We start from the raw sequence: 57,671 nt of genomic DNA, 5'->3' as shown, positions 1-57,671 counted from the left end.
CGGGTCCTACCCACGTGTTCATGTCGAGGGCGGCGGCCGTGGAGTCGTCAGCCAGGCGGGCGGCGTACTGCTGGTGGAGACCGTCCGGAAAGCCGGACTGGATGGGGCGATATCGGCGGCGCTCTCGCCGTGGCGGCGTCCGCGGCGGTGCACGATCCGGGCAAGATCCTGCTGGATGTGGCGCTCGCCGTCGCGCTGGGCGGGGACTGCCTGGCCGATGTGGCCCTGTTGCGGGCCGAGCCGGCCGTGTTCGGGCCTGTGGCCTCGGACCCCACGGTCTCTCGTCTGGTCGGCAGGCTGGCGTCAGGCTGCAAGCGGGTCTTGGCCGCGCTCCGCATCGCCCGCGCCGAAGTGCGCGAACACGTCTGGCGATTGGCCGGGGATGCGGCGCCGGACGCGTGCGGGCAACTGATCGTGGACATCGACGGCGTCCTGGTCTTGGCGCACTCGGAGAAGCAGGACGCTCGATGCCGTGCTTGTCGGGCGCGTCGACCTGCGACCGGAGTTCCTGGGTGAGCGTCGAGCAGCGGGCGTACCCGATGCGGATGTCCGCGCTCGGCAGGTCCGGGTCGATCGGCGCCGGCGGCGGAGTGCCCGGGCGCCATGGCCGACCCGGCCCCCGGTCCGCCGGGTCGGGATGCGCAGCGCCTTCTTCAGGCGGAGCACCCGGTTTCCCCCGGCCCTCTTGCCGGTGAGTCAGTCCTGGGCGAGGCGGTCGAGGAACTGGCCGACCAGTTCCAGGCCGGTGCACAGGGTCTCGGTGTCGTCGGCGAAGCCGATGCGGACGGTGTGCTCGATGCCGAAGGCGGCGCCGGGGGTGAACATGACGCCGGTCTCCCCGAGGAGGCGGGTGCAGAACTCGTAGGAACCGATCGGGGCGTTGTAGCGCAGGAGCGCGGTGGTGCCCGAGGCCGGTTTGACGTAGGTGATGTCGTCACGGCCGGTGACCCACTCGTCGAGGATGGCGAGGTTGGTGCGGGTGATCTGGTGGGAGCGGGCGAGGACGGCGTCCTTGTTCTCCAGGGCGACGCAGGCCAGGAGGTCGTCGATGCGTCCGACGCTGATGGTGGTGTAGTCCCGGTGGGTGGCTACCTCGGCGAGGAGGCGGGTGGGGCCGACGATCCAGCCCAGGCGCAGTCCGGCCAGGGAGTAGGGCTTGGACATGCTGCCGGTGGAGATGCCGAGCTCGTACAGGTCGGCGATCGAGGCGGTGAAGCCGTCGCCGTATTGGTCGACGCCCCGGTAGACCTCGTCGCACAACACCCATGCCCCGACCCGTTCGGCAATCTTGACGATGCGGGCCAGTCCGGCTTCGTCGATGAGGGCGCCGGTGGGGTTGTTGGGATTGTTGACGGCGATGAGCTTGGTGTCGGCCGAGACCAGGCGGTCGAGTTCGTCGAGGTCGGGCAGCCAGCCGTTCTCCTCGCGCAGCGGCAGTTGGGTGACGCGGGCGCCGTAGCTGTCGGGGATGGAGTAGTGCTGCTGGTAGGTGGGGACGACGGCCACGATGTGGTCGGCGGGTTCAACGAGGGTGGCGTGCACGAGGGCGTTCGCGCCGATCGCGCCGTGGGTGATCAGGACGTTGTCCGGGCCCCGGCTCTCGTAGAGGCCGGCGACGAGGCCACGCAGGCGGGGGCTGCCGGCGATGGGGCCGTAGGTGAGCGGGGTGTCGTCGAGTTCGGCAAGAATCTCCTCCCGCCGTCCGGACATCTGAAGCAATTCGCCGGTGGTCAGGGAGCGGACGCAGGTCTCGGCGAGGTTGTGGCGGCAGGTCTCCTCGTAGTCGTTCATCCACTGCTCGACGGCGAACGGGCGGATCTTCACCGGGACTGTCCCTTCGTCATGGCATTGTCGTTGTACAGGGCGGCCCAGGCGACGGCCGCGTCCTCGATGCCCAGTCCCACGGACCGGAAGTACACCGGCCGCTCGCCGCTCGGGCCCTGGGCGCGGCCGGCCACGAGGCCGGCCAGGTCGCCGCGCACGGCGGCGGGGTCCCAGCCGTCAGCGGCGGCGCGGGTCAGGTCGGCGGCGACCTGCAGGGTGGTGAGCGCGTCGACGTAGACGTCGAGGGCCTCGACGGCGGCGGGCGGGATCTCGCGGGCGCCGGGGGCGTTGGTCGAGATCGAGGTGACGACCGTGCCTGCGGGCAGGGCACGGGGGTCGATCACATCGTCGGCGGCCGAGGTGCACAGCATCACCAGGTCCGCACCCGTCACCGCGTCCTCAAGGTTCGCCGCGGCCTGGACGCCGTCGTCGGCCTCGTCGACGCCCTTCGGTGAGAACGCGCGGACGGTCATGCCGGGGCGCAGGTGGCGCAGGTAGCGGGCGTGCGCACGGCCGACGCGCCCGTAACCGATGACGGCCGCGGTGCGGGCGCCGGGCGGCAGGAGCAGGTCGGTGGCGAGCACGGTGGTGGCCGCGGTGCGCTCGACAGTCAGCTTGGAGGCGTCCAGCAGCGCGAGCGGCTGACCGGTGGACAGGCTCACGAGCATCGTCCACGCCGTGACCACGGCGGGACCGGCAGGGTCGGGCAGGTACGGGGAGACCTTGACCGAGTAGACGCCGGCATGGGGCAGGACGGCCGGGTAGTGGATGACGTCACCGCCACCGGGCAGGTCGACGACGAACTGGCCCGGAGTCGGTGCCGTACGGAGGGAAGGGGCCCCGAAGGCGTCGCGGAGAGCGGCGAGGACGGCCTGCTCGGAGACGCGGGGAGAGCTGATCACACGCATAATGAGCAATATATTGCCCACTCGATCGGGTGGCAACTTTTTTGCGCACTATAGTGCTCACCATGAGCAGCGAGAGCGCCCCCGACAGTCAGGCAACGCAGGAGTTCGTCACCCGTATCGGCAGGCGCATCCGCACGCTGCGCAAACAGCGAGGCTGGGGCGTCCAGCAGCTCGCCGACGCCGCCAAGCTCAGCCGGCGCATGCTCACCGACATCGAACTCGGCCAGGCCAACCCCAGCCTCGCCACCGTCGACCGCGTCGCCCTCGCCCTCGACACCGACTTCGCCGCCCTCGCCCTGCCTGAGAACGACGCGCCCGGCGCGGAAGCCGAAGGCACGCTCGTATGGGAGGCCCGGGACGGCAGCACCGCCCTCCTGCTGGGCGCCACCGAGAACCCGCGCGCCGAACTATGGCGCTGGACCCTCACCCCAGGCGGCCGTTACGACGCCGAACCCGACCGGCCCGGAGCACAGGAGATCCACCACGTCCTCACCGGCCGTCTCACCCTCGCCCTGGAAACCGGACCGCAGATGGTGGGGCCGGGGCAGAGCGCCACCATCCCCAGCGACCAGCAGTATGCCTACCTCAACGAGCACACTGGACCGACGGTCTTCATGCGGGTTGTCAGCGGTGCCTGACGCCGCCAGCAGGCCCCGACCCGCCCGGCCCCCGACGCGACGGATCCAGGACGGCCAGGCGGCACTCGGAAGTCACCTGGCCTCCGGTCCAGACAGAGTGTTGCCGCACCGGCAAGGCACCTGCCGTCGGCCTTGGGTCCGGGTCAGCCCTGCCCACCGTCGTCCTCGTCAAGCTCCGGCGCGATGGGGCCGCGCAGCGGGCGCAGGCCGCCGTCGGCCGGGACCGAAGCGCGGATGCTGTAGCGGCCCAGCACGTTGAGGTTGGCGTGCTTGAGCGGGGAGAGCCGGGCCACGTCCTCGTCCAGAACGTCGTGCTCACGCTCCTCGGGCGGCAGCGACCGCAGCTGGGCGAGGCGGCGTCCGGTAGTGGTCGTCCACAGCACGGTCGCGTTCAGGACCAGGCCGAGCGCGCCGAGCTGGTCCTCCTGGCCCTCGCGGTACGCCTCCATGATCTGCCCACGCTTGCCGTGGCAGATGTCCCGGGCCAGCTTGTGGCGGGACTCCTGCACGGCGAGCTGCCGGTTCATCTGCCTGCGGTAGGTGTCGTCCACTGGGTCGACCACCCGCCAGCCAGTCCGGCTGACGGCGTCCCCCGACAACGAGTTCCTGATCCCGCCCAGCCGACTGCAGCGGTATCCGGGATGCGGCGGAACGGCGAGGGCCGGCGGCCCACAGGACCCGCGCTGGGGCGGTACACAGAGAACCTGCCCGCACTCCAGTGAGCACTCCTGGGTCCATGGATCTCTTGACGGCCCGAGCAGTCACCGAGGCTTTCTCCTGGCACTCCTTGCTGCGGCGTCAGGATGCGCGAGAGCCTTCGGGGGCTGCGCCATGAACAGCAGCAAGAATCCCACCCGCATCACCTCCTCTTCCGGCGGCTCGCGGCGCCATCCGCGCAGCCGGACGACGGACATGCCTGCTCAGCGCCGATGCGGTGACAGTCCGGCGCCCTCGAACTCACCGCTTCCCTCGAAAGTGGGGTCACAGTCACGTCCAGACTGGGTTGCATTTTTAAAGTCAGACTCTCTAGCATCGCCCCCATGAGCAATCACTCGCAATTTCAGGTACATGCGGTGTCGCCGTCCTACTGGAAGGTGACCTTCGAGAACGGCCCGATCAACCTCATCGATCCGGACACCATCGAGCAGCTTGCCGATCTGGTGACCCGTATGGAGGAGGACCCCGATCTGACCGTCGTGGTGTTCCAGAGTGCCAACCCCGACTTCTTCATGGCACACTTCGACCTCTTGTCCGAGATCGAGCGCGTGTACACCACGGCCCCGGGCCCCACCGGACTCCTCCCCTACCCGGACAGCCTTCTGCGCCTCAGCAAGGTCCCGGCTGTCACGATCTCGGCCATCAAGGGCCGTGTCCGAGGAGCGGGAAGTGAGTTCGTCCTGAACACGGACATCCGCTTCGCCGGTACCAACGCCATCCTGGGACAGCCCGAGGTGGGCTTCGGCGCCGTACCCGGTGGCAACCCGATGGGGCGACTGGCCGAGTTGGTGGGCCGGGGCCGCGCGATGGAGATCGTGGTGGGAGGAGACGACTTCCCGGCCCATCTCGCCGCCGAATACGGCTACGTCAACCGCGTTCTTCCCGAGGACGAGCTGGACGACTTCGTCGACACCTTCGCCCGCCGCATCGCCGGCTTCAGCAAGGCCGGGGTCTCCGGCGCGAAGGAGTTCGTCGACGCGGCCACCGCAATCCCAGCGGGGGACTACGCAGCCGCTATGGCCGCCTTCAGGCGCACGTCGATGCGTCCGGAGAACGCGGATCACCTGCGCAGCCTCTTCGAACGCGGCTTGCAGCAGCCTCAGGGAATCGAACTCGATCTCGGCAAGCACGTCGCCGAGAAGTTCTGAGCCTGTGCCGCTCGAAAAGTCATCGCCGCAGGTGAGCTGGATGCGGTCAGCCCGCTGGGATCATGTCCTCCGTGATCGTGTCCTTGCTGTACAAGGTGACCCGGAAGCTGCTGACTGTTCCATCGGTGCTCCTGTGCCGCTCGAAAAGTCATCGCCGCAGGTGAGCCGGGTGCGAGCAGTCCGCTGGGATCACGTCCTCCGTGATCGTGTCCTTGCTGTACAACGTGACCCGGAAACTGCTGAGCGTTCCATCAGTTCTCCTCCGTCGCGGGACGGCGAAGGACGCGGAACTGCTGGTGCTGCGGCACGAGAACGCGGTCCTGCGTCGCCAGCTGACCGGGCCGGTCCGCTACGAGCCCGCCGACCGGTTCTGGTTCGCCGCCCTGTCCGGACTCATACCCCGACGCCACTGGCGCGAGGTCTTCCCTGTCGCCCCCGGCACTCTGCTGGCCTGGCATCGCAGGTTCATCGCCGCGAAGTGGGATTACACCGCGCGCCGACGCACCGGACGCCCACCCACCCGGACAGAGATCAAGAAGCTCGTCCTACGGCTGGCCAGGGAGAACCCGAGATGGGGACACCGGCGGATCCAAGGGGAGTTGACCCGACTCGGGCATCGCATCGCCGCCTCGACGGTCTGGGAGATCCTCAACGCGGCCGGCATCGGCCCCGCGCCGCGTCGCTCGGGTCCCACCTGGCGCGAGTTCCTGACCGCGCAAGCCGAGGGGATCATCGCGGCAGACTTCTTCCACATCGACACCGCCCTCGGCAGGCGATTGTACGCGCTGGTGTTCCTCGAGCACGGCACCCGGCGGCTGCACATCACCGGGGTCACCGCCCGCCCGACCCGGGACTGGGCGGTGCAGCAGGCCAGAAACCTCACCGCCGACCTGGGCATACGCATCGAGACCCTGCGCTTCTTGTTACGCGACCGCGATGGCAAGTACGGGGAGGCGTTCGACTCTGTCTTCCAGGCGGAGGAGATGGAGATCCTCAAAAGTGCGCCACAGGCTCCCCGTATGAACGCGCACTGCGAACGCATCATCGGCAGCATCCGACGCGAAGCCCTCGACCACGTCCTCATCATGAACGAGACCCACGCCCACCACGTCCTCGCTGCCTACGAGCGGCACTACAACGAACACCGACCCCACCAGGCCCGCCATCAGCTACCACCCTGCGTCCACGAACAACCCGCCGCGGCGCCTGGCCTCAGCACCGGCAAAGTCCTGCGCACCCGGATCCTCGGCGGCCTCATCAACGAGTACAGATATGCAGCATGACATGCAGCGATGACTTTTCGAGCGGCACAGGACCCTGGCGGAGGTCGTCGACCATCTTGGTACCGGCGGGAAGACCGGGATCGTCGATGGCACCGAGATCCGGGTCCGTCGCCCGGCCGTCGGACGCAAGGACCGGGACAAGTTCATCTCCGGCAAGAGCAAGCAGAACGCCGTCAAGGCCATGGTCGTCACCGACGCGGACGGCCGCGTCCTGTTCTGCAGCCCGACCCGCCCCGGAAGCTGCGCGGACATCACCCACGCCCGCCAGTCGGGGCTGGTCAAGCTCCTGGCCGACGGGCCCGCGGTCGAAGTCCTCGCGGATGCCGGCTACCAGGGCCTGGGCGCACAGACCGCAGGGCGCGTGGTGACGCCACCGCACCGCAAGTTCAAGAAGAACGCCCCCACCTGGTATGAGGAGATGCACGAGCGACAGCGCAAGACGCACTCCTCCCGACGCATCCGGGTCGAGCACGGCATCGCCCACCTGAAGAACTGGCGGGCCCTCGCCCGTCACTTCGGCCGCCGCGAGCACACGAGTGACACCGTCCAGGCGGTCGCCGCCTTGCTGTCCCACCAGCAGACCGCAGACCTGATCCCGGCACGGCGGAAGTGAACACCGAGCCCCGCCGAAGCCCTCGACGCCTCACCGCCAACCGTGCACGAGCTCGTTAGTGACACCCAACAACGACCCCACAGAAGAAGAGAAGTAGCCGTGCCGACACGGGATAGGTCGTTAGCGCTCGTAGCGGCTAGGGAAGGGGAAGTAGTTCTCCAGGAAGGTGTGGAGTTCGGCGGTGACGCGGTCCTGTTCAGCCTCGGGCGTGTTGACATCGTTCAGGCAGAAGAAGTCGTAGCTGCGGGAACGGGCGAGTTCGGCGAGGGCGTCGGTGACGTTCGGCCCAGCCACGTCGATGTAGCGCAGCCTGTACTTGGCGGGCACGGCCCGGCCGGTGAGGTAGGCGTAGTGGTGGTGCAGGGAAGTGGTCATGGCGATGTCGGTGATCGACCGGAAGCGTGAGCGACTGGTGCGGGCGATGTCGTCGGCGAAGCGTTCCTCCAGCTCTTCCATGACCGTGCGCCGCTGGGGATGTGGGGTGTGCATGAACTTGTTGATGGTGAACCGTGCGTGGGTGTTCCGCAGCAGTGCGCGGACGTTCTTGCCCGCAGAGTTCGGCGCGGGGTCGTCGCCGTGTGGCGCTCCCAGCCCGAGTTGGAAAGGCGAGAAGGGGAGCTTGGCAATGCCGTTGCCGTGGAAGAAGTGTCCCGCAGTCACAGGGCGGCCGAGAAAGACATCGTCATTGAGGTAGAGGTAGTGCTCCGACAGACCGGATATGTGGTGGAGCTGTGTCTCGATGGCGTGGGAGTTGAAGACCGGCAGCACGGCGGGGTCGGAGAAGATGTCTTTGTGATCCACGACCTGGATGCCGGGAGCGTCGGTGTTCAGCCAGGCGGGGGCCTGGCCGTCGGTGACGATGTGGATGTTCCGTATGAACGGGGCGTACATCTCCAGCGAGCGCAGGGAATACTTCAGCTCGTCGTGGCTGGTGTAGCGGGAGACACCGGTCTCGCGGGGATGGATGCTCGACGCCCCGCTGCCCCTGCCTCGGTGTGCCTCACGCCTGGCTCCGAGTTCGAGGTCCGCGCCGTCGACCCAGGTGTATACGACGTCGATGGGGAAGTCGACGGTGTCGATACGGGGCTGGAAGAGATCCGTGTAGGTGGGGTAGGCGCGGCCCTCGATGGTGCGGGAAGCCGGGATGCGCGCCTCCGTCGGCAGGGCGTCGGTGACGGCGTTGGGACGAGGTGCGACCAGGGCGTCTGCGGCGAGCACGGCTGTGGGTGCCTGGCTCCGCAGAGCGGCGATACGTTCGGCGCCCCGCTCGCCGTCGTCGAGCAACTTCTGTCCGTCGCGCCAGAATTCGACGTCGCAGCCGTAGGAGAGGTCCGCGAGTATCTGGTCCGCGGGTCCGACCAGGATCTCGCCGAATCGTATGGCGTCCCGGCGTTTGAGCGAGGTGGGCAGCGCTCCGTCCGCGTACAGGACGGCGTCGGCCGGCATCGGATCGCTGCCCGGTTCCATGGCGTACAGCGCGGTGGAGCCGTAGAGCTCGCGCAGTGTCTCCAGCAGACGCTTGCGGTCGGTGAGGCGCATGCCGATGACGTGGCGGGTGCGGGAGCGGCCGGGGACCAGGAAGTACGGGATGGCGGAGTGTTCGAGGGCATCGCCGATCAGGGCGAGGTTGTGGGCCGATGCCTCGTCGGCACGGAAGTGGTTCACGCGCCGGCCGTAGTACGCCCGCCCCTCGACGGTGACCGCCCGCAGCTCGGCGTCGGACTCGACAAGGGCCCGGCGACGCGCCTCGATGCGCTCCCGGCGTATTCGTCGCTCCGCTTCGACTTCGGCCGCTCTGCGCTGCTCGGCGCGCTCTTCACGTAATCGCGCGGGCAGCATGCGTTCCCGCAGTACCTCGATGCGTGACGGCATGTGCAGTCCTCTCTCAGTTGTGGGCCGCGATCCAGGTGAGGATCTTCTGCGGCATGCCGTCGACGTCGAGGAGGGCGCCACCGTGTGCACCGCTGTTCGCCACGTTCTCCACGGTGACCCCGTCCGCCGGCATGTCGTGAGCTGCCTCCTCGGCCTCTTCGAGGTCGAGGGAGTGCTGGACGGGGATGAAGTCTCCCTCGGAGTGGATCAGGTACATGGGGGCGTCGTTGGCACCGGACGCACGGTTCCTGACGACCATGTCCTTCCACGTGTCCCAGCAACTCGCGTGCAGGGACGTATCGGTGTCCGCGGAGTCGGGGAAGCAGCGGGCCAGAATCGTCGCGTTGTCACGAACCTTGCGTTCCTTGGCCGTGCTGTCGTCGTGGTTACCGTCGTTCCAGGCGCGGTAGGGCGACGCGACAGGGGAAAGCGCCACGACTCCGTTGACCCGTTCGGCGCCCGAGCCGTAAGTGGCGAGCGCAGTGGCGATCTGACCGCCCGCGGAAGAACCGAGGACCACAACACGGTCGGGATCGAGGTCGAATTTCGACGCATTCGACTTGATCCAGTCAATGGCCGAAATGGCGTCGTCGCGCTGGGCGGGCCATGCCGCGTCGAAATTCAGCCGATAGTCGACTGAAAAGGCAGCGTATCCCTTATCCGCGAAGAACCGGGACCAGGTGGCCCATCCGGAATCCTCGTACCAGTAGCCGCCGTGCAGGATGACGACGCCGGGTTGCGGGGTGCGTGAGGCGTTCCAGTAGGCGTCGATCTTCTGCCGAGCGTGTGCCCCGTAGGAGTAGCTGGATTCACTGCGCCCGACAGCCACGCTCTCGTGGCTGCCCCACGTCAGAAGGCTCGCGATCAGGACAGCGCAGACCGCAAGGCATGCCCAAAGGCGATTCACAGGTTTCCGTCCTCGTTTCCTGCCAAGCGCAGGCCTGTGGCGCCGAAGCGACCCAACTCGTCCCGTTTCGAGACGCATCCCCGGGTCGTCGGCGCAACGAAAAGACGAACAGCCTGCGAGTGCGAAGGAAAGAAACTATGGAGGATTTGCTGAGGCTTCGTCAACTACTCACCATCACACTGGTCCGACTTGACCGATATCACACGAAAAGAAGGGGATGCAGTATTTTATCTGCTTTGCCAATATTTCTCTTGGCTAAAGAGAACATGGTGTTGACATGTGAGCCACTACTCCCAGTAGGTTTGCCGCCGTTTGGCTCTGCCGCGACTCGGACGTCGCAGCCTCGCGCTGCGCCCAGCCGGCTGGGCTCTCCAGAGAACGCGACGGGTGGCTTGGGTGGGGGCTACGTGCGCCATGGCATGAGGACGTTCGGGCTGGCGGCGGTTGTCGCCGCGGTTTTCGCGGCGATCGGAGGGTTAGGGTCGCCGGTGCAGTCAGTGGCGGTGGCCACCACGTGCACCGGCGGAACCAGCGCAGATTTCAACGGGGACGGCACGACCGACACGGTCATCGCCGACCCCTTGGCCACCGTGAACGGTGCGGAACGCGCCGGCCTGGTCCGTGTCGTGCTGGGTGGCGGCAAGGGCACCTTCGAGATTTCCCAGGCCACCGCAGGCATGAATGCCACTCCTGAACGCGCGGACCAGTTCGGGTTCTCCCGCGCCTCCTACGACGTCGACGGCGACGGCTGTACCGACCTGGTGGTGAGTGCCCCGTATGAGGACGTGCCCAAGGGCGGCAGCGACCTCGTCGACGCGGGCGGCATCTGGGTCATTCATGGGACGCCCAACGGCATCGGCTCCGTAAGCACGATTGACAGCTACACCCAGGCACAGCTCGACGACTCGACGACGACCGAGGAGTACGACCGGTTCGGTTTCGCGCTGAAGGCGGGCGACACGTCAAACGACCAGCCGTATCTGCTCGTGGGTGTGCCAGGCGAGAACGTCACAGTGGGCGGCAAGGAGTACGCGGACGCGGGTTGCGTCCACTACGTCCGGGGCTCCACGAAGACCACAGTGAACCACGACGATCCAGGGGTTCCTGGAGTCGTCGAAGCTCACGACCGCTTCGGCTACTCTCTCGCGGCTACGACTCGGTACTTCGCCGTCGGCGCCCCGGGCGAGGGGATCGGCGACGAGGACTTCGCCGGCGCGGTGACGGTCTTCAACCACACCATCACCGACGGCGTTCCCACCCCTCTGGCCGGACTCGACCAGGGCCCGGCGGGCGAAGGGCTGGCAGGTGTGGCGGAGGCAGGCGACGGCTTCGGCACATCGATCTCCATGACGGGCTACCGCCCCGGCGACCAGACGTACAACTCGGACGCGCTGCTGGCGATCGGCACTCCGGGCGAGGACATCGGTAGCGCACCGGACGCGGGAAGCGCCACCGTGGTCCGGATCAAGCCGGACGGCACCTATACGGAGATTGCCACGATGGACGCGTCGGTCACGGATGTCGAGGGAGATCCGGCCCCCGGAGATTTCCTCGGGCAGCGGGTGACGATCGCCAACACCGACGCAGGCGTGGTCAGCAGTACCGGCACCATCCGGTTGGCCGTGGGTATTCCGGGCCGGGATGTCGGCTCGGCGCAGGACGCGGGAGCGGTACAGATCTTCCGCCCGTTGGACGCCGCCATCGGGGCGAAGGACAGGATCTTGACCCGCGCTTCGAGTGGCAGCGTGCTGCCCGGTACGGCCACGGCTCGAGACTACGCAGGCATCGCGCTGACATCGGGTTCGGCGAATCTGTATCTCGGCGTCCCTTACAGCAAGGCTCCCGACAGCCCTCGTGGGGTCCTCTATGTCGTCCCTTGGACGGATGTCGACGGCGGCACCAGCTCTGGCACCACCACATACAAGCCTGGCGCGGACGGTCTCCCTGACACGGGGACCTCGTTTGGAGTCGTGGGATGACCGGGAGTCGGCAACGGAACATGTGGGGGCGGGCCATCACCGTATTGACGGTGGTGCTGGTGGCCGCCGGGCTCAGCGTGCCGTCTCCCGTCGGCACCTCACCGCAGGCCGCCGCTGCGAGCAGGGCACAGGCAGCCGCGAACGGCACCGCGAACGCCCAGGCAAAGGCGGCCAAGACCGGGGAGAAGGTCGAGGTCCTGGCGCTGCGAGGCGAGCGCAGCACCACCGTCGCCAACCCCGACGGCACTTTCACCACCACTGAGTACGTCCAGCCCGTCCGCACCCGCAAGAGCGGGATGTGGACGGACATCGACACGACGCTCGTCAGGCGGGACAACGCCACCTACGCTCCCAAGGCGGCGCTGGCCTCGATGTCCTTCTCCGGTGGCGGCGGCACGACGCTCGCCGAGATCGAGAGGGACGGCCAATCCTTCTCACTCGACTGGCCCGGCACGTTGCCGAAGCCCCTCATCGACGGCCCCACCGCCACGTACCCGGATGTTCTGCCCGGCGTCGACCTGAAGGTCACCGCCAGCGCCGAAGGCTTCTCGCATGTCCTGGTCGTGAAGAACGCCGAGGCTGCGGAGAACCCGGACCTCGCCGGGCTAGAACTCCCTGTGGACACCGGCTCCCTCACGCTGAGGAAGACCAAGGACGGCGGGCTGGAAGCGCGGGACGGCAGCAGTGGCGCCACCATCTTCGAGGCGCCCGCACCGATGATGTGGGATTCCCGTCCCAGCGCTCAAAGTTCCGCGGCCCCTTCAGCGTCCCCGGCCCCGTCGCCGTCCGGCTTGGGACCCGGCGACGCGGTGGCGCCGCCCGACGGAAGTCAGGTCGCCGACGTCACGGTGGAAGTGTCCGAGGACACGATGACCCTGAGACCGGATGCCGGGCTGCTCACAGGCGAGGACACGGTCTACCCCGTGTACATCGACCCCGTCGTGAGAACCTCGAACCGCACTGGCTGGACGATGGTCTCGTCCTACTACGCGTCGACGAAGTTCTGGAAGTTCGACGATGACGAAGGCGTGGGCCGCTGCCCGGCGGACGTCTCGTACCGCTGCACCAGCAACAGTGACGTCAAGCGCCAGTTCTTCGCCCTTCCGACGGGAACGTTCGAGGACAAGGACATCGTTTCGGCCGAGTTCGCGGTCACCATGGTGCACACCTACTCCGAGTCCGGCCGGGAAGTGCAGCTCGGCCGGGTCAACTCGACCGGCGCCAGCGCGATCAGCTCCTCCACGAGCTGGAACAACCAGCCCTCGCTGAAGGACGCCATCACCGCGCAGTCGCCGACCAATCCCGCGGGCTCGTGCACATCCACGAACCAGAATGTCCGCTTCAATGTGAAAGGCACGATACAGAAGGCCGCGGACAGCGGCTGGGACACCACGACCTTCCGGCTCAAGGCAGGCGACGAAGGGAACTACTCGTACTGGAAGCGTTTCTGTGGCAACGCACACCTCGAGGTGACCTACAACCGGCCACCGTTGCAGCCGGACCTCGACGACCTGAAGATGACACCGGGCGGTGCCTGCGAGTACGGCAATGCCGCTGAACACTACGTATCCGAGCCACCCAAACTGATCGCTGCTCTCAAGGACCTGGATCACGGGGACACAGGCAGTAACTCGGAGACCCTGAAGGCACAGTTCCACATCTTCTGGAGGGTCGGCAGCACGACGTACGACCGCTACGCCACGACAGCCCCCAAGAGCACCGTCGACATGTCGAGGAGCGGGCAAACGGGTGTGGCCTCGTTCTCGTACGTCGCGGGGACGGACCTCAGCGGCGACGGGGAGGCAGGGTTCACCGTTCCGCAGAACGTCACCATCGGCTGGGCCGTCCGTGGTTACGACGGCACCTCCTGGGGCCCGTGGAGCCTGGCCGGTGCCGGGACGCGCTGCGAGTTCATCTACGACGCCACAGCCCCCAAAGCGCCCGCAATCAGGTCGGCCCAGTATCCGAACGACGACGCGTGGCACGCCGGCGTCGGCGACTACGGCTCGTTCACCTTCGATTCGGCGTCGGCCGACGCGGTCCAGTACAAGTACCGCTTCAAGGGCAGCACATGGGTGACGGTGAAGCCGAATACCGCCGGCGGCCCGGCCACGGTCCGGTGGATGCCACCGGACGAAGGCCCCATGTACGTGGAGGCCAAAGCGGTGGACAACGCGGGCAACGCGCAGAAAACCCCCACGTCGTACGTCTTCCTCGTCAGTGACGGACGGGCCCCGGCAGCGGGCTGGACACTCGGCGACGCCAAGGGATCGACGTCCGCAGCCGGTATGAGTGGGGCGCCGGAGGCGATTCCAGGCTCCGGTGTGGCCTTCGGTGACGAGGGCCCCCTCGGGCCCACGGACACCGCGGTCAGCCTCGACGGCTCGGACAACGCCTACCTCGACGCCGGGAGGCCGGCTGTCGACACCAGCCGGACCTTTTCGGTGAGCGCCTGGGTGAACCTGCCCGAACGCCCCACCGACGACGTCACCATCGTCAGCCAGGACGGCACCGCCGAACCCGGCTTCGACTTGGGGTACGACGTGGACACCCAGTCCTGGACCTTCCGCACACCCGTCAGCGACCTGGAAACGATGGGCACGTGGAAGGTGTCCGGCGCAACCGCCGTTCCGGGCAGCTGGACCCACCTCATCGGGGTGTACAACAGCGAGCTCGGCACCCTCAGCCTGTTCGTCAATGGCGACCTGGTCGAGAAGGATGTCGAGAAGCGCCGTACCACCTGGAACGCCACGGGCGGTCTCCAGATCGGCCGCAAGCTGTCGTTGGATGGCTACACCGGCCACTTCAAGGGCAGGGTCGCTGATGTCAAGGTCCACGACCGCGTAGTGCCGGAGGCCGAGGGAGCGGAACTCGGCGGTGTCTCCGCAAGCCAGCTCGCGTACTGGCAGGTTGACAGCGCCACCGATGGCCTCACCCCGGAGACTGCTGGTGGCACGGGTCTGGCGCTCGGCGGCGGTGCGTCGGTCTTCCAGCCGGATGACTCCTGCGATCCGGAGGCGGACCCGGACTGCGTTCCCCCCGCCGAACCGCTGTGGGGCGACGGTCACCTGGCCCTCAACGGCACCGACGCCTACGCCGCTCGCGCAGCCGGTCTCCTGGCCAAGGAGGACAGCTTCACACTCACCGCCCGCGCCCGCCTCGCCGGCGCCGGAGCGTCCAAGGACCAGACCGTCCTGTCGCTGGCGGGCACGAGCGGTAGCGCCGTCACCGTGAAGTACTCCGCCGCCGCCGACCGCTGGCAACTGGCCGTCACCAACAAGGACGCCGCGACCGCGACCACCACAGCGGCCACAGCAGGTGGCGTGCTGCCGAGCGGCGAAGGCGACGGTGACCACCTCGCAGTCGTCTACTCAGCGGTCTTCGGCGATGTCCTGCTGTACGTCAACGGCACCCGCGCCGCCCAGGCCCGGTGGGACAACGCGTGGGACTTCACCACTGTCTCGCTCCAGGTCGGCCGTAGCCTGACCGCCCGTGCCGCCTCGGCCTACTTCGCCGGCGCAGTCGATGAACTCCGGATATACCGCGGTGCGCTGGACGCGAGCACGGTGCCCACCGTGGCCGTACTGCCCGCCGGTTCGAGCATCGACGAGACCGTCACGTGACGGGCCTGCTGTTCCCCTCCCCTCTGACCACCTCTATGACGGAGTTGCCTTGCGCTCGCCTTTCCGGTCACGGCCGCGAAGACCCTTACGGCACACCGTGCTCGCGGTGGGCCTGACTCTGGCCGTCGGTCTTCTGCCGCAGGACGCCCCCATGACCGAAGCCGATGGCGTGTCCAGACCCGGCACGCAGAACGACCTGGACGCCCCGGTCGAGGGAAAGAACGCCAAAGCGCGCGCATATACCGCCTCGGATGCGGCGGGCAAGGCGGCGGTGAAATCCGCCGCCCCGAGCCACTGGCCGAAGGCCGCGGCGGACGAGGTGACACTGGCCAAGCGGCCGTCCAGGGCCGAGGGCCTCCCCATCACGGTCGCCGCAACCGGCCGGACCAGCCCCGACTCGGTGCGCGTGGCCGTCCTCGGCCACAAGGCAGCCCAAGCCGCGGGAGTCGACGGGCTGCTGCTCACCGTGGCCCGCACCGATGGCGCTGGGAAGGGAGGACCGGTCGAGGTCGGTCTCGACTACGCCGCCTTCGCCCACGCCTACGGCGGAAGCTACGGCTCCCGGCTGCGCCTCGTCCAATATCCCGCATGTGTCCTGACCACTCCGCAGGAGAAGTCCTGCCTCAGTCCCAGACTGCTGAAAAGCGCCAACGACACAGGTGAACAGACCCTGACCACGACGGTCTCCGCGGCCGCCGATACCCCGCAATCGCGTGCCGAAGGCGGCCGGGGTTACGGCGCTCCGGTCACTGTTCTCGCCGCCACCGCCACCGCCTCCGGCGACCAGGGAGACTTCGGCGCCACTTCCCTGCAGCCCTCGTCCCAGTGGAGCGTGTCCAACTCCTCCGGAGCCTTCAACTGGTCCTATCCGCTCACCGCTCCCCCGGTTCCGGGTGGGCTCGCGCCCGAGGTCTCCCTCGGCTACAGCTCCCAGTCCATCGACGGGCAGACCTCGACGACGAACAACCAGGGCTCCTGGGTGGGCCAGGGTTTCTCCTACGAGCCGGGTTACATCGAGCGTCGCTACAAGCCATGCGCGGATGACGGCCACGATGACAGCTACGGGGACCAGTGCTGGGGCGGTGACAACGCCACCATCTCGCTGGCAGGCGGCGCCTCGGGGGAACTCGTCAAGGATGACGCGACGGGCGAATGGCATATCAGCTCGGACGACTTCAGCAAGGTCGAAAGACTCACCGGTGCCACGAACGGCGATGGTGACGGCGAATACTGGAAAGTCACCTCGGACAACGGCACCCAGTACTTCTTCGGCCTGAACCGGCTTCCCGGGTATGCCACGGGCGACGAAACGACCGACTCCACCTGGACCGTCCCGGCGTACGGCGACGACTCCGGTGAGCCCTGCTACGACGCCACGTTCGCCAAGGCCTATTGCGCCCAGGCATGGCGGTGGAACCTGGACTACGTCGTCGACCCGCACGGCAGCGCCATGTCGTACTTCTACGGCAAGGAGACCAACCACTACACCCAGGGCCTGAAGACCGATGAGAACGGCAAGCCGTACGTCCGCGGCGGCTACCTCAGACGCATCGACTACGGACAGCGCGACAAAGAGGTATACGACACCAAGCCCTCCGCCCGGGTCGTCTTCAGCACCGCTGAGCGTTGCATCGGGGACCTGACGGACTGCTCCGCGGACGCGCTCACCGATGCCACGGCCGCCGACTGGCCGGACGTTCCCTGGGACCGCAACTGCAAGGCCAGCACCAAATGCAAGGGCCAGAACTCACCCACCTTCTGGACCCGCAAGCAGCTCAACAAGATCACCACCCAGATCCGCGACGGCAACAGCTCGTACGAAGACGTCGACGCCTGGACGCTCGGTCATGTGCTGACCGACAACGGCGACGGCTCCAAGTCGCTGTGGCTCAAGTCCATCGACCACACGGGCCTCGTCGGCGCGGATGTCTCCGTGCCCTCGGTGAAGCTGTACGGCAAGCAACTGGCCAACCGCGTCGACGTCCCCGGGGACAACATCCAGCGTTTCATGCGCTTCCGGATGTCGGCCGTCGAGAGCGAATCCGGCAGCGTCCTGTCCGTCAACTACGCCGAACCCCAGTGCACCTCGTCGAGCCTGCCCAGCCCGGGCAAGTCCACCCTGCGCTGCTACCCGGTGAAGTGGAACCCGCCCGGTGTCGAGGACCCCATCACCGACTGGTTCCACAAGTACGTGGTGGCCTCCGTCGTCGAGACCGATCTGGTCGGAAACAGCCCCGACCAGATCACGTCGTACACCTACCTCGGTGACGCTGGTTGGCGTAAGTCGAAGCCGGACGGCCTGACCAAGTCCGAGTACCTCACCTGGGGCGACTGGCGCGGCTACGGAAAGGTCCGCGTCCGGACCTCGGACGGCACCAACAGCGCCTCCAACACCAATACCGAACACGTCTTCTTCCAGGGCCTGGACGGCGACAGCAACCCCGGCGGTGGGACCCGCACGTCGTCGGTGACCGACTCCACCGGCACCACCTATGCCGACTCCGACTGGAAGTCGGGCTTCGAGCTGGAGACGACGACGTACGACGGTGACAAGGTCGTCTCGAAGTCGGTCAACACCCCTTGGACCAAGGTCACGGCAACCCATGCCGCGAGCTGGGCGACGACGAATGCCCGCTACGTCCGTCCGCTCAGGACGGACACCTACACCGCACTCGCCGCGGGCGGCTGGCGACAGACCGCCTCCACCAACACCTACGACGACACCACCGGCCGCATCATCCAGGTAGCCGACCTGGGCGAGACAGGTGTCGCCGACAACCAGTGCACCCGCACCGAGTACGCCGACAACGCGAACAAGCACTTGTACGCGTACGTCTCCCGCGTGGAGACGCTGAGTGTGGACTGCACAACCGCGCCCGACCGTTCCCAGGACGTCATATCCGACGACCTGACGCTCTACGACGGCACCACGGCACCGGGCACCGCTCCCACCCAGGGCAACCCGACCACCGTCAAGCGGCTCGCGTCGCACAACGGGAAGACGGCCACCTACCAGACCGTCTCCACGACGACGTACGACGGCTACGGACGCCCGCTGACCGTCAAGGACGCGGCCGGCACTCCGAAGACCATCGCGTACACGGACACCTACGGCCTCGCCACCGCCAAGACCGAGACGAACACACTGGGCTGGGTCACGAAGACGGAGTACGCCCCCCAATGGGGTCAGCCGACCGCCCAGGCCGACGTCAACGACAAGCGCACGGAACTCTCCTATGACGGCCTGGGCCGACTGACCTCGGTGTGGCTCCCGGACCGCCCCAAAGCCTCCGACTTCTCCCCCTCGATCAAGTACACCTACGGCATCCGCACCAACGCCCCCAACTACATCCGCACCGAAAAGATCGAGAAGGGCGGCACCACGTACAGCACCGAGTACACGCTGTACGACGGCCTGCTCCGCCCCCGCCAGGTGCAGACGGACGGCGAGAAAGGGGGCCGTCTCATCGCGGACACGTATTACGACGGCTCCGGCCGTGTCGTGAAGACCAACGACACGTACTACACCACCGGCGCCCCCGCCTCGGCACTCTTCGAGCCGAAGGGCGCCGACATCGACGGGCAGACGGTCACCGAATACGACGGCGACGGGCGCACCACGGCCACCATCTTCAAGGTCGCAGGCGCCGAGAAGTACCGCACCACCTACGCCTACGGCGGCGACCGCGTGCACATGGACCCGCCGAGCGGCCAGACCGCGACCACGACCATCACCGACGCCCGGGACCGTACGGTCGAACTGCGCCAGTACAAGGGCACAGCCCCGCAGCCGTCCGGCCCGGGCACGGAGTACATCTCCACAACCTATGGCTACACCCCCTCGGGCGAACTGGCCAAGGTCAAGGACAGCGAGGGCAACACCTGGTCGTACGAGTACGACCAGCGACACCGCAAGACCGGTGCGGTCGATCCCGACACCGGCAGGACCGTCTTCTCCTACGACAGCCTGGACCGCCAGACCTCGGTCACCGACGCCCGGGGAAACACCACGACCACGGTCCACGACCCGCTGGGCCGGGCGGTGTCCACGTGGCAGGGCGCCGCCGACACTGGCACCAAATTGTCGGTGACCAAGTACGACACCGTGGCCAAGGGCGAGCCGTACGGCGTCTACACCTACAAGGACGGTGCGGTGCACTCGTCGGTCACCTATCCGGTGCTCGACGCGAACAACGACTACAAACCGACCTCGACAAAGTACTTCCTGTCCAAGACGGCCGAGCCGCAACTGGGCGGAACCTATGAGTTCAACACCCAGTACAACGACGACGGCACCGTTCAGGGCCAGAACTTTCCCGCGGCGGGCGGCCTCCCCGCCGAGGCCGTCTCCTACCAGTACGACACGCTCCAGCGCCCCACAGCCCTCAACACCTCCCTGGGCGGCGGCACATACGTCTCGGCCGCCCAGTACTCCCCCACCAACCAGCTCGAGCAACTGGAGCTGAACACGGGCGGGTCCGCGGCCAAGAAGACGTGGCTGACCTACGGCTACGAGCAGGGAACCAAGCGCCTGACCAACGCGCGGGTCGATGTCGAAGGCGCCTCATCCATCGCCTACGACGCCGACTACACCTATGACGCGGCGGGCAACGTCCTCTCCATCGCCGACACCCCGACCGGCGGCACCCGCGATGTGCAGTGCTTCGCCTACGACAATCTGCGCCGAATGACCGAGGACTGGACCTCCTCGGTCACGTCCGACGGCGCGAGCGGCACCGGCTCCCCGGACGCGGCCTGCGCACCCTCACCGTCGTCGAGCACGGTCGGCGGTGTAGCCCCCTACTGGCACAGCTACAGCTACGACGCCCTCGGCAATCGCACCGCGGAAACCCTCCACGGCGTCAGCGGCACCGCATCCTCCACGAAGAGATACTCCTACGGGGAGAACGGCGCGGGCCCGCACCAGTTGACCAAGGTCGTCACCGAGAAGGCCGCCACCTCCACATCGCCCGCAGTCACCGCACAGGACACCTATGCCTACGACGCGACGGGCAACACCGAAGCCCGTGTCCTGAACGGCGACGCCCAGTCGCTGACCTGGGACAAGCAAAACGACCTGACCCAGGTGACGAACGCGGACGGCACACAGTCGTCCTATGCGTACGACGCCACCGGCAACCGGCTGCTGCGCAGTTCCCCGTCGGAGACGACGTTCTACCTGCCCGGAATGGAACTGCATCAGAACAAGTCCTCCGGCACGGTCACCGCCACGCGTTACTACTCCCTAGGCGACCAGACGGTAGCGGTCCGCGACACCGGCGGCGTCACCTTCCTGTCCGGCGACCACCACGGCACCGCCCAGCTCGCGGTGGACGCCGCCACCGGACAAACCCAACGCCGCCGCCTGGGCCCCTTCGGCCAGGTGCGCGACGACGACTCCTCGCCCGCCTCACCCTGGGTGGACGACAAGGGCTTCGTCGGCGGCACCAACGACGACACATCCGGCCTTGTGCATCTGGGAGCGCGCGAATACGACGCCTCCGCCGGCCGTTTCATCTCCGCCGACCCACTCATCGACTACACCGAACCACAGCAGATCAACGGCTACGCCTACAGCTACAACAACCCTGTCAGCTTCTCCGACCCCGACGGACTGATGCCGGCCGACTGCCTGTACGCCGGTGTGCAGTGCAGCCTCAAGAACAACGGCGGCTGGGACGTCAAGGCCACCAAGACCTACTACACCTACTACAACGTGCGCGCCCCCAAGGAGACCCCGGCCCACTACACGGCCCGCAAGGCACGCGCCAAAGCCGATGTGGCCAAGCAGCGCGCCGTCGCCGTGGCCAAGGAACTCAGCAAGATCGTCGCCGATGAACTCGGCATCACCGACGCCCTGGACTGCTTCACCACCGGAAGCCTGGGCTCATGCGGCGCCACCGCGGCCAACCTCGTCACCTCACTTATCGGAGGCGGCCCGCTCGCCAAACTGATCTCCAAATACGGCGTCCGCCTCGACAAGGCATACGCTCTCGGAAAACGGATCGTCGGCCTCGGCAGAAGACTCTGGGCGGCCTTCAAGGACTGGCGCAAGAGCAACAAGGCAGCCGAGACAGCCGCGTCCTGCGCGGCCAACAGCTTCACTCCCCGTACCAGAGTCCTGATGGCCGACGGCACGACCAAGGCCATCGAGGACGTCGACATCGGCGACAAGGTCCTAGCCACCGACCCCAAGACCGGCAAGACGAAACCCGAAACGGTCACCGCCGAGATCAAGGGCAAGGGCCTCAAACACCTCGTCAAGGTCACCCTCGACCCCGACGGCAAGAAAGGCCCCAAAAAAGCCGCCTCCATCACGGCGACCGCCGGCCACCCCTTCTGGGTCCCCGAACTGGGCCAGTGGATCGACGCCACCGACCTCAAGGCAGACCAGTGGCTCCGGACCAGCGCCGGCACCCACGTCCAGATCACCGCCATCAAGCGATGGACCGCGCAGTCGGCGGCAGTCCACAACCTGACCGTCAGTGAACTCCACACGTATTATGTGCTGGCAAGGAACGCTCCCGTCCTGGTGCACAACACCGGCGGTAACGGCCATATGTGCGACATCAGTGCGACAGCCCGTGATGGGAGCACGCGGGTAGATGTCACGCTGGAGAGCGGTGACATGACTCCTGAGGAGGATGCACTCGGCTACCCCAACAATGTGGCTTTCACACATACAGAGCATCGATTCTCGCGTATGGCAGGTGCCTCCACTGGGCCGAGAGTTTCACTTCCGAATGATCCATTCGCCGGAAAGTACCCGTTGAGTCCTGGCGACGTGGTTACGATGCGAGGTCAGCTTCCACCTTGCTCAAGGTGCAGGGGAGCGATGAACCGCATGGTCAGGGAACTGGGAGTGTCAGTTACATATGAATGGTCCGGGGCCAAAGGCGCTGGAACCTGGGCGGCACGAGGGGGCATGAGGAAATGAGATTGACCGCCACAAACGTCGGCTTCTTCGAGGACTACGAGGACGAGGAGGTTCTCGAGGTAGCGATCGCCGGGGTCGATGACGCGGGCTCCAGGAGGTCAATCTCAATCCAGCGATCCACCTACGAGCCTGACGAACAGGAAGTCCAGTCTGGAATGGACTCCTACAACATCTCGACAGAACGGGGCTTCACGGTTTATGGATGCCTGCACAGCGTACGGCTTACCGATTCACTACTCACCCTAGAATTCACAGCCGAGGATGCGGAAATTCTTGAAATCCCCACTCCCGTGGAAGTAGATCTACGCGAATCAGGGACCACCAATGCAGATCTGCGTAACAAGCTTCGCGCAATCTTGGATTGGGGATCTCACGAGAAGCGGCCGCAGATGATTGGAATGAGCATTTCCGATCCACCACCTGGAGAGTGACTAACTGACCGCAGGCGTTCACCCCAGGAACTCTGCCGGAATTCTTTCCTGCAGAGTTCCTGGGGTGTTTGACGGCAGCATCAGGGGACGACGGCTACCTGTAGGTGTTGCCGGAAAGTAGGCCACCTGGGCTGATCCTGTGCCTATGCCGCTCGGAAAGTCATCGCTGCCGATCAGGCGGCATAGCAGTACTCGTTGACGATGCCTGCGCTTGCCGAGAATGTCATCCGCCCTGGTAGGAGGCATGCACCCGGACTGGCGGTCGTCGGCTCCGTCGCTCGAGTCGGCGCTCTCGCGTAGCCGGTGGTCCACGCGTCATGATGATCGATCGTGCTGCTACGACTGTGCGGGGGCCGGTAATTCATCCACGCAGGTGAGAGCTTGATCAGAGGTCTTCGACTTTGGCCGACGCTCGTCCCAGCGTCTTCACTTGTGCAAGGCTGTAGGTGCCGGATATTACGTCCGTGCAGGTCGCGCTGTCGGTGAGCTTGGAGAAAGGTCAACGCGATCGCTTCTCTCCTCCCCTGGGCCAAGACCGGGTGTAGCCCATCCGCACCGACCGCGAGATGCTTGACTGTGCTGCTGCGACTCCTCTACCTCACCGTGTCGACCGTGTTCACGATCGTACGACTCGTGCCGATGAGCGATCGCGAGAAAGATCTGGAGATCCTGGCCCTGCGCCACCAAGTCGCCGTGCTGCAGCGCACGGTAGGCCGCCCGCAGCTGACCTGGCCCGACCGGGCACTCCTGGCGGCCCTGCTACACCGCTTCCCACGAGCACGGCTCCGCCGACTCCGCCTGATCGTCTCTCCGGACACTCTCCTGCGCTGGCACCGCGACCTGCTCCGCCGCCGCCACGCAAAGGCCTCCCGTCCCAAACGCCGTGGCCGACCACGTACCGTCCGCTCCATCCGGATCCTGGTTCTGCGCCTCGTACGAGAGAATCCGAGCTGGGGCTACCGGCGTGTGCACGGCGAACTCTCCGCCCTCGGCATCAAGGTCGCCGCCTCCACGGTATGGAGCATTCTCAAAGAACACGGCATCCCGCCCGCACCCGAGCGGGAACACACAACCTGGGCGACCTTCTTACGTTCGCAGGCCGACGCCATCCTCGCCGCCGACTTCTTCGAAACCAAGACCCTGACCGGGGCGACGCTGTACGTCCTCGCCGTCATCGAACACGCCAGCCGACGCATCCGCATCCTCGGCGCAACCGCCCACCCGACCGCGGCATGGGTGACCCAACTCGCGCGGAACATGGTCATGGACCTCCACGACACAAACGCCAGGGCGAAATACCTGATCCGGGACCGGGACGTCCGCTACCCAGCTGCCTTCGACGCAGTCCTGCAGGCCGAGGGCATCAAGGTCATCCAGACCGGCGTCCGGATACCCCGCATGAACGCCATCACAGAACGGTGGGTGCGGTCATGCCGGGCCGAGCTCCTCGACCGCACCCTCATATGGAACAAGACCCACCTGCTCCACGCACTACGCGAGTACGAGCAGTTCTACAACGATCACAGACCCCACCGCACTCTCAAGGGCGCCGCGCCTCTCCGCCCGCTGCCCGCGCCGGTCGTCCAACCGGACAGGCTCGCCCACCTCAACGTCCACCGACGCGACCGCCTCAGCGGCGTCCTCCACGAGTACCACCACGTCGCATGACCTGCACGGACGTACTTCTCGGCACCTACAACGGTCATGCCGGGCCGAGCTCCTCGACCGCACCCTCATATGGGACGAGACCCACCTACTCCACGCACTCCGCGAGTACGAGCAGTTCCACAACCATCACAGACCCCACCGCACCCTCGAAGGCGCCGCGCCCCTCCACCCGCTACCCGCGCCGATCGTCCAACCGAAGAGGCTCGCCCACCTCGACGTCCGCCTCAACGGCATCCTCCACGAGTACCACTATGTCGCATGACCTGCACGGAAGTAATTCTCGACACCTACAGTGTCGTGCAGGGGCAGGTTGCGCAGGCCGGTGGCGCGGGCGGCGCGGATGCGGTCTTCGGCTCTTGCGCGCTGGCGGTGGCGGAGTTCGAGTGCGGCGATCGGAACGTCGGCGGTGTTGGTGGCGAAGGCGGTGAGCCGCATGCCGTCAGCGTCGGTGAGGCGCAACTGGGCGCCGGGGTGGGGGCGTTCCTTGCGGACGATGAGCCGGATCCCCTTGGGCCAGCCCCTCAGGCAGTCGCTGGAGGAGTGGAGTTCGGCGACCCAGGCGCCGTCGCGGATCTCGCCGCCGGGCTCGATGGCCGCCGTCCAGGCCAGGGCGGGAACCTTGAGGACGGCCTGGTGGATGGCATCGGTGATGGTCATGCCGACCGAGTACGACAGCCACCGCCCGCGCTGGGCGAGCCAGGCCACGAACTCGTGGGTGCCGCCACCGGAGTCGGTCCGCAGCAGCGTCTGACGCCCGCGTCGGTGTTTCTTCGGCAGTTGGGCCAAGGCGAGTTGGGCTGCCTCGATGTGGTCGGCGGCCGTGTTCGACCCGGCGTTTCCTGGCCGCAACAGGCCCGTCACCGGTTCCCCGGAGCCACCGGATCCGTGGTCGACGAACCCCATCAGCGGGTGGTGCCCGAACGCCCTCTTCCAGGTCGCGGTGGCGTCCTGCTTCTCGTAGTGCGACAGGACCAGGACCCCGTCGATGTCAACGATGACCTGGCCGTCCGCGTCCGGCGCCCTGTCGCCCGCCAACTTCCACACGCGTTCGCGCACTTCGGCGCGGGCTCGGCGGATGCGGGTCAGGGCCCGTTCGCCGCCTGCGGCGAGGGCGTCTATCAGGCAGGAGACGGTCGGGTCGGAAGCGACGGTCCCGAAGAGGGCCGGTTCGGCCCTCAGCATGGCGACATCGGCCAGGCAGTCCCCGCCCAGTGCCACCGCGAGCGCCATGTCCAGCAGGATCTTGCCTGGGTCGTGCACCGCCCGCGTCCGGCGCCACGGCGCGAGCGCCTCCGATATCGCCGCATCCAGCCCAGTCTTGCGGACCGTTTCGACCAGCAGCACGGCCCCAGCCTGCGAGACCACCGACCGGCCGCCGCCCTCCAAACAGACATGCGGATAGGACCCGATACGCTTCTTCACCTGGGAAGTGCCTCCGGCTGGTACGGGAAACAAGGACTTCGACAATCCTCATTCTCACTGGTCAGAGGTACTTTCTGCTGTTCTGATCACCTACCAGACAGCCCACTTCATGAAAGCGCGAGGTTTAATGCCATCACCTCTGCTCGCTTGACACATTTTTTCTTCCGGCGAGACCTCCACGGGCTGTCTCGCTACGGCGCTCCAGAGCCGGATACAGCGCTCACGCCCTGGGAGTGCCCTATCTACCGACAGACGCCAAGGGGCTTTGCCGCGCCTTGACGCAGACACTCCACGGCGACCAGGACACCCGCGCGCTAGCTGCCTGCGGAAACCGGCCCGGAGAGATCACCAGTGGTCCACCCCACCCCTGTCGCATGGGGAGCACGGTGCCGTGCTCCCACCCGGAAAGGGGGCCGGGAGCCGACAAGGGGTTCTTATGCCTCTCGATGCAGAGAGCATCCAGATCAATGGGGTGACCTCAGGGGCCTACGGTTGACGACGGCACGCAGGGGCTCGGCACGGCACGGTAGGTCTACCGGATCGGGTGACGGATGAATCGGACACCGTTGACACGTCTGCGAGTTGGGAGCACGAGGGCTCCCAGAGGGCTCCCTATCGCTCCCTGTCCAGACACGACAAAGGCCGCTTCCGCTACCCGCGGAAACGGCCTCCGACCTGCGAAAACGCTGGTCGGGACGACAGGATTTGAACCTGCGACCCCTTGACCCCCAGTCAAGTGCGCTACCAAACTGCGCCACGTCCCGGTGCTTGTCCGGCTTGGGGCTTTGCCCTCGCCGACCGCGCATGAAGAACAATACCGCACTTCAGGGGGTGCTCGCTGCCACCCCTGGGTGGGGCCGTGGGGCGAGGTGGGGTTACGGGGTGTGTGCGGGGGGTGGCGGGGTGTCGCCGAGGAGGTAGCGGGCGCCGGGGCCGTGGGTGGAGGCGGTGTCGGAGGGGTTGCAGAGGGCGCAGGTGCGCAGGGAGAGGCAGCCGCAGCCGATGCAGCCGGTGAGCTTGCGCTTCAGGCGTTCCAGGTCGGCGATGCGGTGGGTCCGGGTGCTGGCGACGGCGCTCCACTGGGTGGCGGTGGGGGCGCGGTCGGAGGGGAAGCGGGAGAGGGCCGCGGCGGCCTCGTCGAGGGTGAGGCCGGCCTGCTGGGCGGCTCGGGTGAAGGCGACGCGGCGGAGGGTGGCGCGGGGGTAGCGGCGCTGGCGGGCCCGCGGTGCGTTCGGAGTGGATCGGGCCGAGCTCCTCGTAGTAGCGCAGGGCCGAGGTGGCGAGGCCGCTGCGGGCGGCCAGCTCCCGAGGGTGAGGCGGTCGGTGGATGAGGTCATGGGCGGCGATGCTAGCGCTTGACTTCAAGTCGACTTGAAGTTGCAGGGTCTCCGTATGACACCGACCTACACCGATCTGCCGCCGTTGATGAGCCTGATGACCGGCGACGAGAAGCACGGGCCCGCGGCCACCTCCACGCTCGACGCGCTCTGGGTGCTGTACGACCGGGTGCTGCGCGTCTCGCCGGAGACCGTGGACCATCCCGGGCGGGACCGGTTCCTGCTGTCCAAGGGGCACGGGCCGATGGCGTACTACGCCGTGCTCGCGGCCAAGGGGTTCTTCGCCGACTCGCTGCTGCGGGGGTTCGGCTCGTACGACTCGCCGCTCGGCCATCATCCGGACCGGGTGCTGGTGCCGGGGGTCGAGATCAGCAGTGGGTCGCTCGGGCACGGGCTGCCGCTGGGGGTGGGGACGGCGCTGGGGCTGCGGGCACAGGGGCGCGAGGGGGCGGACGGGCCCGCGGTGTGGGTGCTGATCGGCGACGCCGAGCTGGACGAGGGCAGCAATCACGAGGCGATCGCGTACGCGGGCGCCGCCGGGCTGGAGCGGCTGCACACGCTCGTCGTCGACAACGCCTCCGCCACCCACGGCTGGCCCGGCGGCATCGCCTCCCGGTTCGAGGCCGCGGGCTGGTCCGCGGCGACCGTCGACGGGCGGGACCACGAGGCCCTGTACGACGCTTTCACCGCGCCCCATCCGGGACGGCCGCGTGCCGTCGTCGCCCGGGTGGAGGCGAAGGGGTGAGAAGGCCAGAGGGCCAGGAGTTGTGAGTTATTTGTACGGCGATTTGAGGGGATTTCTTCGTGGACACCATGCGTGAACGCTTCGCCTCCACCGTCTCCCGCCTCCTCGACGACGACCCCCGGCTGGCCGTCGTCCTGGCGGAGATCGGCAAGGACGGCTTCGACGGCGCCCGGCGGGCCCACCCCGACCGGGTGATCAACGTCGGCATCCGGGAGCAGCTGCTCGTCGGGGTCGGCGGCGGACTGGCGCTGACCGGGATGCGGCCGATCCTGCACACCTTCGCCAGCTTTCTGGTGGAGCGGCCGTTCGAGCAGGTGAAGCTGGACTTCGGGCATCAGGGCGTGGGCGGGGTGCTGGTCAGCGCGGCCGGGTCGTACGACTGGCCCGCGGGCGGCCTCACCCACATGGCGCCCGGTGACGTCGCCCTGATGGACACGCTCGACGGCTGGACGGTGCACGTACCCGGCCATCCCGACGAGGCCGAGGCGCTGCTGCGGGACGCGGCCGCGGCCGGGGACGACTCGGTGTACGTACGGCTGTCGGCGCATGCCAACGCGGCGCCGCGGGCCATCGTCCCGGGGCGGTTCCACACCGTGCGGGAGGGGCGCGGCGGGGTGGTGGTCGCGGTCGGGCCGATGCTCGACGGCGTGCTCGCGGCCGTCGAGGGGCTGGACGTGACCGTGCTGTACGCCACGACCGTGCGCCCCTTCGACGGGCGCGCGCTGCGGGCCGCCGCGGACGCCTCGGTCGCGGACGTCGTGCTGGTGGAGCCGTATCTCGCGGGCACCTCGACGGCGGCCGCGAACGACGCCCTCGCCGACGTTCCGCACCGGGTGCTGGGGCTCGGCATCGCCCGCCGCGAGCTGCGGCGCTACGGGACGATCGAGGAGCATCTGGCGGGGCAGGGGCTGGACGCGGTCTCGTTGCGGGAGCGCATCGCGGGGTTTCTGCCGAACGCGAAGGCGTAGGAGCGGCTCAGAGGTGCTTGTCGAGCCAGTCGAGGAGGTCCTGCTGGACCTCCTCGCGGTTCGTCTCGTTGAGGATCTCGTGCCGGGCGCCCTGGTAGCCCTTCCAGCTCAGCTCCCGGGTACCGCCGTAGCGGAAGTCCTCCAGGAGTTCGTAGACCAGGGTCATCCGCTGGTTGCAGGGGTCCTCGGTGCCCACCGCCAGGTGGACCGGGAGCGACGCCGGGACGCGGGCCTGGTTGCGCGGGTCGTTGATCTTGCGGACGGCGCGCAGCCAGTCCAGTGAGAGTCCGGTGCTGAAGGGGAAGCCGCAGTGGTCGTCGGCGGCGTAGGCGGCGACCTCGGCCCGGTCCCGGGAGAGCCATTCGAAGCCCGTATCGAACTCGTACGGGTCGTTGAACGAGGCGAACAGCGTGGGGGTGAAGGTGGACAGGGCGGTGCGGCCGCGGTCCGCGATCTCGCGTTCGACGGCCGCCATCGCGTCCTCGATCTCCGCTCCCGGCAGCGAGCGGAAGGTGCCGGAGAGGATCAGCCCGGCCAGTTCCCCGCCGTACTCCTGGGCGCAGTCGCGGGCCAGCATGGAGCCCATGCTGTGGCCGAGCAGGACCAGCGGCAGTCCGGGGTGGTCGGCGCGGGCCCGGTCGCCGATGGCGCGCAGGTCGGCGACGATGGCCCGCCAGCCGTCGCCCTCGTCACCGGAGGCACCGACCACCCCGAGGCCGCCGGTGGACTCGGCGGTCGCCCCGTGGCCGCGGTGGTCGGAGGCAACGACCACATAGCCGTGTCCGGCCAGGAAGCGGGCGAACCGGTCGTAGCGCCTGGCGTGTTCGGCGGCGCCGTGGGCGATCTGGACGATCGCTCGCGGGGCGCTCGACTCCGGCTGCCAGACGTACGTCGCGACGCGCACGCCGTCCGGGGCGGTGTGGTGGTCCATGCGGTGGGTGATGCCGCCTGCTGGCATGCGTATCACGTCTCCCGGGCCGGTGGTCGAGGGCGGAATCCCACTCTCCCCTCGGCGGGCCGCCAAGCCAAGGCCATGGGCGGGCGTTGTTGCCGCCGCGGACGGGTGTGGGTGTGTGTTGACGCCGCGTCGACAAGGTGCTGACGGGGTGTTGACCGGGAGCACGTGCGGTGTGTAACGATCAACCGCTTTCCGTACCACTTGCAACTCCTGAATCGTGCAACTCCCTGTACCAGGAGGACCGTTGGCTACACACGAAGCACCTGACACACCATCGGAGAGTTCGTCCGCCCTCTCCCGGCGGCGCCTGCTCCAGGCGGCAGCCGCGGGGGCCGCCGTCGCCGCAGGCACCACCGCGCTGCCCGCCGAGGCGGTCGCCCAGGCCGCGGCCCGGGCGGAGGCACGGCGGGTCTCGCTCTCCTTCACGGCGGCCACCAACGGCGCCGCGTCCCTCTCCCCCTCCGGCGACCGGCTGATCGCCGAGGTCCAGAACGTGCTGTGGTCCGTCCCCCGCAAGGGCGGCGAGGCCAAGGCGCTCACCCCGCCCGATCTGGAGCCCACCCGTCCGGTCCACTCCCCCGACGGGAAGCTGCTGGCCGTGTGCGCGTACCGGGGCGGCGGCTTCCACATCTGGACGCTGCGCCCCGACGGCTCCGATGTGCGGCAGCACACGGACGGGCCGTGGGACGACCGCGGTCCGGCCTGGTCGCCCGACGGCACCCGGATCGCCTTCGCCTCCGAGCGCGGCGGCGACCCGGTGGCGGGCAGCCCGTACCGGGTGTGGGTGCTGGAGCTGGCCAGCGGCGAGCTGACCCAGCTGACCGGGCTGCCCGGCCAGGAAGGGCCCCTCCAGAGCGGCGCCTGGGAGGACTTCGACCCCACCTGGTCCCCGGACGGCGAGCGCGTGCTGTTCGTACGCGGCGTGCCCGCCGGGACCGTGCTGGACGCCCGTACGGTGGCCTCCGTACGCGCGGACGGCACCGGTCCTGTGACCACCGAGCGCACCGATCCGACCACCGGCGCCCAGGTGATGACGCCGTCCGTGTCGGCGGGCGGCACGCTCGCCTATCTGCGCACCACGGTCGCGCCCGACGCGTCCTGCACGCTGGTCGTGGACGGCGCGGTGGTCGCGGTCAAGGGCGATGTACAGCCGGTGCCGCCGCGCTGGGTCTCGCGCGAGGAGCTGCTGCTGACGGTGGACGGGCGGTTCCGGGTGGTGCGCCCCGGCGCGCCGGCCAAGGGCGAGGAGATCCCGTTCGCCGCCACCCTGCCGGTCGACCGCCCCCGGTACCCCGTCAAGCGGTACGACTTCGAGGGCGGCGGGGCGCGTCCGGTGCGCGGGGTGCATCTGCCCGCGCTGTCGCCGGACGGCCGCAAGGTGGCCTTCGCCGCGCTCAACTCCCTCTGGATCGCAGACGTCTCGGGCGGCCGCGCCCCGCACAGGGTCGTCAAGGCGGACGCCACCCGGTATCTGCTCGCGCCCTCCTGGACGCGCGACGGGCGCGCCCTGGTGTACGCCGACGACCGCGACGGGCTGCTCGCGGTGCGCCGCCGGGACCTCGCCTCCGGTGAGGAGAAGGTGCTCGCGTCCGGTGGCCGGGTGCATCCCGCGCTCTCCCCGGACGGCAAGCGGCTCGCCTCCATCGACATGTCGGGAAACCTCGTCGTACGGGACCTCGGCGCCGGTACGGAGAAGGTGCTGGCCGCCCCGCTCGGCGCGGGCGGGCTGCCCGGACGGCCGACCTGGTCGCCGGACGGCCGGTACGTGGCGCTGTGCGACCGCAACCGGCTGAACCAGAGATTCCGCGAGGGCTACAACCTCATCCGGGTCGTCGACACCGGCAGCGGCACCGCGAAGCTACACGCCGTCGCGCCGCACACCTCCCTGACCGACCGCTACGACTCCGGCCCCGTCTGGTCCCCTGACGGCCGCCATATGGCCGTCGTCGCCGAGTCCGTCCTGTGGCTGCTGCCGGTCCGGCCGGACGGCAGCCCGGACGGCGAAGCGCGGAGGCTGACCGACGAGGCGGCCGACCATCCGTCCTGGTCCGCCGACTCGGGCAGCATCCTGTATCTGTCGGCGGGCAAGCTGCGGCTGCTGGACGTCGCGAGCGGCGACGCCCGTACGGTGCGCGTCGCGCTCGACCACCGGCGGCCGCGCCCGGCCGACACCGTGGTGCACGCCGGACGGTTCTGGGACGGCACGGGCGGCGGGGGCACGGTCCGCGAGGACGTCGATATCGTCGTACGCGGCGGCCGGATCGCCGGCGTCGAGGCGCACCGCGGCGGGCGGTCGGCGAAGCGCCGTATCGACGCCTCGTCGCACACCGTCGTCCCCGGGCTGTGGGACGCCCACACCCACCCCTGGCAGTACACCTACGGCGGCCGCCAGACCGCGCTCCAGCTCGCGTACGGCATCACCACCGCCGTCTCGTTCGGCGGCTTCGCCTATGAGCAGGCGCGGCTGCGGGAGGCCGTCGCGGCGGGCGATCTGGCCGGGCCGCGGCTGCTGGCCACCGGGGAGCTGCTGGACGGATCGCGGGTGGCGTACAGCATGGCCCGCGCGCACCGCACCCGGGACGGGCTGCGGCGCTCGCTTGACCGCGCGGCGGCGCTCGACTGGGACTTCGTCAAGACGTACGTCCGCGCGCCCGGCTGGATCATGGAGGAGGCCGCCCGCTTCGCGCACGACAAGCTCGGGGTGCGCTCAGGCAGCCATCTGTGTACTCCCGGCATACAGCTCGGCCAGGACCTGACGACCCATCTCCAGGCCACCCAGCGGCTGGAGTTCGGGCATGTGACGACGGCGACCGGACGCGCCGAGCAGGACGCGACGGAGATCTACACGGCCTCCGACTTCCGGCTGATCGGCACGCCGTTCGCCGCCCAGCCGCTGGTCGGCGCGGACCCCTCGCTGGCGGAGGACGAGCGGGTCACCCGGCTGATGCCGCCGTGGGACACCGCGCTGGTGCGGCAGCTCGCCGGAGCGCCCCCGACCGACGCCCAGCTGGCCACCCTGCGCACCGAGATCGACATATACCGGCGGGTCCTCGCCGGTGGCGGTGTGTTCGCCCTGGGGACGGACCAGCCGCTCACGCCGGTGGGGCTCAACCTGCACATGGGGCTGCGGGCGCTGCACCGGTTCGGGATGTCGCCCGCGGAGGCGCTGCGCACGGTGACGGTCCTCCCGGCGCGGGCGTTCGGCGCCGACCGGGACCTGGGCACCCTGGAGGTCGGCAAGCTGGCGGACCTGACGGTCGTGGACGGCGATCCCTTCACCGACTTCGACTCGCTGGTACGGACGGTCTCGGTGCTGCGGGGCGGGGTGCCGTTCGAGCAGCGGCAGCTGGTCGAGGCGTTCCCGGCGCCCGCCGGGGCCCGTGCGGCACACGGGCGGTCCGAGAAGCACTGGCTGGAGGTGGGACGGCAGTTGCGCCGCGACGGATGCTGCGACCTGCACATTTGAGGACTGGCTGAACCACTGAAGCGCCGGGCCCGGCTCAGACGGTGGGAGCCGGGCCCGGCCGCGTCAGGCCGAGCAGATCGCGGGCCGGTCCCGTGGGCTGCGGGCCCGACGGCCATACGGCGCGCAGATCGCGCCGTAGCGGGATGTCCGGGACCGCGATCTCCACCAGGCGGCGGGCCGCCAGTTCCTCGCCGACGGCCAGGCGGCTGAGCACCGCGGGGCCCGCCCCGCTCACCGCCGCCGCCTTGACGGCGGTAGTGGAGGCCAGCTCCAGCAGCGGCGCCGCCAGGCCGCCGTGGGCCACGAGGGCGGCGTCCAGCACCTGCCGGGTGCCAGAGCCGCGCTCGCGGAGGATGAGCGGTGTGGCGGCCAGTTCGGCGGCGGCCGGTGGGGTGCGGCGGCGGGCCCAGGGGTGGCCGGGGGCGGTGACCACGGTGAGGCGGTCATGGCCGATGACCGTGGCGTCCAGCCCGCTCGGGGTGTCCAGGCCCTCGACGAAGCCGATGTCCGCCTCGCCGTCCAGCAGCCGCCCGGCGACGGCCGCCGTGTTGCCGGTGAGGAGCGAGACGGCGGTGTCGGGGCGCAGGGCGCGCAGCGCGATCAGCCAGCCGGGCAGCAGATACTCGGCGATCGTCATGCTGGCGGCGACCCGCAGCCGGGAGTCACGGCGGTCGCGCAGCGCGTGCACGCCCGCGTCGAACGCCTCGGCCGCCTCCACCACGCGCCGCGCCCAGTCCGTGACGAGCGCCCCGGGTGCGGTGAGCCGGGAGCCGCGCGGCGAGCGGTCCACGAGCGGAACGCCCAGCCGCCGTTCCATCGCCCGGATCCGGCTGCTCGCGGCGGGCTGGGTGATGCCCAGCTCCCGGGCGGCGCGGCCGAGGCTGCCGAGCCGGGCGACGGCGAGCAGCAGCTCCAGCGCGCCGAGGTCGGGGACGCGGTGGGCGAGCGGGGTGGGCAGCGTCAGGCCGTCGTCGCCGGATGGGGAGTCCTTCCGGCCCTGCCGGCTCTTCCCGCCCGCCCGGCTGCGCTCGCTCATAAAGCCAGCTTATGCCCTCATAGGAAAGAAGGGCCTGGTGGGAGGCGCTGCGGCGGGCGAAGGTGCGTTCATGGTCACTGCCGCGCCCGCACCGCCCCTCCCCGCCACCGCCACCGCCGAGGACCGCCCCGGCACGCGTCCCCGGCCGTCCGTACGCGGGCTCGGCCCGAACTGGTACGCCACGGTGATGGGCACCGCGATCGTGGCCACCGCGGGCGCCGGGCTGCCGGTGCGCGTCCCTGGGCTGGACGGCGTCTGCCGGGTGGTGTGGGGGCTGTCGGCGCTGCTGCTCGGCGCCGTCCTGGCCGCCCGCGCGGCGCACTGGGCGCGCCACCGCGACCGGGCCCTCGCCGATCTCCTCGACCCGGCGGTCGCCCCCTTCCACGGCTGCCTGCCCATGGCGCTGACGGCGGTCGGCGCGGCGACGCTGTCGGCGGGGGCGGAGGTGATCGGCGTACGGGCGGCGGTGGCCGTGGACGCGGTCCTGTGGCCGGCCGGAACGCTCACCGCCCTGCTGACGGCGGCGGGGATCCCGGCGCTGATGGTGACGCGGCACCGGATCGGCCCCGGTGAGGCGTCCCCGGTGTGGCTGCTGCCTGTCGTGGCGCCGATGGTGTCGGCGGCGGCCGGTCCGGCGCTGGTGCCGCATCTGCCGCCCGGGCAGGGCCGCTCGGCGCTGCTGCTGGGGTGTGCGGCGCTGGCCGGGGCGAGCCTGCTGGCGACGCTGCTGATGCTGCCGCTGATCTTCGACCGGCTGGTCCGCCACGGTCCGCTCCCGGCGGCGATGACGCCCGCGGTCCTCCTCGTGCTGGGCCCGCTCGGGCAGTCCACGACGGCCGCGGGCGCGATGGCCGACGCCGCGGCGTACGCGGGGGTTCCTCAGACCGCCGCCCGGTTCGCCTCGGTGGTGTACGGGGTGCCGGTGATGGGGTTCGCGCTGCTGTGGCTGGCGACGGCGGGGGCGCTGGTGGTGGGGGCGGCGCGGCGCGGGCCGTTCGCGATGACCTGGTGGGGCTTCACCTTCCCGGTGGGCACCTGTGTCACGGGGGCGACGGCGCTGTCCCGGCACACCGGTCTGCACGCGCTCGGCTGGCTCGCGGTGGGGCTGTACGCCGCCCTGGTGACGGCGTGGGCACTGGTCGCGGCGCGCACGGCGCTCGGCCTGGCGCGCGGCACGCTGCTCGCGCCCTAGGAAGCGCCCTGTCGACGAAGCGTCCTGGAAACGTCAGCGGGCCGCCGCCAGCGCCGCGCCGAGGACGGCGGGCGCCTCCGCCAGCGAGGGGCCGTACCAGGTCAGATGGCGGCCGCTGACGAGCGCGGCGGGCAGCCCGGGGAACGCCTCGGGCCCGTCGTCGGCCGTGAAGCGGTACGGCTCGTCCGGCAGCACCACCAGCTCCGCGCCGCACCCGGTCAGCTCGTCGACCGGGATCCGCGGGTAGCGCTCGGCGTGCCGCGCGTACAGGTGCCGTACGCCCAGCCGGGCCAGCAGATCCCCGGCGAAGGTGTCCCGGCCCAGCACCATCCACGGCCGCCGCCATACGGGCACCACGGCCCGCCGCTCCGGCCCGGCCGCTCCCGCCGCCCGGACGTCCGCCCAGGCGGCCTCGGCCTCGTCCAGCCAGCCGGGCCGGGGCAGTCCGCAGCCGCCCACCAGGACCCGGTCCAGCTCGGCGAACGCCTGCTCCAGCGTCCGTACCTCGGTCACCATGACCTCCAGCCCGGCGGCGCGCAGCGCGGCGAGGTCGGGGGCGCGGTTCTCCTCCTCGTTGGCGAGGACGAGGTCCGGGGCGAGGGCCGCGATCCGGGCGGTGTCGGGGTTCTTGGTGCCGCCTACGCGCTCCGCGCTCAGCCCGGGCGGATGGCTGCACCAGTCGGTGACCCCGGTCAGCAGCCCGGGCGCGGTGGCGGCGACGGACTCGGTGAGCGAGGGCACCAGGGACACCACGCTCCGTACGCGGGCACGCGGGGCACGAGGGCTCATCGCCCCACCGTACGCGCGGGAACGGCCGCGCGAACGACCGCCGCCGCGGTCCGGAGCGAGGAGGCTCCGGACCGCGGCGGCGGGTGGTGTTACCGCGGGGCGAGAGGGGTCAGGGGGTGACCGGCGCCATCTTGTCGACGATGCCGGGGTGGGCGTCGATCCACTTCTGGACGCCCTCCGCCTCGTTGCCCTTGCCCGCGTCCTGCACGGCCTGCTCCAGCGTCGCGAGCTCCTTCTCCGTCATGTGCCACTTCTTCAGCCACCCGTTGAACTCCGGGTACTTCTTCGGGAAGGACTTGTTGGCGAGAGTGTGGAGCTGGTTGCTGGCCCCGAACGCCTTGTCCGGGTCCGCGAGCTTGGTGAGCTTGTACTTGCTGTACGCCCAGTGCGGGGTCCACAGCACGACGGCCACCGGCTCCTTCTTGGCGTAGCTGCGCTCCAGCTGCGCCAGCATCGCCGGGGACGAACCGTCGGAGACCGTGTACTCCTTGTCCAGGCCGTACTGCTTCAGAACCTTGCCCTTGAGGAGCTTCATCTCACCGGTGCCCGGTTCGATGCCGATGATCTTCCCCTTGAAGAGGTCGGCCTTGCCCTTGAGGTCGGCCAGCGACTTCACGTCCTTGACGTACGAGGGCACGGCGATCTCAAGGGAGGTCTTGTCGTACCACGACCCGACATCGACCAGGTTCTTCTTGTATCTGTCCCAGTACTGTTTCTGCGCGACCGGTAGCCAGCCGTCGAACTCGACGTCCACCTGGCCGGTGCTCATCCCGGTGAACATCGAGCCGACGTCGTACTGCTTGATCGACGGCTTGTAGCCGCGCTTCTCCAGGACGTTCTTCCACAGGTACGTGGTCGCGATGTCCTCGTCCCACGGGAAGTAGCCGATCTTCGGCGCGGCGCCCGCGTCCTTGCCCTTCTGCTCGGCGCCGCCGGGCACCGGGGCGAGCTTGTTCGCGATCCCCGGGTTGTCCTTCATCCAGGCGCGCACACCCTGCTGCTCCTTGCCCTTGCCGGCGTCCTGAATGGCCGACTCCAGGCTGGTGAGCTGCTTCTCGCTCAGCTTGAAGTTCTTCATCCACTTCGCGATCTGCGGGTTCTTCTTGGAGAAGCCCTTGCGCGCGATCGTGTCGATGTGGTCGCCCTTGCCGAAGGCGCCCTTGGGGTCCTTCAGCTTGGTGAGCTTGTACTTGTCGTACGCCCAGTGCGGGGACCACAGGGTGACCGCGATCGGCTCCTTCTTGGCGTACGACCGGTCCAGCTGGGACAGCATCGCCGCGGTGGAGCCCTTGACCAGGGTGTAGTCCTTGTTCAGGCCGTAGCCCGGCATGACCTTGTCCTGCATCAGCTTCATCTCACCGGCGCCGGGCTCGATGCCGATGATCTTCTTCTGGAAGGTGCTGGACTTGGTCTTGAGGTCGTCCAGCGACTTCACGCCCTTGACGTACGACGGGACCGCGACCTCCAGCGAGGTCTTGTCGTACCAGGAGCCGAGATCCTCCAGCTTGTCCTTGTACTTCGCCCAGTACGTGGCGTGGGTGGCCGGGAGCCAGGCGTCGGTCTGCATGTCGATGTTGCCCGCGGCCATGCCGGTCCACAGGGCGCCGACGTCGTACGACTGCACCTTGGGCTTGAAGCCGCGCTCCTCCAGCAGCTCCTTCCACAGGAAGGTGGAGGCGACGCCCTCGTCCCAGTTGATGTAGCCGAGGTTGACCGACTGGCCCTTGCCGACGTTGGCGGAGACGGTGGGGCCGCTCTCGTTGCCGCCGAACATCTTCATGCCGCCCGCGACCAGCGCCAGGACGACCACGCCGACCATGGCGACCGAGGTCGCGGGCCGCCAGTGGAGCACCCGCGAGCCGCTGAGCGCCTTGGCCCGCTCCTTGGCGAGCGCGCGGCGGGCCAGCGGGGAGACGCGCTGATTGAGCGCGCTGGTCATCCGGTCCAGGTACATGGCCAGGATGACCACCGCGATGCCGCCCTCGAAGCCCATGGCCACGTCGACGGAGCTGATCGCCTGGAAGACGGTGGACCCCAGGCCCTCGGCGCCGACCATACCGGCGATCACGACCATGGACAGCGCCAGCATGATCACCTGGTTGACGCCCGCCATGATGGTGGGCAGGGCCAGCGGCAGCTGGACGCGGCTCAGAGTGCGGCGCGGATGGGTGCCGAAGGCGTCGGCCGCCTCGACCAGCTCCGCGTCGACCTGGCGGATGCCCAGCTCCGTCATACGGACGCCCGGGGGCATCGAGAAGATGACGGTCGCGACGACGCCGGGGACCACCCCGAGGCCGAAGAAGAAGATGCCGGGGATCAGATAGACGAAGGCCGGCATCGTCTGCATGAAGTCCAGCACCGGGCGGATGGCGGCGCTCACGGCGCGGTTGCGGGACGCCCAGATGCCCAGCGGCACCGCGAACACGATGGTGATCACGCCCGCGACCAGCACCAGCGCGAGGGTGTTCATCGCCTCGCCCCACAGCTCGATCGAATCGATGAGCGCGAATCCGGCGAAGGCGAGGACGGCGGGCAGCAGCCCGCGCAGCCACCAGGCGAGCACCGCGAGGATGCCCGCCATCAGCAGCGGCTCGGGCGCGCTGAGCACCGAGTTCACCCCGTCGTACATGCCCTGCACGACGGAGGAGATGAAGTCGAAGAACCAGCTCAGGTTGTCACGGAGCCAGTTGACGCCGGAATTGATCCAGTCGCCGAGTTCGAGCCTAGGCACCGGTGATCACCTTCTTCGCGGACTCGGGCGCGTCCGGCGCGTCCGGTGTCGACGGCGTGGCTCCGTCACCGCCGGTGTCCCCGTCGCCGAGGACGGCGAGCAGCCGGGCGCGCGGGACGACGCCGACGAGGCCGCCGTCGCCGTTGGTCACCGCGACCGCGGTGGCGCTGCGCGAGCAGGGGGTGAACAGCTCGATGATCGGGGTGTCGGTGCCGACCGTCGCGGGGGCGGCGTCCAGCACGTCCTGCTCGGTGCGCAGCGGCGTGCCGTCGTCGGCGGTGGTGCCCAGCACCTCGGCGGGGTCGGACATGATCGCCCCGGCGGTGAGCACCCGGGACCGGTCGACGTCCTGGGTGAAGGAGGCGACGTAGTCGTTGGCCGGGGTGACCAGGATGTCCTCGGCGGTGCCGATCTGGACGATCCGGCCGTCGCGCATCACGGCGATGCGGTCGCCGAGGCGCATGGCCTCGTTGAGGTCGTGGGTGATGAAGACGATGGTCTTCTTGAGCCGCTTCTGGAGCTGGACCAGCTGGTCCTGCATGTCGCGGCGGATCAGCGGGTCGAGCGCGCTGAAGGACTCGTCCATCAGCAGCACGTCGGCGTCGGTGGCCAGGGCGCGGGCGAGGCCCACGCGCTGCTGCATGCCGCCGGACAGCTCGTCGGGCCAGGACTTCTCCCAGCCGGCCAGGCCGACCATCTCCAGGGCCTCGGTGGCGCGCTTCTCACGCTCCTCGGCCGGTATGCCCTGGACCTCCAGACCGTACCCGGCGTTCTCCAGCACGTTGCGGTGCGGGAAGAGGGCGAAGTGCTGGAAGACCATGCTGATCTTGTGGGAGCGCACCTGGCGCAGATCGCGCGGGCTGAGCGCGGTGAGGTCGTCGTCGTCGAAGAGGACGCGTCCGGCGGTCGGCTCCAGCAGCCCGTTCAGCATGCGCAGCAGCGTGGACTTCCCGGACCCGGACAGACCCATGACGACGAACGTCTGCCCCGCCTCGACCGCGAAGGAGGCGTCGACAACAGCGGCCGTCGTACCCTCCGCCCGCAATTTCTCGCGGTCCGCACCGCCCTCGAGGTCGGCTACCGCCTCATCGGGTCTTCTGCCGAACACCTTGTACAGGCCCTCGGCTCGCAGTTTGGACACATATACCTCTCAGATCGCACCAAAAAACGACCCGCCACCCCCGCCGGCAGGTCGTGGAACAGTGCGGCACCGGTCCGCATGCCCTGCGCAATAGTTGAATCACACAATGGCCTCGTTCCGGCGGCGCACCTGCCCCGCTCCTTATGGCGTAAACCATACGGTGACCCAGCTCACATTCCCAGTCCGGGACTGTCACCGACGTACGGCATCATCGAGGTGTGACCCGACGCCTGATGCTTCTCGATACCGCTTCGTTGTACTTTCGCGCCTATTTCGGAGTGCCCGATTCGGTCAGGGCGCCCGACGGCACTCCGGTGAACGCCGTACGGGGGCTGCTCGACTTCATCGCCCGGCTCGTCCAGGACCACCGGCCGGACGACCTGGTGGCGTGCATGGACTTCGACTGGCGGCCCGCCTGGCGGGTCGAGCTGATCCCCACGTACAAGGCCCACCGGGTCGCCGAGGAGGCCCCGGAGGCGGCCGGGGTCGACCAGGAGGAGGTGCCGGACACCCTCTCCCCGCAGGTCCCGGTGATCGACGCAGTGCTGGACGCGATCGGCATCGCCCGGCTGGGCTCCGCGGGCTACGAGGCGGACGACGTGATCGGCACCCTCGCCGGGCGCGCGACCGGGCCGGTCGACATCGTCACCGGCGACCGCGACCTGTTCCAGCTGGTCAGCGACGAGCGCGAGGCGCGGGTGCTCTACCCGGTCAAGGGCGTCGGCACGCTCCAGCTGGTGGACGAGGCCCTGCTGCGCGAGAAGTACGGGGTCGACGGCGGCGGGTACGCGGACCTGGCGCTGCTGCGCGGCGACCCCAGCGACGGCCTGCCGGGGGTGCCCGGGGTCGGCGAGAAGACCGCCGCCAAGCTGCTGGCCGCCCATGGCGACCTGGCCGGGATCATGGCCGCGGTCGACGACCCCGCCTCGAAGCTGACCCCCGCGCAGCGCAAGCGGCTGGACGAGGCTCGGCCGTATCTCGCGGTCGCCCCCAAGGTCGTGCGGGTCGCCTCCGACGTACCGCTGCCCGCGTTCGACGCCGCCGTGCCGCGGGCGCCGCGCGACCCGCGCGCGGTGGACGCGCTCGCGGAGCGCTGGGGACTGGGTGGATCCTTGCGTCGGTTGCTCTCCACCCTTGAGGGATAAAGTGTTAGGTTAGCTTAACCTAACTCGTTATCGATCAAAGGTGTCGATCAAGGTTGTCGACCAAGGAGGCCGCCATGGCAGACCGTCCGGCCCGTAAACGTCCACGGCCCCACCGGGCACAGGTGGTCCGCGCCGAGCAACTGACCCCCCACATGGTGCGGGTGGTGCTCGGTGGCGGCGGTCTCGCCGGCTTCAGCGCCGGTGAATGGACCGATCACTACGTCAAGCTGCTGTTCCCGGCCGAGGGCGTGGCGTATCCCGAGCCGTTCGACCTGGAGCGGATCCGCGAGGAGTTCCCGCGCGAGCAGTGGCCGGTCACCCGTACGTACACGGTGCGCGCCTGGGACCCGGCGGCCCGCGAGCTGACGATCGACTTCGTAGTGCACGGCGACGAGGGGCTGGCCGGGCCCTGGGCGGCGCGGGCGCGGCCCGGGCAGGAGATCTACTTCTCGGGGCCGGGCGGCGCGTACGCCCCGCGCGAGGACGCCGGCTGGCACCTGCTCGCCGGTGACGAGAGCGCGCTGCCCGCGATCGCCGCCGCGCTGGAGCGGCTGGCGCACCGGCCCGGGGGTGCGGGCGGGGCTCCGGTGCACGCCTTCATCGAGGTCGAGGGCCGGGAGGAGGAGCACAAGCTGACCGTTCCGGACGGCGCCGAGGTGACGTGGCTGCACCGGGGCGCCGCACCGGTCGGCCAGGCGCTGGTGGCGGCCGTGCGCGGGCTGGACTTCCCGGCCGGGCAGGTGCACGCCTTCGTGCACGGCGAGGCGGGCTTCGTGAAGGACATCCGCCGCCATCTGCGGCTGGAGCGCGAGGTGCCGCGCGAGTGGCTGTCCATCTCCGGCTACTGGCGGCGCGGCCACAACGAGGACGGCTGGCAGGCGTCGAAGCGGGAGTGGAACCAGCAGGTGGAGGCCGAGCAGGAGGGGCAGCGCCCCGAGGAGGCCGCCGCGTAGGGCATCGCGCACGCGCGCGCATAGGCGGGCGGGTGGACGGCTGAGGCCGCCACCCGCCCGCTTTTCCTTTTCGACGGGGGGATTTGAGGGGGCGTACGACGGCAGAGAAAACCCGTTAAGGGGCATTAACCCTACTTACACATGAGTCTCTGGTTGCCCCCGTTCCACCTTCCGGCTCCGTCACCCGATGGCTTAAATCGGAAGGAGCGAGATTGACGGCGCCCCTCGTTGACGGCGCCGAATCGCTTCATCCCGAAGACCCGCCCCCAGGCGCCGGCCCCGAGGCCACGGGTCTTTCACCCGCCCTTCCCGCTCACCGGGACGTCCTCCGCGGCCGCGGAGCAGCCATCGGCCTGCTCTCCGCGCCCCCGGCGCAGCGGCACACCGAAGGAGAAGGATCATGGCAACCATCACCTCCGTGGTGGACACGACCACCAGCACCAACCAGGGCAAACCCGGGGACACCGTCCAGATCAACGGCACCGCGCTGGCCACCACCACGCGCGTGAACTTCGGCGCGGCAACGGTCACCCCGACGGGCGTCACCGCCACCCAGGTCACCTTCGTCGTGCCCAGCACGGCACCGTGCTCCGGCCAGGTCTCCGTCAGTGTGACCAGCAGTACCGGCGCCACCAGCAACGCGCTGCCGTTCTTCGTCATCGCCGCACCCACGACCACGGCCCTGAGCGTCACCTGTCTGCCCGCCGCCACGGGCGGCGCGGCGACGCTGTTCGGCACCAACTTCCTGACCGGGACACAGGTCGGGGTGGGCACCGTCGGCAACGTCGCGGTCACCCCCACGCAGACCAACCAGGTCACCTTCACGGCGCCGGCCAACCCGGGGCAGGTCGGCGCCGTGTCGACCCAGGCGGTGACCATCACGACCGCGGGCGGCACCAGCACCTCGGGCACCACCCTGGTCGACTACTACCTCACGCCCGCCATCACCAGCGTGGCCCCCGCGACCGGCACGGCCGGAGACGACGTCACCATCACCGGCACCTCCTTCGTCGGCGTCGACACCGTCACCTTCACCGACAGCGCCGCCGCCACCGCCACCGCGGTCTTCACACCCGTCAGCGGCACCCAACTCGTCGCCACCGTGCCCGGCGGGCTCGCCACCGGCGCCGGGACCATCACGGTCCACACCTGCGGCGGGACCTCCAACGCCCAGGCCTTCACCATCACCTGACGGCCGGGGGACGACCGAGCGCCGACCGCGTCACCGCACTGCCCTTAGTGCCCTGGCCGACCGCCCGACCGGCCAGGGCGCTGCCGTCTGCCGTCGAGGTACGAGAAGGAGAACAGCGTCATGGCCCCCATCGTGACCAGCGTCAGCCCCGCCCAAGGTGCCCCGGCGGGAGGAACCCCCGTCACCATCACCGGCTCCGGCTTCACCGGCGCCACCGCGGTCAGGTTCGGCACCGGCCTGGCCACGAACGTGGTCGTCGTGAGCGGTACGCAGATCACGGCCAGGACGCCCGCGGGGACCGGCACGGTCAAGGTCACGGTCACCGGACCGTCGGGGACCAGCTCCCAGAACGTGTTCTTCACCTACACCACCGTCGCGGCTCCCGTCCTCACCGCGCTCAGCCCGGCCTCGGGTCCCCCCTCCGGCGGCAACGCGGTCACCCTCACCGGCACCAACCTCACCGGCGCCACCTCGGTCATGTTCGGGATCAACCCCGCCACCATCCTCACCAACACGGCCACCCAAGTCACCGTCACCGCCCCCGCGGGCACCGGCGGGGTGGCCGTCGTCGTCACCACTCCCGGCGGCACCAGCAACGCGCTCGGCTATACCTACGCCGCCGCCCCCGCACCGTCCCTGACCAGCCTCAGCCCGGCCTCCGGGCCGACCGCGGGCGGTAACACCGTCACCCTCAACGGCACCAACCTCTCCGGCGCGACCTCGGTCATGTTCGGGATCAACTCGGCCGCCATCCTCACCAACACCGCCACCCAGATCACCGTCACCGCTCCCGCCGGACCGGCGTCCGCGGTCAACGTCGCCGTCACCACGCCGGGCGGCACCAGCAACGCGCTGCCGTACTTCTACATCACCGCGCCGACCGTCACCGAGCTGTCCACCCACCTCGGCCCGGCCAGCGGCGGCAACACCGTCACCGTCTTCGGCAGCAGTCTGACCCTCACCAGCGCCGTCAGCTTCGGCGGAAACCCGGCCACCGCCATCACCGTGATCTCCGACAGCCAGCTGACCGTCACCGCCCCGGCCGGTTCCGGCACGGTCCAGGTCACCGTCACCACCCCCGGCGGCACCAGCTCGACGGGGACCGGGAACCCGCACTACACCTACCTCGGCGCCCCCGTCCTCAGCAGCCTCAACCCGCCGGACGGCCTGGACACCGGGGACGAGTCGGTCGTCCTCGTCGGCAGCAACCTCACCTACACCGACGCGGTGACCTTCGGCGGCGTCCCGGCCCCGTTCGCCGCGATCTCGGACACCCAGGTCGTCGCCACCACCCCCGGCGGGCCGCCCGGGGTGGTGAGCGTCGTCGCCCACACCCCGGCCGGAAACAGCAACGCCCTCCCCTTCACCTACGACCCGTCGTGAATCCGGCCCGCCAGGGACCGGCCTCAGCCGACGGAGGAGTACGCCACGACCCCGCGCAGCAGCCCGTCGACCGCCTTGCGGGCGTTGCGCGCGACCGCGCCGTCCGGGGCCGCTGCCGCGATCTGACCCAGCACATCGATCAGCTGCTTGCACCAGCGCACGAAGTCACCCGCGGGCATGTCGACCTCCCGCAGCAGCTCGTCCAACCCGTGGCCGGACGCCCAGCGGTACGCGGCCCAGGCGAAGCCCAGATCCGGTTCGCGCTGGCCAACCCCCTCCGCCTGGTTGATCTTGTGCTCCTCCTCCAGGGCGTCCAGCCTGCCCCAGATGCGGACCATCTCGCCCAGCGCCTCCTTGGCGGGTCCGGTGGGGAGCTTGGGCGGCAGCGCGTCGTCCGCCGACCGGGACTCGTACACCAGCGCCGACGCGCACGCCGCCAGCTCGGCGGGCTTCAGCCCCTCCCAGACGCCGTCCCGCAGGCATTCGCTGGCCAGCAGGTCCAGCTCCCCGTAGAGCCGGGCCAGCCGTCTGCCGACGTCCGTGACCTCGTCACCGCGCAGATAGTCCAGCTCGGACAGCAGCGCGCAGATCCGGTCGAAGGTGCGGGCGATGGTGTTCGTCCGCCCCTCTATGCGCCGCTCCAGCTGGCGGGTGTCCCGCAGCAGCCGGTGGTAGCGCTCGCCCCAGCGGGCGTGGTCCTCGCGGTCGGAGCAGCCGTGGCAGGGGTGGGCGCGGATGGCGGCGCGCAGCCGCGCGATCTCGGTGTCGTCGGCCGCGCGCGAGCGCTCCTTGCGGTGCCGCCGCGCGTCGTGGTGACCGGCCTTGGTGCGCAGCGCGGAGGCCAGGTCCCGGCGCGACTGCGGGCTGCGCGGGTTGAACGACTTGGGGATCCGCATCCGGTCCAGCGGCTCGACCGGCACCGGGAAGTCGATCGACGCCAGCCGCTTGACCTGGCGCTCGGCGGTGAGCACCAGCGGGCGCGGCCCGTCGTGGTGCTCGAAGCCGCGGTGGCCGTTGGACCGCCCGGCGGCCAGCCCCGGGTCCAGCACCAGGGCGAGCCCGGCGAACTTGCCGGTGGGCACGTGGATGACGTCGCCCGGACGGAGCTTCTCCAGCGCCACCGCGGCGGCCGCCCGGCGCTGCGCCGCGCCCTGCCGGGCGATCTCGGTCTCGCGGTCCTTCAGGTCGCGGCGCAGCCGCGCGTACTCGTCGAAGTCGCCGAGGTGGCAGGTCATGGAGGCGCGGTAGCCCTCCAGCCCCTCCTCGTTGCGCTGCACCTGACGGGAGATCCCGACGACCGCCTTGTCCGCCTGGAACTGGGCGAACGAGGTCTCCAGCAGCTCCCGCGAGCGATGCCGCCCGAACTGGGAGACCAGGTTGACCGCCATGTTGTACGAGGGCTTGAAGGACGAGCGCAGCGGATACGTGCGCGTGCCGGCCAGGCCCGCGAGGGCGGCCGGGTCCATGGCGCGCTGCCACAGCACCACCGCGTGGCCCTCGACGTCGATGCCGCGCCGCCCGGCCCGCCCGGTCAACTGGGTGTACTCACCGGGGGTGATGTCGGCGTGCTGCTCCCCGTTCCACTTGACGAGCTTCTCCAACACCACCGAACGGGCGGGCATGTTGATGCCGAGCGCCAGGGTCTCGGTGGCGAACACCGCCTTGACCAGGCCGCGGACGAACAGCTCCTCCACGACCTCCTTGAAGGTGGGCAGCATCCCCGCGTGGTGGGCCGCGATGCCCCGCTCCAGGCCCTCCAGCCACTCGAAATACCCCAGCACATGGAGGTCTTCATCGGGGATGCCCGCGGTGCGCTCCTCGACTATCGCCCGCACCTGGGCGCGCGCCGCGTCGTCGTTGAGCCGCAGGCCCGCGTACAGGCACTGCTGGACGGCCGATTCACAGCCCGCCCGGCTGAAGATGAAGGTGATGGCGGGCAACAGCCCCTCGGCGTCGAGCCGGTCGATGACCTCGGCTCTGCCCGGGGTCCAGATGCGGCTGCGCTGGCGGCGCTCGCGCTCCCGGTCGGCCTCCCGCATGTTGTTCCGCCCCCGGCGCTTGTCGCGGCCGAAGGCGGGGCGGCTGTTCTCCATCCGGGCCAGCCGGACGAGGTCGGGATTGACCTCGCGGCGGCCGGACTGGTCGCCGTCCTTCCCGCTCTTCTCCTCGAAGAGGTCGTACATCCGGCGCCCCGCCAGCACGTGCTGCCACAGCGGCACCGGGCGGTGCTCGGAGACGATCACCTCGGTGTCGCCGCGCACGGTGTCCAGCCAGTCGCCGAACTCCTCGGCGTTGGAGACCGTGGCGGACAGCGACACGAGCGTCACCGACTCGGGGAGGTGGATGATGACCTCTTCCCAGACGGCGCCGCGGAAGCGGTCGGAGAGGTAGTGCACCTCGTCCATCACCACATAGCCGAGGCCCAGCAGCGACTGGGAGCCCGCATACAGCATGTTGCGCAGCACCTCGGTGGTCATGACGACCACCGGTGCCTCGGAATTGACGCTGTTGTCCCCGGTGAGCAGGCCGACCTTGTCCGCGCCGTAGCGCTTGACGAGGTCGGCGTACTTCTGGTTCGACAGCGCCTTGATGGGCGTGGTGTAGAAGCACTTGCGGCCCTGGGTGAGCGCCAGGTGGACGGCGAACTCGCCCACGATGGTCTTACCCGAACCGGTGGGAGCGGCGACCAGCACACCCTTGCCGGCCTCGAGGGCCTGGCACGCCTCGATCTGGAACGGATCCAGCGCGAAGGCGTACATCTCGCGGAAGGGGGCCAGCGCGGTGGCCTGCTCGGCGGCCCGGATGCGGGCCGCCGCATAGCGCTCGGCGGGAGATAGCTCGTCGGTCATCGTATGTACGAGACTACCGGCCACCTCCGACAACGCACGCGATCTTTACGGCGGGATGGGGATCGGAGCCCCGTCCCGCCTACGTGACGTCGTCGTAGCCGTTGCGCCGCACCGGGTCGTCGGCTGCGGGCAGCTCGCCCGCGGCGACGGGCGCGCTGTCCTCGATGGGCTCCGGCGTCAGATCCAGGCTCGACGCCTCGTCGTCGCTCAGGCCGAAGTCGGGGTCGGCGGCCCGGCGCCGCGCCTTGCGCCGGTCGTTGAGGAGGGCGATGCCGACCGCGCCGAAGTAGAGCACGGTGACCGGCCCGGCCAGGGCGAACATGCCGATCGGGTCGGTGCTGGGGGTGGCCACAGCACCGAAGACCGTGATGCCCATGATCATGGCCCGCCACCAGCCGAGCATCCGGCGTCCACTGAGGATTCCGGTGAAGTTCAGCAGGATCAGCAGCAGCGGCAGCTCGAACGCCAGCCCGAAGACCACGATCATGCGGGCGAGCAGATCGAGGAAGTCGTCCAGCGGGAGCAGGTTGTTGGCCCCGCCGGGCGTGAAGTCGAGCAGGACCTTGGCGCTGGTCGGGAGGATCTTGTACGCGAAGAAGGCGCCGCCGACGAACAGCGGCACGCCGAGGCCGACGAAGAAGAGTCCGTACTTCTTCTCGTTGCGGTGCAGACCGGGCGCGAGGAACGCCCACAGCTGATAGAGCCAGACCGGCGTGGCCAGGACCAGGCCGGTGGTGAAGGAGACCTTCAGCATGATCGTGAACGGCGACAGCAGACCGTTCACGGTGAAGTACGCGCACTGCTTGCTGGCGCCGCTGTTGGTGAGCTGGGACAGCCGGGCCCCGCCGGGGCAGCCGACGGAATCCAGCACCGGCCGCATCAGAAAGTCGACGATGTCCTTGTAGAAGAACATCGCGACGATCGTGATCACGCAGATCGCCAGGACCGACCTCATCAGCCGGTTGCGCAGCTCGCGCAGGTGGTCCGCGAGGGGCATCCGCCCCTCAGGGTCCTTCTCCTTCTTGTTGCGGGCAGACTTGAGCAACCCACGTCCTCATCTCGTGCGTCGAACGGCGGCCGTCGGCGCCGCCGCCAAGTGGGCCCGGGTCAGCGCTTGGTGGTGTCGCTCGGTTCGGCCACCGGACGGGAGCTGGTGACATCGCCCGGAGCGGCCTGAATGGTGCGGTGGGCCTGGTCCTGGCCGGGGTTCGGCGGGTCCGCCGGGGCGTCCTGGTCCTGCTTGCCCTCCGACTTCATCGCCTTGGCCTCGCTCTTGAGGATGCGGGCGGACTTACCCAGCGAGCGCGCCATGTCGGGGAGCTTCTTCGCACCGAACAGCAGCAGAACGACGATCAGGATGAGGATGATCTCGGTAGCGCCGAGCCTTCCGAACATATTCGTCTACCTTCTCACCGAGGCGGCTGGGGTGGGGCTGCCGACCGTTCGGACAGGAGTCCGGCAGCCGTGCTGTCAGCGATCGTAGCGCGCAGGGGTGAATGCGGGGCAATCCCCATGCAGACGCCTGGTTGCGGCCCTCCGCCTCGACTCCAGGGCCACGACCAGCCAGCGTACCCCGCTTCCCTGTGATGCAGCAGGGCGCCGCCGATCAGCCGCCAGGGCGCCGCCGGTCAGTGGCCGCGGGTGCCGCCCTCGTCCCGGTGCACCGCTCCCACCTGCGCACTCAGCGGCCCGGTGGCCCGCTCCAGGTCCTCGGCGGCCCGGGTGATCCGCGCGGAGCTGTCCGACACCTGCCGGGCCAGTCTGCGCACCTCGGTGTAGACCCGCAACGAAAGCACGGCGAGGACGGCGATTCCGCAGAACGCGAGGGCGAGGGCGAGCATCGGCCAGAGCATGGGGCGACCCTATCGGGGCCGCCCCGGCCGCCGGACCGCGCGGTCAGAGGTCAGACGGTCGAGTGCAGCCGCAGGGTGCGCACCCCGCCGCCGGTCAGCAGCTCCACGATCCGCTCCCCCGCGGGCTTGCGCACCGCGCTGCCGCAGTCGGGACAGGTGAAGGAGTAGAAGGTGGTGCGGTCACTGGCCCCGATCGCCAGCCGCAGCGCACCGGCGGCCAGCTCGAACCGGCCCCGGCACTCCGGGCAGGCTGCCTTGAAGATCACCGAGGTGGGATTCCCCCCAGCGGTCACTGTGTGCGTCCCTTCACTCACCGCAAGCCCGTCACTCGCCGTACGCCCTCATTCACCGGAAGCCCTCACTCGCCATAGGCCGCAAGCGCTTGCCGCGCCGCGTCCCGGGCGCTGTCCGCGAGCCCCTGCGGCGCGACGATCCGGCCGTCCCTGCCGAGCCGCAGCGCCAGCCGGCGCAGGCTGCCGGGGTCCGGGGCGCGCAGCGTGATCCGCAGGCCCCCGTCGGGCAGCTCCTCCGCGCTGTCGTGCGGGTAGTACTCGGCGACCCAGCGCCCGCCCGGGCCGGTCTCGACGACCACCTCGGGGTCCTCGGCGCCGGTCTGCACCAGCCCGGTGGACGGATCGGAGAGGTCGCGCAGCTCGATCGGGGGCGGATCGGACGCCTCGTCCAGCAGCTTGATCTCCACGACCCGGTCGAGCCGGAAGGTGCGGCGCGCCTCCGACAGCCGGCACCAGGCCTCCACATAGGTGTGGCCGACGGCGAACAGCCGGATCGGGTCGACCTCGCGCTCGGTGACCTCGTCACGCGCGGGCGAGTAGTAGCGCAGCCACAGCCTGCGGCGCTCGGAGATGGCCCGGTCGACGTCGGCGAAGACGCCGCCCTCGGATTCGAAGGTGACCGACAGCCGGGAGCTGGCGCCCGCCACCTCGCCCGCCGCGGCCTCCAGCTTGGCGGTGGCCCGCAGCAGCGCCTCCCGGTCGCTCTCGCGCAGCCCGGGCAGGGTGGCGACGGCACGGGCGGCGACGAGCAGCGCGGTGGCCTCGTCGGCGGCCAGCCGCAGCGGCTCGGCGACATCGTCGGGGTTGTGCCACCAGATGCGCTCACCGTCGGTGTCGATGTCCAGCAGGTCCCCGCCGCGGAAGCTGGTGCCGCACAGCGGCAGCACATCGAGGTCGGCGATCAGCTCGTCCTCGCTGATGCCGAAGGCGCGGGCCACCTCGGCGACACGGGCCCCCGGGCGCTCCCGCAGATACGTCACCAGGGACAGCATCCGACGGGTCTGGTCAATGGCGTTTCCGGCCATGATGAAGTCGCTTCCGTCCCCTCAGCCCTTGGCCACGGCGCGCAGCCGCTCCACGACATCCGCCCGCAGCTCGTCGGGCCCCAGTACGACCACGTCCGGGCCGAATTCCACCAGCCAGGCGTCCAGCCCGTGCCCGTACGGGATCTCCAGCTCGTCCCAGCCGTCGTCCCCGGTACGGGTGGTCAGCGCCCTCGCCCGCAGCGGATAGCCGTGCCCGGCCCGCACCCTGATCCGGGCGGTGCCGGTGGCGGTCTCCCCCGCCCAGCTCTCGACCGTCTCCCGCACGGTGGAGTGGTCGGGCACCTCGGCGGTGTACGCGCCGGAGCGCAGCCGCACCCGGCCGGTGATCCGGGAGAGCCGGAAGACGCGCTCGGCGGACCGCCCGCGGTCCCATCCGGCGAGATACCAGTGGCCGCGCCAGCACTCCAGCGTCCAGGGCTCGACCTGGCGCTGCTCGGGGTGGGCGGCGTTGGACTTGCGGTAGTCGAAGACGACCGGGCGGCGGTCGCGGCAGGCGAGCATCAGCGGCTCGAACGCGGCCTCGTGGACCGGGATGTGCGGCTGGAGCGCGCTCTGCGGCTGGGTGTCGTACGGGTCCTCGGCGACCGGCATCCCGGCGGCGCGCAGCTTCTGGAGCGCGCCGCTCGCCGCGCCCGCGAGCCGGGCCTGCTGCCAGACGTTGGCGGCCAGGCCCAGGGCGGCGGCCTCCTCGGCGTCCAGGGTGATCGGGGGAAGGCGGTTGCTGTCCCGGCGGGCGAGATAGCCGACTTCGCCGTCCAGGCCCTCCACCGTCTCGATGACCAGGCCGAGTTCGCGCAGATCGTCTTTGTCGCGCTCGAACATGCGGTTGAACGCCTCGTCACCCGCGGCGGTGGAGCCGGCGGCCCCCTCCAGATACGCCTCTATGGAGCCCCGCAACTCCCGTTTGGTCAGCGGACGCCGGGTTCCCAGCAGGCACAGCGCCAGATTCATCAGCCGCTCGGCCTTGGCAATCGCCATCGACGCCCTTTCTTCTTGACCTTACGACCGTGACCGTACCGCTCCGGGCACGCACCGCAAAAGCCGAGGGCCCCCGCCCACGGGCGGGGACCCCAGCGTATGCCGTACGTGAGGTCTCAGACGGAGACCAGGTCGCACACGAAGATCAGCGACTCGCCCGGCTTGATCCGGCCGCCACCGGCGCCACGGTCGCCGTAGGCCAGGTGCGGCGGGATGATCAGCTGACGGCGACCGCCGACCTTCATGCCCTGGAGGCCCTGGTCCCAGCCGGAGATGACCTGGCCGACACCGAGCTGGATGCGCAGCGGGGTGCCGCGGTTGTAGCTCGCGTCGAACTCCTCACCGGTGGAGAAGGCCACGCCGACGTAGTGGACGGCGATGTTGTCGCCGGCCTTGGCGGCGGGCCCGTCGCCCTCCCAGATGTCCTTGATCTCCAGGTCCGCCGGCGGCTCGCCGCCCGGGAAGTCGACCTCGGGCTTGTCGATGCTCACGAAATTGCTCCTCGTTACGTTGTGGGCAACCCGCACACCCTACAGAACGACCGACTACAGAACGGCCAGGATGTCGACGGTGAAGACCAGGGTGGAGTTGGCCGGGATGCCCTTCTGGGCCTTCTTCCCGTAGCCCAGGTCCGGGGGTACGACGATCAGCACCCGGCTGCCGGCCTTCTTGCCCGTGAGCCCCTGCGACCAGCCCTTGACGACCTGCTGGAGGGAGAACTGGGCGAGCTCACCGCGCTTGTACGTGGAGTCGAACTCCTTGCCGCCGTCCCACAGCACGCCCTTGTACTGCACCAGCAGCGAGTCCTTCGCCGTGACCTCGGCGCCGTCGCCCTCGATGACGTACTCGGAGACGAGCTTCTTCGGCGCGTCCTTCTTGGGGACGGTGATCGTGGGGGCCTTGCCGTCGGTGTTGTCCGACACCTTGGGCAGGTCGAAGTTGCTCTGCGCCACCTTCTTGCCCTTGGCGGAGCTCTTGGCGTTGAAGGCGCCCTTGAGGTCGATGACGAACACCAGGGTGTCCGTGCCCTTGATGCCCGCCTGCGGCTGTCCCTGCTTGCCGTACGCGTACGCCGGTGGAACGGCCAGCTCCAGCCTGCTGCCGACGTTGCGGCCCACCAGCCCCTGGTCCCAGCCCGGCAGCACCTGGCCCTTGCCGACCGGGAAGGCGGCCGTCTGCTTCTTGTCGTAGGTGTTGTCCACGACCTTGCCGGTGTTCCAGATCTGGGCGAGGTAGTGCACCTGCACATAGTCGCCCTTGACCGTCTTCGGCCCGTCCCCCTTGATCACCGTCTTGACCGCAAGATCGGAGGACGGCTTCCCGCTACCCTTGGCGACCTTCGGCTTCTCACCGAACTTCTCGCCTCCCGTGATCTCCGGAACCGGTCCGCTCACGATCTTCCCGGTGGGCGCCGGTGAGGGCCCGGTCGGCTCCTGGGACGGCTTGGCCTTGTCGGATCCTGACTTGTCGTCACCGCAGCCCGCGAGCGTGAGCAGGCCCGCGGGCACGGCAAGGAGTACGGAGCGTCGGCGCACGGAGTCCTCGTTAGGTAGATCTTGCGATGGCCAATGCGCGCCACTTTACGGCGTGACGCGGGCCCCGTCCGAGAAACGCACGGGGCCCGCGTCATACATAAGCCGTACGCCGACTCAGGCCATACGCCGACTCAGCCAGCCGCCTACATACCGGCGATGAGTTTCTCCACCCGGTCGTCGACCGAACGGAACGGGTCCTTGCACAGCACCGTCCGCTGCGCCTGGTCATTGAGCTTGAGATGCACCCAGTCCACGGTGAAGTCGCGGCGCTGCTCCTGAGCCCGCCGGATGAAGTCACCGCGCAACCGGGCGCGGGTGGTCTGCGGGGGCACCGACTTGCCCTCGAAGATCTTCAGATCGTTGCACACCCGGGCCGCCTGCCCCCGCTTCTCCAGCAGGTAGTACAGCCCGCGGCGGCGGTGGATGTCGTGGTAGGCGAGGTCCATCTGGGCGATCCGCGGATGAGACATGGTGATGTTGTTCTTCGCCCGGTACCGCTCGATGAGCTGGTATTTCATCACCCAGTCGATCTCGGTGCCGATCCGGTCCAGCTCCTCGGTACGGATCGCCTCCAGGGTGCGGCCCCACAGCTCCAGCACCCGCTCCACGGTGCCGGTGCGGATGCCCCGGCGCTCGCAGAAGTCGACGGCCTTCTCGTAGTACTCCTGCTGCACCTCCAGGGCGGACGCCTCGCGCCCGCTGGCCAGCCGCACCTTGCGCTGCCCGGTGATGTCGTGGCTGACCTCGCGGATCGCCCGGATCGGGTTCTCCAGGGTCAGATCGCGCATCACCGTGCCCGCCTCGATCATGCGGAGCACCAGGTCGGTGGCGCCGACCTTGAGCAGCATCGTGGTCTCGGACATGTTGGAGTCGCCCACGATGACGTGCAGCCGCCGGTAGCGCTCGGCGTCGGCGTGCGGCTCGTCGCGGGTGTTGATGATCGGCCGGGAGCGGGTCGTCGCCGAACTGACGCCCTCCCAGATGTGCTCGGCGCGCTGGCTGACGCAGTACACCGCGCCGCGCGGGGTCTGGAGCACCTTGCCCGCCCCGCACAACAGCTGCCGCGTCACCAGGAACGGGATGAGAATGTCGGCGAGCCGGGAGAACTCCCCGTGCCGGGCCACCAGATAGTTCTCGTGGCACCCGTAGGAGTTGCCCGCGGAGTCCGTGTTGTTCTTGAAGAGATAGACGTCGCCCGCGATTCCCTCCTCGTGCAGGCGGCGCTCGGCGTCGACGAGCAGACCTTCGAGAATGCGCTCGCCGGACTTGTCGTGGGTGACCAGCTCGGTCACGTTGTCGCACTCGGGTGTGGCGTATTCCGGGTGCGATCCCACGTCGAGATAGAGGCGGGCGCCGTTGCGCAGGAAGACATTGCTGCTACGGCCCCACGAGACGACACGGCGGAAGAGGTACCGCGCCACTTCGTCAGGAGACAACCGGCGCTGTCCCCTGAATGTGCACGTGACGCCGTACTCGTTCTCCAGCCCGAAAATGCGGCGGTCCATGCCTGAACATTACGCCTGATGGCCTGCTCTGAAACCGGGTTCGGCGGCATGGCTGCGATCATTTTCCGGACGAGGGCCATCCGGCGTTCGCCGCGGGGGCTCCGTCAGGTACCTCCGGGCACCCAGCAGGACCGCCAGCGCGGCCGCTCCGGCGGCCCCCGGGACGGCGAATCCCAGGGCCACCCCGCCCAGCTCCACGGCCGGCCCCGCCGCGGCCGAACCGACCGAGCTGCCCACCACGAAGGTCGTCACGAGCCACGAGAACGCCTCCGTGACCGTCCCCGCCGGGGCGTGCCGGTCGATGACGACGAAGGCACACGCGAGCGCCGGAGCCAAGAACACCCCCGCCACCCCCGCCAGCACCGTCATCACCGGAACGCCCGGCACCAGCACGAGCGGCAGATAGCCGAGCGCCAGCGCGGCCACCAGCACCCGCAGCCGCCGCTCGGGCGCCCCCGCCCACGGACGGGCGCCGTAGACCACGCCGCCCACCAGCGCGCCCACACCCAGCGCGGACAGCAGATAGCTGGAGACCATGCCGCCCCCGTGCTCGTCCGCGTACGCGACGGCGGCCACCGCGATCGCGCCCAGGGCGATCCCGACGAAGAAGAACGACCCCATCAGCACCAGCATCCCGGACGAGCGCAGCGCGCCCAGCCAGTGCGCCTCGCGCGGCGCGGAGCGCCACCGCCGGGACGGCGGGGACACCACCACGGACAGCGCGCCCAGGACCCCCGCCGCGTTGACCACCAGCAGCGCGGCCGCCTCGGACCACCCGGCGACCAGGAGGGTGACCAGCAGCGGGCCGACGGCGAACATCACCTCCTGGGCCACGGCGTCCAGCGCGTACGCCGCGTGCACCTGGTCCGAGCGGCGCAGGACGTCCGGCCACAGCGCCCGCAGCCCGCCCTCCAGCGGGGGCGTGAACAGGCCCGCGACCAGCATCGCGGCGTACGCCACCGGCAGCGGATCGAGGCCCACGAGGGCGAACAGCGCCATCCCGAGCGCGGAGACCACGACGGCCGGGAACATCACCCGCGGCTGGCCCCAGCGGTCCACCGCCCGGCCCAGCAGCGGCTGCCCGACGGCGTTGGCCACCCCGTAGACGGCCGAGAGCGCCCCGGCGAGCGCATAGCTCCCGTCCTCGGAGCGGGTGAAGAGCACCACGGCGAGCGGGGCGGTGGCGTTCGGGAGGCGGCCGATCAGCGTGCCGGTGAGCAGCCGTGCCGCGTGGCGGGTGCGCAGCAGTTCCCCGTAACCAGCCGCCATGGCTGCCCCTCCTCGTGGGTCGTGCCCTTGTGGGTCATGCGATCAAGTTTTACGTATAACGAAGCGACGTCATACGTATCATGGCGCCCTGCCCCGGGTCCACCCGCGGGCGGACACGGCGGATGCGCGCACACCGCGGACACGGCGGATGCGGCGGCAGACGGAGCGGAGGCGATGTGGCACACGGGACCGGGCCCTCCACGGCCGCGGCACGGATCACCAGCCGGGACGTGGCACGACACGCCGGGGTGTCCCAGGCGACCGTCTCCCTCGTGCTCGGCGACAAGTGGCGCGGACGGGTGTCGGAGCGCACGGCGGACGTCGTACGGGCCGCCGCACGCGAGCTGGGCTACCGGCCGAACCTGGCGGCGCGCAGCCTGCGGATGGGCCGCACCCGGACCGTGCTGCTCGTCGTCCCGGCCCTGACCAACGAGTTCTTCGCGCACGTCTACACCGGCGCCGCCCGGGTCGCCGCCGACCACGGCTTCGGCGTGGTGCTCTACCCGTCCCCCGAGGGCGTCGGCCCGGCCCGGGACCCCTTCGACTCGGCGCGGGCCTCGCTGGACGGCGTGATCGCCTCCTCGATGGCCGCCGAAGCGCTGGACGCGGTGCGCGGGGGCGGACTGCCGCTGGTGATGCTCGACAGCGACCCCGACGACCCGGCCGCCGCCTCCACCGTCAACCTGGACATCGGCGACGGCATGCGGCAGGCCGCGGAGCATCTGCTGGGCCTCGGGCACCGCCGGATCGTCCATCTGGCGGCCGCCGTGGACTCCTGGACGTTCCGGGTGCGCGCCCGGGCCCTGGCCGCGGCCGTGCACGCGGTGCCCGGCACCGCGCTGCACACCGAACACGCGGCGCTGAGCGTCGAGGAGGGGCGGCGGGCTGCGCTACGGGCGCTTGGCGCGCCGGGGCCCCGGCCCACGGCGCTGATGTGCGACGACGACATCCTCGCCGCGGGCGCCTGCAAGGCCGCCCGCCGACTGGGCCTGCGGGTGCCCGAGGACGTGTCGATCACCGGCGTCGACGACTTGGCGCTGGCCACGGCGGTCGAGCCGGAACTGACCACCGTGACGCTGCCCGCACAGGCGGTCGGAGCGGAGGGCATGCGGGCGCTGATGGCGGCCCTCGACGGAGAACCGGCCGGGGACACGACACTGCCCGTGGAACTGGTCGTACGGGACTCCAGCGCCCCGCCCCCGCCGACCCCGTGGTGAGCCCCGGCGGGGGCCCACCACGGCGGGACGGTGTGCTCTACTCCTCGCCCTCCGAGGACTCTCCGGACTCGCCGGACTCCGTGGCCTCGCCGGACTCCGCGTCCGACTCCGCCGCGGCTC

At 69.6% G+C, this 57,671-nt stretch carries 40 protein-coding genes, 1 tRNA gene and 4 pseudogenes (2 of these 45 cut by a window edge); 20 read left to right on the top strand and 25 right to left on the bottom strand.

Annotated features, from left to right (window positions below; all coding sequences use genetic code 11):
- Nucleotides 1-465: pseudogene (locus ACH4TL_RS23630) on the top strand (transposase) (its annotated part extends 14 nt beyond the left edge of the window); the annotation flags it as partial.
- Nucleotides 466-696: 231 nt separating this feature from the next.
- Here the strand turns inward: ACH4TL_RS23630 and ACH4TL_RS23625 are convergent.
- The gene (locus ACH4TL_RS23625) at nucleotides 697-1,824 is read right to left on the bottom strand and encodes an aminotransferase (protein ID WP_398317419.1); all 1,128 of its coding nucleotides are present in this window, start codon (nucleotides 1,822-1,824) and stop codon (nucleotides 697-699) included.
- Nucleotides 1,821-2,732: an ornithine cyclodeaminase family protein gene (locus ACH4TL_RS23620; protein ID WP_055553548.1), complete on the bottom strand. Its 912-nt coding sequence runs from the start codon at nucleotides 2,730-2,732 to the stop codon at nucleotides 1,821-1,823. Before ACH4TL_RS23620 ends, ACH4TL_RS23625 begins: the two co-directional genes overlap by 4 nt.
- Nucleotides 2,733-2,794: 62 nt before the next feature.
- Between ACH4TL_RS23620 and ACH4TL_RS23615 the strand changes: the two genes are divergently transcribed.
- A complete protein-coding gene (locus tag ACH4TL_RS23615; RefSeq protein ID WP_398317416.1) occupies nucleotides 2,795-3,370 on the top strand; it encodes a helix-turn-helix domain-containing protein in 576 nt (191 codons plus the stop codon).
- 143 nt (nucleotides 3,371-3,513) lie between these two features.
- Here the strand turns inward: ACH4TL_RS23615 and ACH4TL_RS23610 are convergent.
- A pseudogene (locus ACH4TL_RS23610) lies at nucleotides 3,514-3,936 on the bottom strand (Tn3 family transposase); the annotation flags it as partial.
- A 474-nt stretch (nucleotides 3,937-4,410) separates the two neighbouring features.
- On the opposite strand from ACH4TL_RS23610, the gene ACH4TL_RS23605 reads away from it, so the two are divergent.
- The 3 genes from ACH4TL_RS23605 (at nucleotide 4,411) to ACH4TL_RS23595 (ending at nucleotide 7,131) form a co-directional block, all read left to right on the top strand.
- Nucleotides 4,411-5,235, top strand: a complete 825-nt coding sequence (locus ACH4TL_RS23605; protein ID WP_055553546.1) for an enoyl-CoA hydratase/isomerase family protein — start codon at nucleotides 4,411-4,413, stop codon at nucleotides 5,233-5,235.
- 200 nt (nucleotides 5,236-5,435) lie between these two features.
- Complete coding sequence (locus ACH4TL_RS23600; RefSeq protein WP_398317413.1) at nucleotides 5,436-6,518, top strand: integrase core domain-containing protein; 1,083 nt, start codon at nucleotides 5,436-5,438, stop codon at nucleotides 6,516-6,518.
- Between the two features lie 34 nt (nucleotides 6,519-6,552).
- On the top strand, nucleotides 6,553-7,131 hold the full coding sequence (locus ACH4TL_RS23595) for a transposase family protein (RefSeq protein ID WP_398317765.1): 579 nt from the start codon (nucleotides 6,553-6,555) through the stop codon (nucleotides 7,129-7,131).
- 120 nt (nucleotides 7,132-7,251) lie between these two features.
- Here ACH4TL_RS23595 and ACH4TL_RS23590 read toward each other — a convergent pair whose 3' ends face one another.
- Nucleotides 7,252-9,003, bottom strand: coding sequence for a stealth family protein (locus ACH4TL_RS23590; RefSeq protein ID WP_398317410.1), 1,752 nt, complete (start codon nucleotides 9,001-9,003; stop codon nucleotides 7,252-7,254).
- A gap of 13 nt (nucleotides 9,004-9,016) precedes the next feature.
- A complete protein-coding gene (locus ACH4TL_RS23585) occupies nucleotides 9,017-9,832 on the bottom strand; it encodes an alpha/beta hydrolase (RefSeq protein WP_246097089.1) in 816 nt (271 codons plus the stop codon).
- A 485-nt stretch (nucleotides 9,833-10,317) separates the two neighbouring features.
- Here ACH4TL_RS23585 and ACH4TL_RS23580 point away from each other — a divergent pair, with 485 nt between their 5' ends.
- The 6 genes and pseudogenes from ACH4TL_RS23580 to ACH4TL_RS23555 all read left to right on the top strand — a co-directional run.
- On the top strand, nucleotides 10,318-11,889 hold the full coding sequence (locus ACH4TL_RS23580; RefSeq protein ID WP_246097088.1) for a VCBS repeat-containing protein: 1,572 nt from the start codon (nucleotides 10,318-10,320) through the stop codon (nucleotides 11,887-11,889).
- Nucleotides 11,886-15,512, top strand: coding sequence for a LamG-like jellyroll fold domain-containing protein (locus ACH4TL_RS23575; protein WP_398317405.1), 3,627 nt, complete (start codon nucleotides 11,886-11,888; stop codon nucleotides 15,510-15,512). Before ACH4TL_RS23580 ends, ACH4TL_RS23575 begins: the two co-directional genes overlap by 4 nt.
- A gap of 151 nt (nucleotides 15,513-15,663) precedes the next feature.
- Nucleotides 15,664-22,449, top strand: a complete 6,786-nt coding sequence (locus ACH4TL_RS23570) for a polymorphic toxin-type HINT domain-containing protein (protein WP_398317402.1) — start codon at nucleotides 15,664-15,666, stop codon at nucleotides 22,447-22,449.
- Nucleotides 22,446-22,880 (top strand): Imm10 family immunity protein, encoded by a 435-nt coding sequence (locus tag ACH4TL_RS23565; protein WP_123101745.1) that lies wholly within the window; start codon nucleotides 22,446-22,448, stop codon nucleotides 22,878-22,880. Before ACH4TL_RS23570 ends, ACH4TL_RS23565 begins: the two co-directional genes overlap by 4 nt.
- Nucleotides 22,881-23,456: 576 nt before the next feature.
- Complete coding sequence (locus ACH4TL_RS23560; RefSeq protein ID WP_398317762.1) at nucleotides 23,457-24,548, top strand: integrase core domain-containing protein; 1,092 nt, start codon at nucleotides 23,457-23,459, stop codon at nucleotides 24,546-24,548.
- Nucleotides 24,549-24,579: 31 nt separating this feature from the next.
- Nucleotides 24,580-24,810 (top strand): annotated as a pseudogene (locus ACH4TL_RS23555) (integrase); the annotation flags it as partial.
- 29 nt (nucleotides 24,811-24,839) lie between these two features.
- Here ACH4TL_RS23555 and ACH4TL_RS23550 read toward each other — a convergent pair.
- From ACH4TL_RS23550 to ACH4TL_RS23540, 3 genes and pseudogenes are all read right to left on the bottom strand, one after another.
- Nucleotides 24,840-25,970, bottom strand: a pseudogene (locus tag ACH4TL_RS23550) (IS1380 family transposase); the annotation flags it as partial.
- Nucleotides 25,971-26,657: 687 nt separating this feature from the next.
- Nucleotides 26,658-26,734, bottom strand: a tRNA-Pro gene (locus tag ACH4TL_RS23545).
- Nucleotides 26,735-26,845: 111 nt separating this feature from the next.
- Nucleotides 26,846-27,307 (bottom strand): MerR family DNA-binding protein, encoded by a 462-nt coding sequence (locus ACH4TL_RS23540; RefSeq protein WP_398317398.1) that lies wholly within the window; start codon nucleotides 27,305-27,307, stop codon nucleotides 26,846-26,848.
- A gap of 55 nt (nucleotides 27,308-27,362) precedes the next feature.
- On the opposite strand from ACH4TL_RS23540, the gene ACH4TL_RS23535 reads away from it, so the two are divergent.
- The gene (locus ACH4TL_RS23535; RefSeq protein ID WP_398317395.1) at nucleotides 27,363-28,052 is read left to right on the top strand and encodes a transketolase; all 690 of its coding nucleotides are present in this window, start codon (nucleotides 27,363-27,365) and stop codon (nucleotides 28,050-28,052) included.
- A 59-nt stretch (nucleotides 28,053-28,111) separates the two neighbouring features.
- Nucleotides 28,112-29,020 (top strand): transketolase family protein, encoded by a 909-nt coding sequence (locus ACH4TL_RS23530; protein ID WP_398317392.1) that lies wholly within the window; start codon nucleotides 28,112-28,114, stop codon nucleotides 29,018-29,020.
- A 7-nt stretch (nucleotides 29,021-29,027) separates the two neighbouring features.
- Here ACH4TL_RS23530 and ACH4TL_RS23525 read toward each other — a convergent pair whose 3' ends face one another.
- Nucleotides 29,028-29,978 carry an alpha/beta fold hydrolase gene (locus tag ACH4TL_RS23525; protein WP_398317389.1) on the bottom strand — a complete coding sequence of 317 codons (951 nt, stop codon included), beginning with the start codon at nucleotides 29,976-29,978 and terminating at the stop codon, nucleotides 29,028-29,030.
- A gap of 244 nt (nucleotides 29,979-30,222) precedes the next feature.
- On the opposite strand from ACH4TL_RS23525, the gene ACH4TL_RS23520 reads away from it, so the two are divergent.
- Complete coding sequence (locus ACH4TL_RS23520) at nucleotides 30,223-33,444, top strand: amidohydrolase family protein (protein ID WP_398317386.1); 3,222 nt, start codon at nucleotides 30,223-30,225, stop codon at nucleotides 33,442-33,444.
- Nucleotides 33,445-33,478: 34 nt separating this feature from the next.
- Here the strand turns inward: ACH4TL_RS23520 and ACH4TL_RS23515 are convergent, their stop codons facing one another.
- Nucleotides 33,479-34,480 (bottom strand): LysR family transcriptional regulator, encoded by a 1,002-nt coding sequence (locus tag ACH4TL_RS23515; protein WP_398317383.1) that lies wholly within the window; start codon nucleotides 34,478-34,480, stop codon nucleotides 33,479-33,481.
- 70 nt (nucleotides 34,481-34,550) lie between these two features.
- Here ACH4TL_RS23515 and ACH4TL_RS23510 point away from each other — a divergent pair, with 70 nt between their 5' ends.
- Nucleotides 34,551-35,672, top strand: a complete 1,122-nt coding sequence (locus tag ACH4TL_RS23510) for a C4-dicarboxylate ABC transporter (RefSeq protein WP_398317381.1) — start codon at nucleotides 34,551-34,553, stop codon at nucleotides 35,670-35,672.
- A gap of 33 nt (nucleotides 35,673-35,705) precedes the next feature.
- Here the strand turns inward: ACH4TL_RS23510 and ACH4TL_RS23505 are convergent, their stop codons facing one another.
- The 3 genes from ACH4TL_RS23505 to ACH4TL_RS23495 all read right to left on the bottom strand — a co-directional run bounded on the left by ACH4TL_RS23505 (nucleotide 35,706) and on the right by ACH4TL_RS23495 (nucleotide 40,333).
- A complete protein-coding gene (locus tag ACH4TL_RS23505) occupies nucleotides 35,706-36,461 on the bottom strand; it encodes a helical backbone metal receptor (RefSeq protein WP_398317378.1) in 756 nt (251 codons plus the stop codon).
- A 109-nt stretch (nucleotides 36,462-36,570) separates the two neighbouring features.
- Complete coding sequence (locus tag ACH4TL_RS23500; protein ID WP_398317375.1) at nucleotides 36,571-39,192, bottom strand: ABC transporter permease/substrate binding protein; 2,622 nt, start codon at nucleotides 39,190-39,192, stop codon at nucleotides 36,571-36,573.
- On the bottom strand, nucleotides 39,185-40,333 hold the full coding sequence (locus ACH4TL_RS23495) for a glycine betaine/L-proline ABC transporter ATP-binding protein (protein WP_398317372.1): 1,149 nt from the start codon (nucleotides 40,331-40,333) through the stop codon (nucleotides 39,185-39,187). The genes ACH4TL_RS23500 and ACH4TL_RS23495 overlap by 8 nt, the downstream gene beginning before the upstream one ends.
- Before the next feature lie 233 nt (nucleotides 40,334-40,566).
- Between ACH4TL_RS23495 and ACH4TL_RS23490 the strand changes: the two genes are divergently transcribed.
- The 4 genes from ACH4TL_RS23490 to ACH4TL_RS23475 all read left to right on the top strand — a co-directional run bounded on the left by ACH4TL_RS23490 (nucleotide 40,567) and on the right by ACH4TL_RS23475 (nucleotide 45,006).
- Nucleotides 40,567-41,478 carry a 5'-3' exonuclease H3TH domain-containing protein gene (locus ACH4TL_RS23490; RefSeq protein ID WP_398317759.1) on the top strand — a complete coding sequence of 304 codons (912 nt, stop codon included), beginning with the start codon at nucleotides 40,567-40,569 and terminating at the stop codon, nucleotides 41,476-41,478.
- A 74-nt stretch (nucleotides 41,479-41,552) separates the two neighbouring features.
- The gene (locus ACH4TL_RS23485) at nucleotides 41,553-42,431 is read left to right on the top strand and encodes a siderophore-interacting protein (RefSeq protein WP_398317369.1); all 879 of its coding nucleotides are present in this window, start codon (nucleotides 41,553-41,555) and stop codon (nucleotides 42,429-42,431) included.
- A 400-nt stretch (nucleotides 42,432-42,831) separates the two neighbouring features.
- Nucleotides 42,832-43,623, top strand: a complete 792-nt coding sequence (locus tag ACH4TL_RS23480; protein WP_398317365.1) for an IPT/TIG domain-containing protein — start codon at nucleotides 42,832-42,834, stop codon at nucleotides 43,621-43,623.
- Nucleotides 43,624-43,743: 120 nt separating this feature from the next.
- A complete protein-coding gene (locus tag ACH4TL_RS23475) occupies nucleotides 43,744-45,006 on the top strand; it encodes an IPT/TIG domain-containing protein (RefSeq protein WP_398317362.1) in 1,263 nt (420 codons plus the stop codon).
- Nucleotides 45,007-45,029: 23 nt separating this feature from the next.
- On the opposite strand, the gene ACH4TL_RS23470 is transcribed toward ACH4TL_RS23475, so the two are convergent.
- The 11 genes from ACH4TL_RS23470 to ACH4TL_RS23420 form a co-directional block, all read right to left on the bottom strand.
- Nucleotides 45,030-47,855 (bottom strand): DEAD/DEAH box helicase, encoded by a 2,826-nt coding sequence (locus ACH4TL_RS23470; RefSeq protein WP_398317359.1) that lies wholly within the window; start codon nucleotides 47,853-47,855, stop codon nucleotides 45,030-45,032.
- Between the two features lie 79 nt (nucleotides 47,856-47,934).
- The gene (gene tatC / locus ACH4TL_RS23465; protein WP_398317356.1) at nucleotides 47,935-48,900 is read right to left on the bottom strand and encodes a twin-arginine translocase subunit TatC; all 966 of its coding nucleotides are present in this window, start codon (nucleotides 48,898-48,900) and stop codon (nucleotides 47,935-47,937) included.
- Nucleotides 48,901-48,962: 62 nt separating this feature from the next.
- The gene (tatA, locus tag ACH4TL_RS23460) at nucleotides 48,963-49,250 is read right to left on the bottom strand and encodes a Sec-independent protein translocase subunit TatA (RefSeq protein ID WP_398317353.1); all 288 of its coding nucleotides are present in this window, start codon (nucleotides 49,248-49,250) and stop codon (nucleotides 48,963-48,965) included.
- Nucleotides 49,251-49,483: 233 nt separating this feature from the next.
- Nucleotides 49,484-49,708 (bottom strand): hypothetical protein, encoded by a 225-nt coding sequence (locus tag ACH4TL_RS23455; RefSeq protein ID WP_398317350.1) that lies wholly within the window; start codon nucleotides 49,706-49,708, stop codon nucleotides 49,484-49,486.
- A gap of 50 nt (nucleotides 49,709-49,758) precedes the next feature.
- A complete protein-coding gene (locus ACH4TL_RS23450; protein WP_055553417.1) occupies nucleotides 49,759-50,022 on the bottom strand; it encodes a hypothetical protein in 264 nt (87 codons plus the stop codon).
- A gap of 44 nt (nucleotides 50,023-50,066) precedes the next feature.
- Complete coding sequence (locus ACH4TL_RS23445) at nucleotides 50,067-51,026, bottom strand: YafY family protein (protein ID WP_179933350.1); 960 nt, start codon at nucleotides 51,024-51,026, stop codon at nucleotides 50,067-50,069.
- Between the two features lie 21 nt (nucleotides 51,027-51,047).
- A complete protein-coding gene (locus ACH4TL_RS23440; RefSeq protein WP_398317346.1) occupies nucleotides 51,048-52,025 on the bottom strand; it encodes a helix-turn-helix transcriptional regulator in 978 nt (325 codons plus the stop codon).
- 116 nt (nucleotides 52,026-52,141) lie between these two features.
- Nucleotides 52,142-52,516 carry an FKBP-type peptidyl-prolyl cis-trans isomerase gene (locus ACH4TL_RS23435; protein WP_055553411.1) on the bottom strand — a complete coding sequence of 125 codons (375 nt, stop codon included), beginning with the start codon at nucleotides 52,514-52,516 and terminating at the stop codon, nucleotides 52,142-52,144.
- Between the two features lie 54 nt (nucleotides 52,517-52,570).
- Complete coding sequence (locus ACH4TL_RS23430) at nucleotides 52,571-53,560, bottom strand: FKBP-type peptidyl-prolyl cis-trans isomerase (protein ID WP_398317343.1); 990 nt, start codon at nucleotides 53,558-53,560, stop codon at nucleotides 52,571-52,573.
- 143 nt (nucleotides 53,561-53,703) lie between these two features.
- Nucleotides 53,704-55,065, bottom strand: a complete 1,362-nt coding sequence (gene pafA / locus ACH4TL_RS23425; protein ID WP_398296237.1) for a Pup--protein ligase — start codon at nucleotides 55,063-55,065, stop codon at nucleotides 53,704-53,706.
- Between the two features lie 9 nt (nucleotides 55,066-55,074).
- Nucleotides 55,075-56,334, bottom strand: coding sequence for an MFS transporter (locus tag ACH4TL_RS23420; protein ID WP_398317340.1), 1,260 nt, complete (start codon nucleotides 56,332-56,334; stop codon nucleotides 55,075-55,077).
- Between the two features lie 176 nt (nucleotides 56,335-56,510).
- Between ACH4TL_RS23420 and ACH4TL_RS23415 the strand changes: the two genes are divergently transcribed.
- Nucleotides 56,511-57,551, top strand: coding sequence for a LacI family DNA-binding transcriptional regulator (locus tag ACH4TL_RS23415; RefSeq protein ID WP_398317337.1), 1,041 nt, complete (start codon nucleotides 56,511-56,513; stop codon nucleotides 57,549-57,551).
- 37 nt (nucleotides 57,552-57,588) lie between these two features.
- On the opposite strand, the gene prcA is transcribed toward ACH4TL_RS23415, so the two are convergent.
- Nucleotides 57,589-57,671, bottom strand: partial view of a proteasome subunit alpha gene (gene prcA, locus ACH4TL_RS23410; RefSeq protein WP_398317334.1) — the final stretch only. 700 nt of this gene lie beyond the right edge of the window; the window shows 83 of its 783 coding nt (coding positions 701-783); the start codon falls outside the window, past its right edge; the stop codon is at nucleotides 57,589-57,591.

Origin of the sequence: Streptomyces sp. NPDC021115, from assembly GCF_044333065.1 — a bacterium.
Classification (GTDB): domain Bacteria; phylum Actinomycetota; class Actinomycetes; order Streptomycetales; family Streptomycetaceae; genus Streptomyces.
The sequence above is the reverse complement of the archived record's forward strand: the minus strand, read 5'-3'. Positions and strand labels throughout refer to the sequence as shown.

What these genes read in the sequence shown, in the direction of transcription:
- ACH4TL_RS23420 (WP_398317340.1), bottom strand. Translation starts at nt 56,334, where the DNA reads ATGGCGGCTGGTTACGGGGAACTGCTGCGCACCCGCCACGCGGCACGG.
- ACH4TL_RS23470 (WP_398317359.1), bottom strand. Translation starts at nt 47,855, where the DNA reads ATGACCGACGAGCTATCTCCCGCCGAGCGCTATGCGGCGGCCCGCATC.
- ACH4TL_RS23570 (WP_398317402.1), top strand. Translation starts at nt 15,664, where the DNA reads ATGACCGAAGCCGATGGCGTGTCCAGACCCGGCACGCAGAACGACCTG.
- tatA (WP_398317353.1), bottom strand. Translation starts at nt 49,250, where the DNA reads ATGTTCGGAAGGCTCGGCGCTACCGAGATCATCCTCATCCTGATCGTC.
- ACH4TL_RS23510 (WP_398317381.1), top strand. Translation starts at nt 34,551, where the DNA reads ATGGTCACTGCCGCGCCCGCACCGCCCCTCCCCGCCACCGCCACCGCC.
- ACH4TL_RS23480 (WP_398317365.1), top strand. Translation starts at nt 42,832, where the DNA reads ATGGCAACCATCACCTCCGTGGTGGACACGACCACCAGCACCAACCAG.
- ACH4TL_RS23455 (WP_398317350.1), bottom strand. Translation starts at nt 49,708, where the DNA reads ATGCTCTGGCCGATGCTCGCCCTCGCCCTCGCGTTCTGCGGAATCGCC.
- ACH4TL_RS23535 (WP_398317395.1), top strand. Translation starts at nt 27,363, where the DNA reads ATGACACCGACCTACACCGATCTGCCGCCGTTGATGAGCCTGATGACC.
- ACH4TL_RS23575 (WP_398317405.1), top strand. Translation starts at nt 11,886, where the DNA reads ATGACCGGGAGTCGGCAACGGAACATGTGGGGGCGGGCCATCACCGTA.
- ACH4TL_RS23525 (WP_398317389.1), bottom strand. Translation starts at nt 29,978, where the DNA reads ATGCCAGCAGGCGGCATCACCCACCGCATGGACCACCACACCGCCCCG.
- ACH4TL_RS23540 (WP_398317398.1), bottom strand. Translation starts at nt 27,307, where the DNA reads ATGACCTCATCCACCGACCGCCTCACCCTCGGGAGCTGGCCGCCCGCA.
- ACH4TL_RS23590 (WP_398317410.1), bottom strand. Translation starts at nt 9,003, where the DNA reads ATGCCGTCACGCATCGAGGTACTGCGGGAACGCATGCTGCCCGCGCGA.
- ACH4TL_RS23445 (WP_179933350.1), bottom strand. Translation starts at nt 51,026, where the DNA reads ATGGCCGGAAACGCCATTGACCAGACCCGTCGGATGCTGTCCCTGGTG.
- ACH4TL_RS23475 (WP_398317362.1), top strand. Translation starts at nt 43,744, where the DNA reads ATGGCCCCCATCGTGACCAGCGTCAGCCCCGCCCAAGGTGCCCCGGCG.
- ACH4TL_RS23515 (WP_398317383.1), bottom strand. Translation starts at nt 34,480, where the DNA reads ATGAGCGAGCGCAGCCGGGCGGGCGGGAAGAGCCGGCAGGGCCGGAAG.
- ACH4TL_RS23485 (WP_398317369.1), top strand. Translation starts at nt 41,553, where the DNA reads ATGGCAGACCGTCCGGCCCGTAAACGTCCACGGCCCCACCGGGCACAG.
- ACH4TL_RS23490 (WP_398317759.1), top strand. Translation starts at nt 40,567, where the DNA reads ATGCTTCTCGATACCGCTTCGTTGTACTTTCGCGCCTATTTCGGAGTG.
- ACH4TL_RS23620 (WP_055553548.1), bottom strand. Translation starts at nt 2,732, where the DNA reads ATGCGTGTGATCAGCTCTCCCCGCGTCTCCGAGCAGGCCGTCCTCGCC.
- ACH4TL_RS23505 (WP_398317378.1), bottom strand. Translation starts at nt 36,461, where the DNA reads ATGAGCCCTCGTGCCCCGCGTGCCCGCGTACGGAGCGTGGTGTCCCTG.
- ACH4TL_RS23615 (WP_398317416.1), top strand. Translation starts at nt 2,795, where the DNA reads ATGAGCAGCGAGAGCGCCCCCGACAGTCAGGCAACGCAGGAGTTCGTC.
- ACH4TL_RS23565 (WP_123101745.1), top strand. Translation starts at nt 22,446, where the DNA reads ATGAGATTGACCGCCACAAACGTCGGCTTCTTCGAGGACTACGAGGAC.
- pafA (WP_398296237.1), bottom strand. Translation starts at nt 55,065, where the DNA reads ATGGACCGCCGCATTTTCGGGCTGGAGAACGAGTACGGCGTCACGTGC.
- ACH4TL_RS23440 (WP_398317346.1), bottom strand. Translation starts at nt 52,025, where the DNA reads ATGGCGATTGCCAAGGCCGAGCGGCTGATGAATCTGGCGCTGTGCCTG.
- ACH4TL_RS23605 (WP_055553546.1), top strand. Translation starts at nt 4,411, where the DNA reads ATGAGCAATCACTCGCAATTTCAGGTACATGCGGTGTCGCCGTCCTAC.